Raw genomic sequence first — 57671 nt, 5'->3', positions numbered from 1 at the left:
AACCGCTCGGGATCCTCCAGCGTCTGCACGGCGGTCACGATCGCGTTCAGCAGGCGGGCCCGCTGCACGTCCATCTGCACCGGGAACAGATCACGCAGGTCCGGGTGGGACAGGAACATGCGGGCGTAGAAATAGCCGGCAACCCTGTCCTGATGCTCCTCGACGAGGCTCCAGCTCTCCTTGAGCAAGCGTGCGAGGTCTCCCATGTCATTCAGAGTGGTCAGCACAGTCGGGAACACGACGCACCGAAAGTGCGACACGCCACGCTCTACAGTTGTCGCGTGACTGTCGAACAACAGCAGACCACTCGCCGGACGTACCTCCCGGAGATCGTCATCGTCCTGCTGCTGTCCCTCGGACAGTCCGCGGTCTACGCGATCGTGTCGCTCACCGCGAAACTCACCGCGGAGAAACCACTCGCCCAGCAGACCGCCACGCTCAACCCGACCGTGTCGCCGCGGCCCTACCTCGACCTGACCTATCAGCTGCTCGGGATCTTCTTCGCGCTCATCCCGGTGGTCCTGGTGATCTACCTGCTGATGCGCGACAACATCTCACCCCGCCGTGAGCTCGGCATCGACTTCCGCCGGCCCGCCTACGACCTGGGCTGGGGCGCCGGGCTGGCAGCCGGCATCGGCATCCCCGGACTGCTGCTGGTCTACACGGCCCTGCAACTCGGGATCAACGCGCAGATCGTCCCGTCCGGGCTGCAGCCGTACTGGTGGGCGGTCCCGGTGCTGGTCCTCGCCGCGATCGAGAACGCGGTGCTGGAAGAAGTGGTGGTCGTCGGATACCTGATCACGCGACTGCGCCAGTCCGGCATGTCACTGGTCTGGATCGTCGCGTGCTCGGCGGTGCTCCGCGGGTCCTACCACCTCTACCAGGGCTTCGGCGCGTTCATCGGCAACGCGGTGATGGGCGTGGTGTTCGCGCTGTTCTTCCTCAAGACGAAACGCGTGATGCCGCTGATCGTGGCGCACACGCTCCTCGACATCACCGCGTTCGTCGGCTATCAGCTGCTGCCGGATTCCTGGCTCCCGTGGCTCTCGTAAAAACGCCGCGCCCGGACCGTCGTTGACTGGACCGCGCTGCGGCTGACCAGCACGGAAGCCACCACGGTCACGCCGGGCAGCGCGCGGTCGGCCAAGCGCAGGCCGGCCCAGCCGGCCAGCCAGCGCTTCCGGAACGGAATCAGCCGCACCAGGTCCGCGGCACGCTGCGGGTCGACCGGATCGCGACCGTACGCCGCAGCGAGGTGCAGAACCAGCTCGGCATGCGTGATCGCGGCCGTGGTCAGCAGGGCGATCGGAGCGTACGGGCCGGCGACCGCGCTGAGGGCCGCCCGGATGCCGGCGGAGCGGGTGAAACGGTCGCTCGCCAGGCGGGTGAGGCCTTCGGTGGTGGCCCGGGGGTAGGTGGAGCGGATGCCGTCCGCCCAGGCCTTGGCCCGGGGGCCGATGGTCTCCACGGCGGTCCGGGCGAGGATCTCGGGTGATTGGGAGGGGTTGGCGAGCAGGGCCGGCCAGAGGTCGAGGACGAGGGCGGCGTGCTGCTCGACGCTCAGCGGGGTTGGGGGCTCGGCAGTAGGTGCCTGCCTACTGAGGCGCGGCGCTACCTCGGCCGACGTGGACTTTTCGGGCACTGGTGTGGGTGCTGGCGTCGCGGCTGCTGCCTTGGTGGGTTCTGGCGTCGCGGCTGCTGCCTCGGCGGATGCTGGCGTGGCTATTGCTGCCTCGGTGGGCGCTGGCGTGGCGGCTGCTGCCTCGGTGGGTGCCGGCGTGGCGGCTGCTGCCTCGGCGGATGCTGGCGTCGCGGCTGCTGCCTCGGTGGGTGCCGGCGTGACCGCTGCTGCCTTCGCTGGGGTTGTCTTGGCCGGCTCTTTTTCGGTGGGTGATGGCCCAACCGGTGCTGCCTTCGCGGGTGTTGCCTTCGGTGCGGCCTTTGCGGGCGCTGGTTTGGCGGGCGTCGCTTTTGCCGGTGTCGCTTTTGCCGGTGTCGCCTTGGCGGGCGTGGACTTGGACGGCGCTGCCTGGGCGGGTGCCTTCTTGGCAGGTGTCGCCTTGGCAGCGGCCGCTTTCCGGGTGGGGCGGGCCGCGGCCTTCTTGGCGGGGGCGGGCGGACTCGTCTGCTCGGAGTCGCCGGTGGCGCCGGGCGAGAACGCCGGCTGCGGCGGGACCTTGGCGGCCGCCGGCCTCCGTGTGGCCTTGCGCACTTCCGGTGCCGGCGAGGACGGGGTGGCGGGGTCGGGGGAGTTCTCACCCGTACCCGAAGGGGGTGGTGAAGAGTGACCTTCAGCACTCGGGCCTGGGCGTGGGGGTTGGAAGGTGACCGCCGGAGCCGAGGCGCGCCGGGCCGGCCGCGCGCCGGACTCGTCGGCGGAGGCAGATCCCTCGGACGCACTGAACGCCGCCCGAGGATTGCGAGCGCGCCGGCCTTCCCGGCGGGTGTTCTCCTCCATCGAACGAAGCCTAGCCGCTGATGCGACGTTTCGCCTGTTGGCGGCCGGTTGAGAAGATCCGCGGCGTGGCATGTGGCAGCCTCTTTGTGCGGCGTCCGCGGGGTCCGGTATTCTCAAGCCTCGGTGACCTCCGGGTCACCGGGGAGACTTCGCCTAGTCTGGTCTATGGCGCCGCACTGCTAATGCGGTTGGGGTTTTAAAGCCCCTCCCGGGTTCGAATCCCGGAGTCTCCGCGCAAAAGTCGGTGTGTATGCTGACTGAGCACCGAGCGCCCGTAGCTCAATGGATAGAGCATCTGACTACGGATCAGAAGGTTAGGGGTTCGAGTCCCTTCGGGCGCACAAAGGATCAAGGCCGTGACCTGCAGAAATAAGGGTCACGGCCTTTTCGTTTCCCATTTCTGGCCCTGAAAATCCCATCTAATGGGAGCGTGGTGATCGGATGGTGATCGCGTGTCGCTAACGCGTCTAGTCCACAGTGGATCCCGCTGCTGAGCAGGAACTTAAGCACGCGAATCGCGGCGGGATGCGGATACCCTTGCGGTTACTGTACGTGACATCGTAGGGGTGAATGTCGGTCCCGCACGGGGCCGGGTAAGCCGGTGTCTGGTACGAAGGCCGACGGGCGGATTGAGGGCTTTCTCCGCGCATCCCGGGGTAGGGGTGCACGCCCCGGTGCCCGGTGGCGACATTGTGGTCGGTGCCGGCGGCACGTTGGGCATCTCCGCCGAGGAAGGCATGGGCACTACCGTCAACATCATGCTGCCGGTCACCGACAGCCGGCTGGACTCGGTCGTCCGGCTCGGGATTAGCGCGGGCACGGGCAGACGGTGCTGCTGGTGGAGGACGAACCGACCCTGCGGCAGGTGTGCTGGCGTCTGCGGGGCCGGGATTGTTGATTTTACGTCGGTGACCGGTCGCTTCCCGACGCCGTGGTGATGTCGGCCGGCTGGCTATGTCGTGGACTCCCACCGGCGCCGCTTGCGCGCTTGGTCGAGGCGAGTTTGTGCAACAGATCGCAGGCGGTGAACGGCTTTTCGAGGAAGGTGATGTCCTCGTCGAGGACGTGGGTTTTTCCGAGCAAGCCGTTGCTGTAGCCGGACATGTACACCACGGGCAGGTCCGGATCGAGTTCGTGGAGGGCATCGGCGAGCCGGGGGCCGGACATTTCCGGCATGATCACGTCAGTGAGCAGGATGTCGCAGCGGTGCTGGTCGTACAGCTTCAGCGCCTCGGGGCCATTACCGGCGACGAGGACGTGATATCCCCTGTTGCCGACGATGCGGGCCACGACGCGCGCGAGGGCGGGTTCGTCTTCCACGACCAGCACGGTGCGTCCGTCGCCGGGCGGCGGCGCCTGCCGGCTGGTGACCGTGTCGATGGTGGTGGGGGCGGTCACGAGTGGCAGGTAGATGCGGAAGGTGGTGCCGATGTCGAGTTCGGAGTAGACGTTGATGCTGCCGTCGGCTTCGGTGACGATGCCGTAGACGGTGGCCAGGCCGAGTCCGGTGCCTTTGCCTTGGGGTTTGGTGGTGTAGAACGGTTCGAAGATCCGGGCGGCGGTGTCGGGCGACATGCCGTGGCCGGTGTCGCTGACCAGCAGCCGGGCGTAGGTGCCGGCGGGCAGCGGCGGCTGCATGTTCAGCTCGTCGCCATCGAGGGCGGCGACGTTGGCTTCCAGCACGATCGTGCCGCCCTCGGGCATCGCGTCGCGGGCGTTGATGGCCAGGTTCAGCAGGATCTGCTGGATCTGCCCGGGATCGGCGTGCACGACCAGCGGCTGCTTGGCGGGCATGGCCATCAGGGTGATGTGCTCGCCGATGGTGCGCTGCAGCATGGCGTGCACCTCGGCGATCGAGGCATTTAGGTCGATGTCCTGCGGCTGGATGGCATCACCGCGGGTGAAGGTGAGCAGCTGCCTGGTCAGGTTGCTGGCTCGCTCCACCGCGGTACGGGCTTGTTTCAAATCGGCTTGGACCTGTGGCCGGTCGCCGGTTTCCTCGATCGCGAAGTCGGTGTAGTTGCCGATGATCGCCAGGATGTTGTTGAAGTCGTGCGCGACCCCGCCGGCCAGCTTGCCCAGGCTCTCCATGCGTTGTGCCTGGTTGCTGCGTTGTTCGACGGCGCGCTGGTGTTCGGCGGCTTCCTTGGCGGCGGTGATGTCGCGGGCGATGGCCGAGATCCCGATCACAGCGCCGGTCTGGTCCGCGATCGGGGTGATGGTCAGCGCCAGGTCGATCGGGGTGCCGTCCTTGCGTAGCCGCCGGGCCTCATACGAGCGGCCGCCGGCACCGTCACGAATGCTGGCCAGCACGTCACGCTGGTGCTCAGCACCATCAGCATCGGCCAACACGGAGGCGGGCCTGCCCAGCATCTCCTCTGCCGTGTAGCCGAACAGCTTCTCCGCACCACGGTTCCAGGCGGTGACCAGCCCTTCCGGGGTCAGCCCCACGATCGCGTCGTCGCTGTGCTCGACTACGGTCGCCAGCGTCGCGCGTTGAGCTTCGGCCAGATCGCGGGCGGCACGCTCCCGGGTGGCCGCCTCGTCCAGGCGGTGCTGGCCCCATGGGTCGATGTAGATGCCGCCGGGGCCGAGCAGCACTCCGTACCCGCGGCGCAACGTCCAGTAGTAGATCCCGATGGCGGCGGTACCGGCGTCCCACAGCGCCGAGGTCCATGACCAACCGGCCGCCTCGCCGGCCATGTGGTGTGCCGACGGGCCGCGGATGATCGTTTGATATGCCATGATCGCGTGCAGGGCGTGCCCGACCGCACAGCTGAAGAAGATCATCGACGTGGCCACAGCCAGCTTGTTGGTCCGCAGCTGCCCGGCCCGGTAGACCGGCACCAGAATCGCCCTCGTGATCGACGCGTACGCGACCGTGATCACGAGATTCGCCAGCAGGAACATCTGGTCCGGCATGGTTGGTACTTCGGCTGCGAACCGGAAATCTTTAGCGGTGTACGTCGGGAGCAGCCTGTTCGAGACGCGTGCCGACATGTTGCTGGACTACGAGTGCGCCGACGGCACCGTCTGGCGGTGGCTGCCCGAGGTCGACTTCGGCACCTACCCGGCGGGCCGGCTCGTGGCCAATCTGACCGCGTACGGGAGCCGGTGCCGGACGCCACGCAGCCACGCCAGGTGCGACGCGCGGCTTCCGCTGGCCGTTCGCCTGGGGCAGGTGTCAGGACCCTGTCGTGTGCGCGGCTCTGCACCACTGGAGCGCTTGGGGTCGAAGCCTGACATTTTTCTTGGCGCTCAGCCGGACAGCGCAGGAGCCGATCGGATCAGTGCGAACGGCCGCCGTACCCCTTGGATTGGTTGAAGGTCGTCGGTGACGATCGCCGGTCAGGTGGCGTCGCCCCGCCGGGAGTTGACCACGGTGAGCAGACACTGCGCCATGCCGATCGCTTCGAGCAGCGTCAGCACCGGCGCACCGACGTCCAGCACCAGGTCCGCCGACCGCATCGGCAAGGCGCTGCTCGTGGTCACCAGCGAGGCCACCGGGCGACCCGACCGGTCGGTGATGGCGAAATGCTGGGCACTGCGGTCGCCGTCGGTCGTGAAGACCCGGCCGTCCGGCAGAGTCACCGTCCCCCGCCGGCGACCCGCATAGTCGATCAGGTACTCCAGGATGACCTCGGAACGCGGACCGACCAGCCGGTGATGGTCGTTCGCGAAGCTGGTGGCGGCACCGGTGGCGAGCAGCGTCGTAGCTCCGGCATCAAGAACGTCGAACTGGTGCCGCTTGGACACGAACTTGCGGCGCAGCACCGCCACCGGAGTTCCGTCCCCCAGGGTGACCGCGGCAGTACGTCGGAGCGGGGACAGCAGGGGCAGCAGGAGCCGGCCGGTGAAGATCGAGTGCATGGCGCCATCCTGGGCGATGAGCGATCAGCGACCGCACCAGGCCCGGGCCGAAGCTGTGCGCAGCAGCAGTCCGCTGACGAGCAGGGCCAGCACCGCCAGCAGCCCGCCCAGAATCCCCACGACGACAACGGGTTCGACCGGCGGCGCGATCAGCGACCCGAGCCGCGGCCCGAACAGCAGCATCGTCGCGGCACCACCGAGAAAAGCGAGCGCGACGCCCACGGCGAATCGCTGGGCCACCCGCCACGCGGTCGGGCTCCCGCGCCGGAGGCCACGCAGCAGGACACCGACGGCCACCGTGCAGCCACCCAGGGCGAGCCAGTTCCCGGCGCCGCCGACCTCGGCCAGGAGCGCGATGTCAACGGCAAGTACGTACACCCACCAGAAAGCGAACAGCAGCACGCTGGCGCTGATGCTGGGCGGTCGCCGCCCGATGGCCGCGGGGCCGGGGCGCAACGGCTCGCTGATCATCAGCCGGATCATACGGATCGGTCACCAGGGAAAGCCGCCTGACACCAATGACCGCTACGGTCCCATGGGTGTGCAACTACTGAGCTGCATAGGTGATGATCTTAGTCTGGTGTGGACTTAAGCTCGGTCGGTGCGTGGTGATGGATATGCCCGGGGTGGGCTGCTCTCTGTGTTGGTGAAGATCTTCGCTCTGTGGTTTGTAGCGGCGTTGCTCGCCTGGCCGGCGGTGGTGCTGGTGAGTCCGGGTGGCGCGGATTCCGCCGGTGAGCGGCCGGGTCCGGCTGTTCTGTGGCTGTCGGTGTCGGCGGCGCTCGCGGTGGCGGTGGCGTGGTGGTATCGGCCGGTGTGGCCGGGTCTGCGGCTTGTTCCGTTGCTGGGCCGGGCTGTTGCAGTGCTGGCGGCGGCCTCGGGCACGGTGCTGGCGTGGCATGCCGGGGGGATGCCGTCCTGGGGGCTGGCGGGACCGGCCGGGGGGAACGCGCTGGTTGCCGTGCTCGGGTGTGTGGCGGTGTGGGCGGCGCTGGACCGGCTGCCGCCGGCCTGGCTCGCTCTGCTCGGTGTGCTGACGTTGGGCGCCGGCATCGGTCTGGCTTTCGTCGTGGATGCACGGGGCGCCGTGGCGGTGCTGACCGGCGAGAAGACCGGACCGGAGTCGGCGTTGCGGTGGGGGATGGTTTTGACGATGGTGCAGATCGCGGCGGTGGCGCTGCTCGTCATAGCCGGGTGGCGGTTGTTCGATCAGTGGCGAACGGGAACGCTCGCGCATGCCGGTGATCGCAGTCAGGGACAGTGGCCACCGAAGGCCGGTCAGGTCTGGTATGCCGATGTGCCGTTCCAGGAAGGCGACGGCGAGTCGAAAGACCGGCCGGTGCTCGTGGTGCGTGCCGGCCGGCGTCAGGCCGAGGTCCTGAAGATCACGAGCCAGGACAAGTCACGCTTTCCGGAGCACTACCTGTTCCTGCCGTACCCGAAGTGGCGGCAGGTGCTGGACAAGAACAGCTGGCTGGAGTTGCGCCCGGTCACCCTGGACTATCACCGGTTCCACAACCTGCGCGGACTGGCCCGCTACGGCACGGTGCGCACGGTTCGCGAACGGGTGAAGCCGCGCGCTGTTTCCTGAGCCCCGGGGCCGTTATCGATAGAGCCGCACGCGGAGTTCCGCCAACACTTCAGCGTTGTGCACTCCGCCCATCGAACCGAGGCGTTGGTCGATCCCGTCCGACACTGGCACCGCCGTGGCGTTCAGCCTCGTCCCGTGAAGGTCGGTACCCACCGGCGACCCAGGTGATTGGTGCCGCTTATCAAGCCCCGGGCTGTAGCCGATCCCGTGCGGTGCTCTCCTAGACTTCGGTTGTGCGGATCGATCGACGGGCACGTGTGGCCTTGGCCGGCACTGTGGCGACCATCATCCTGGTTCTGGCAGCTTTCGGCGGCGTCCGCTGGCTCACAGCCGGCGAGCATTTCACCATCAACGCGCCGGCCGGTGCCTCGGAGAAGTTGCCCGAAGGTGGCTACGAGGTCGTCGTGGATCTCCGCTCGTCCGAGGTCCACCAGGAATTGCGCACCGATCGCGGCGCAGCCAGCGTGAGCACCTACGTGATGCCACTCGACACGTCTTGGGACCAGGTCCGGTCGATGGTGGCCGACCAACTCGACGGCTGGGAGCCGACTGGCGACTGTCTCGGCTCGGATCCGCAGCGTGCCCGGTGCACCTGGACCGAACCGGCCCGCTGGTGGCCGCGCCGGGTGAAGATCGTATTCATCCGACCGCCGAACAAAGCCGAGGACCGCGCGGCTTGGCCGGACAGCACTTTTCTGGTGATCGGTTCCGGTCTCGGCAGCAACGTCTGATCTCCGCTTGGCCGAGCCTATGAATCGGATGCTTCTACGTCTCGTCCATGAACCAGCGGTCAGCCGGCGAGCCTCACCGATCAACTGTGCCTGACCATCCGGCCGAATCGGCACCACAGCAGCCGATCGCTCGATGCAACCACACCCCTCGAACAGTGTGACGTCCGGTCGAGTTGTGCGACCTCGGTCCGCGGAGCACTTGAAATGGATAAACGTCGATTCGGATGTGGCGGTGCCCGAACCGGCTCGGTCGGGTACCTCGCGAGCTGCAAGAAGCGCGGTCTCGAGCTTTGACATTCGCGGCCCCGACGACGCAGAGGGCCGCTACTGATCAGCTTTGATCTGATTTACGGAAGTCGCCCGCGCGGTACTCGATGTGACTGGCCTTGGCCGTGATGAGGTCGACGGGGTGATCCGCGGTGGCCGTGCGCGCGGTCACCCCGGTCGGGTGCGCACCGCGACGTGGCGTGCGTTGTTCAGCCACGGCGGCGGGCACGCAGCACCATCTTGAGTAACTCGCCGGTGATCAGGATGGTGGAGGCGACGGCGGTGCAGGTCAGCCACTGCCCTGGGGTGAGGTCGGTGGTGGCGAACAGGTGGTGTGCGACATCGAGCTGCACGATGACGGCGAGCAGTGCCACGACGAGGCCGGTGGCAGCGAGCGCGGATCGGTTGTGCAGAGTTTCAGGGCTGAACACGCTGCGGATGTCGGATCGGACGTTGAGCAGGTTGAAGGCCTGGAACAGCACGAAGGTTACGAACGCCATGGTGCCGGCGGTCGGCGCCCGGCCGAGTTCGGGCGCAGGCCCTGGCGCCCAGACGAGGACGGCCAGGGTGCCGCCTGCCATGACGGTGCTGGCGAGCAGGACCCGCAGTAGCCGTCGCCGGTTGAGGATGTGTTCGTTGCGGCGGCGGGGCGGCTGGCGCATCGCGTCGGGGCTGACCGGGTCGACACCGAGCGACATTGCGGGCGGCCCGTCCATGACCAGGTTGACGAAAAGGATCTGCAGCGCGGTGAACGGTGCGCCGCCGGCGATGCCGGTCAGTGACGCGATCAGGAAGGTCATGACGAAGCCGAGCGCGGTGGAGACCTGGAAGCGGGTGAAGTTGACGATGTTGGCGTACACGCCGCGGCCTTCGCGTACAGCCGTCACGATGGTGGCGAAGTTGTCGTCGGTCAGGACCATGGTGGCGGCTTCCTTCGTCACCTCCGTCCCGGTCTTGCCCATTGCCACGCCGATGTCGGCCTTGCGCAGCGCGGGGGCGTCGTTGACGCCGTCGCCGGTCATCGCGGTCACCTCGCCGCGCTGCTGAAGCGCGCTCACGATCCGGATCTTGTGGCTGGGTGATACCCGGGCGACGACCCCGATGTCGTCGAGTTCGCGGGCGAGGTCGCTGTCGTCGGTGATGGTGTCGAGGTCGGTGCCGGTCACCGCCCGGCCGGGGATGCCGATCTCGGCGGCGATCGCGGCGGCGGTGGCGGCGTGGTCGCCGGTGAGCATCCGGACCCTGATCCCTGCGTCACGGCATTGCTGGATGGCCTGTTCGGCTTCCGGGCGTGGCGGGTCGACGATGCCGGCGAGAGCAATCAGGACCAGTCGATCGAGCATGTCCTTGGGGTCCTGGGGCGGTGCGAAGTCGTCGGCGGGGAAATCCTGAACGGCGACGGCCATCACCCGCATGCCTTGCCCGGCGATGTCCGCGTTCGCTCGATCGTGGCGTTGCCGGGCGGCGGCGTCGAACGGCAGGACGTGGCCTGTGTCGCCTAGGTAGCCGCCGGCCCGGGCGGCGAGCACGTCCGGGGCTCCCTTGACGAAGCAGCGGATGACCTCGCGGCCTTGCTCGTCGGTCCAGTCATGGAAGGTGGCCATGAATTTGTAGTCGGAGTCGAACGGGATGTCGAGCACGCGGGGGTGCTGTTTGCGTAGTGCGGTGACGTCGATGCCGCCTTTGGCGGCGAGCACGACCAGCGCGCCTTCGGTGGGGTCTCCTACTATGTCGTCGTCGCGGAGCACGGCGTCGCTACACAGGGCCATCGGTACCAGCGCCGGGTCGAGAGGTCCGTGCGGTGAGGCGCCGTCGGCGTCGATGCGTCCGTCGGTGGAGTAGCCCTCGCCCGAGATCCGGTATCGGCGGCCGGACATCAGCAGTTCGCGGGCCGTCATCTGATTGAGGGTCAGGGTGCCGGTCTTGTCGGTGCAGATCTGTGTGGTGCCGCCCAGGGTCTCCACCGACGCGAGCCTTTTGACGATCGCGCCCCGTTTGGCGAGCCGGCCGGTGCCCATCGCCAGGGTGAACGCCACCACGGCGGGCAGCCCTTCGGGGATGGCCGCGACCGCGAGGGAGACAGCGGTGATGAACAGGTCGTCGAAGGGCTGCCCACGGAGCAGGCCGAGGGCGAACACGACGACGATGACTCCGCCGGCGATGAATGCCAGCGTGCGGCTGAGCGCGTCGATCTGCTGCTGCAGCGGTGTCGAGGAGGGTTTCGCCTGGTGCAGCATGTCGGCGATCCGGCCGGTCTCGGTGCCCATTCCGGTCGCGGTGATCAGCACCTCGCCGTGGCCGCGGGTGACCGCGGTGTTCATGTAGACGGTGTTCACCCGGTCGCCCAGCGGGGCGTCCTCGTCGACTGCGGCCGACGCCGACTTGGTCGACGGCTGGGCTTCACCGGTCAGCATCGACTCCTGGATCTCCAGTGAGGTCGCCGACAACAGCCGGCCGTCTGCGGGCACCCGGTCACCGGCCTCCACGACCACCACGTCACCGGGCACCAGTTCGGTGGCGTCCAGCCGGACGACACGGCCGTCGCGGCGTACGGTCGCGGTCGTCACGCTCATCCGCCGCAACGCGTCGAGCGCGGCTTCTGCCTTCGACTCCTGCACGAACCCGATCGTCGCGTTGAGCAACACGACGAATGTGATCGCGATCGGGGTCTCCCACTCCCGGCCCACCACCAGAGCCACCACCGCGGCGACCAGAAGGATGATGATCAGGAGATCCTGGAACTGCCGCAGGAACGCCCGCCACCGCGGCTGTTTCGGCACCTCGTCGAGCTGATTGCGGCCGAGCCGTTTCCGCCGACGCCGGGCCTCATCGGTGGCGAGGCCGTCCGCCGAGTCTGCGTTCAGTTCTTCCAGAAGATCGGCGACCGCCCGTGCATGCCATCCGGTCGCGGTCGCCGGGGAAGGGGCTTCAGCGGGCATCTCGGCTCCGTTCAGACCATTGCAGAATGCCTATCCGGGCGGCCCTCCGGGCCGTGATCAACCGTACGGGGGTACGACGCCGTGCCTGTACGCGGGCGAGGCAACCGCAACAGCGGCCCTGGCCAGGTTCGCAGCAGGCGTGCTGATGGCATGTCACACCGGCACCCACAAGCCTCCATGACGGATACCGACGGGTAAGATCACGACGCCATGGTGACCGGCTCGCGACCGATCAGCCGCAGCGACAGCTCAGTACACGAGTGAGAACTGGCTACGGCGATATACGCGAAGCTGCGGAGAGGACGTGCGTCATGAACGGATCAGTCGTAACGAAGGCCTTGGTCGCCTACGACGGGTCTCCGGCCGCGAACGCCGCGATCGAGGCCGCGGCGCAAATGTTCCCGCGCGCGCACGCTCAGATCGCCTACCTGTGGACTGCGCCGTTCGCCAACGACGAGCTCCGGCGCCGGCTGCGGGCGCGTAACAGCAACCTCAACGAATTGGTCGCCGCGATCGAACGCGAAGGCGAACAGGAAGCCGCCCGTCTGGTCGCCACCGGTGTCATGCTGGCCCGCGCTGCCGGATGGGACAGCGAGCCCGTCGTGCAGCGTGCCTACGGCGGAGAAGGCCTGCACCTGGCACAGATCGCCGACGAGGCGCAGGCGGACGTGCTGATCATGGGCTCCCGCGGGCTCGGTGGCGCCAAGGCGTTCCTCGGCAGCGTGTCCGACATGGCCGTGCACTACAGCACCCGCCCGGTCCTGGTGATCCCCCAGCCGCTGCTGATCGATGAGTACGTGGCACTGCCGGACGGCCCGATCGTTGTCGGCTGGGACGGCTCCGCCGGCGCTGCCACCGCATTCGCCACGGCCCGGAACCTGTTCCCGACGCGGGACCTGCATCTCGTCGCCGTCGGCGACGACACCACCCAGCCCGCACCGCAAACCGGACCAGGCGATCAGGCGTTCACCGCGGTGCATCTGCTGAGCGGCTCCGGGCGCCAGGGCCGTGCCGTGGCCGACGCCCTGACGGTCTACGCCCGCGAGCATAAGGCCGCCGCCATCGTGGTCGGCTCACGCGGCCGTTCGGCCCCGGCCGAAATCGTCCTCGGCAGCGTCGCCATGGCGACCCTGCACCACGCCCACCGTCCTGTCCTCGTCAGCCCTCCGCTCTCCCGCAAGATCTGAACAGGCCTGATCACTCGAGCCGGCGTATCCGGCCAGCCGGGATGCCCATTCGTCGATTGCCCGGTACACCTGGGCCAGGCGCCGCTCATCGTTCGGGCCGTGTGGATCGGGTTCGAGAAACGTCAGCGCGGTACTGGCAACGCTGAGCGCCGACAGGGACCAGCGCTGCGGTGGGCCGTCGTCGAACGAGCTCACCCTCCACGGCGTCACCCGCCCCATCACCGCCGCCGTACCCGCCCGACGCGACGCCACGGGCATCGCGGTCACGGGCTCCATCCCGGCCCACTTCGCCGACTGGAACATCGCAGAACCTCGGGAGTACTGAGCGCTCGGCTCCCTCGCCGACCAAGGCTTCGCCGAGTTCCTGCTGATCCTGCACGCCAACTGAGCAGCGGCCATCGGTCACGAACCCAGCCCGGACTTCTCACCCCGATCCGGAGACATGCCCGGCCCTGTCGAACGAGCCTCTGACAAGCAGCGCCGGGTAAAGCCCGGGGGCCGGCGCCATTGATGGTGCCGGCCCCGATGATCGGCCTGGGTCAGTGCTCGGCCCAATCGCCGAGTGACCAGTCCCGGGCCTCGGGCATGTCCTCCAGGTGGTCGACCACGTACTGCTCGTGCTTGGCGAGCTGCGCCTCGCACCAGGCCTTGAGCTCGGTCGCGCCGGCCGGCAGCCGCCGGGCGTTGTTGATCGCGTCGATCACCAGGTGGTACCGCGACGCCCGGTTGCGGACCGTCATGTCGAACGGCGTGGTCGTGGTGCCCTGCTCGATGAAGCCGCGCACCCGGAACCGGTCGGCGTCCGGCCGGCCGTGCACGAGCTGGTGGATGGCGCCCGGGTAGCCGTGGAACGAGAACACCACGTCCACGTCGTCGGTGAACAGCTCACGGAACATGGTCTCGCTCATGCCGTGCGGGTGGTCCTTCGAGCGCGGCAGGGTCATGAGGTTGACCACGTTCACCACCCGGACCTTCAGCTGTGGCAGCCTCTTGGCGAGGATCTGTGCGGCGGCCACGGTCTCCATGGTCACCACGTCACCGGCGCAGGCCAGGACGATGTCGGGGTCGCTGTTGCCGTCGTCGTTGCCGGCCCAGTCCCAGATCCCGGCGCCCTTGGCGCAGTGCTCGATCGCCTGGTCCATGGTCAGCCACTGCAGCTGCGGCTGCTTGTCGATGACGATCAGGTTGACGTACGACTTCGACCGGAAGCAGTGGTCGGCGACCGACAGCAGGGTGTTCGCGTCCGGCGGCAGGTAGATCCGGGCGACGGTGCCGCGCTGGTTCAGCACCACCTGGATGAGGCCGGGGCCCTGGTGCGAGAAGCCGTTGTGGTCGTTACGCCAGGCGGTCGAGGTGAGCAGGACGTTCAGGCTGGGCACCTTGGCCCGCCACGGCAGGTGCGACGCCTCCTGCAGCCATTTGCCGTGCTGCACCGTCTGGGACGCGCTGACCATGGCGAACGCCTCGTAGGTGGCGAACATGCCGTGCCGGCCGGTCAGGTTGTAGCCCTCCAGCCAGCCGTGGCAGTTGTGCTCGGACAGCACCTCCATGACCCGGCCGCCGCGGCTGATCTTCACGTCCTCGTCGTTGACGCCCTCCATGAACGCCCGGTCGGAGACCTCGAAGATCGCACCGAGGCGGTTGCTGTTCGTCTCGTCCGGGCAGAACAGGCGGAAACTGTCCGGGTTGCGCGAGTAGATGTCGCGCATCATCTCGCCCAGCTTGCGGGTCGACTCGGCACGCCCCTCGGCCGGCCTCTTGACGTCGACCGCGTAGTCGCGGAAGTCGGGCAGATCCAGGTCCCGGGTGAGCAGGCCGCCGTTGGCGTGCGGGCTGGCGCTCATCCGCAGGTCACCGGGCGGGGCCACGTCGCGGATCAGGCCGACGGGGGCGCCGGTGGCGTCGAACAGCTCCTCCGGCCGGTAGGAGCGCAGCCATTTCTCCAGCTCCCGCAGGTGGTCCTCGTTGCCTTTCACGCCGGAGAGCGGCACCTGATGCGAGCGCCACGTGCCGGTCACCGTGATCCCGTCGATCTTGTCGGGACCGGTCCAGCCCTTCGGCGTACGCATGATGATCATTGGCCAGCGCGGGCGCGTGCCGTCCCACGTACCGTTGCGGGCCGCGCTCTGGATACTCTTGATCTTCCCCCAGGCCTCGGCGAGGGTCGCGGCGAACCGGTGGTGCATGCCGGGCAGGTCGGAACCCTCGACCTCCAGCACCTCGTAGCCGTGGCCCTCGAGGAGCTTGCGCACCTCGGCCGGGTCCTTGCGGGCCAGCACGGTCGGGCCGGCGATCTTCGCGCCGTTGAGGTGCAGGATCGGCAGCACCGCGCCGTCGTGCTCCGGGTTGATGAAGGAAATGCCCTTCCAGGAGCCCTCCAGCGGCCCGGTCTCGGCCTCACCGTCACCGACGACCGCGATCGCCAGCAGGTCCGGGTTGTCCATCACCGCGCCGAACGCGTGCACCAGCACGTATCCGAGCTCGCCGCCCTCGTGGATCGAGCCGGGCGTGGTCACCGAGACGTGGCTGGGGATGCCGCCGGGCGAGGAGAACTGCCGGAACAGCCGCAGCAGGCCGCCGGAGTCCAGGCTCACCTTCGGGTACACCTCGGAGTAGGTGCCCTCCAGATAGCCGGCGGCCACCAGCGCCGGGCCGCCGTGCCCCGGCCCGGCCAGGTAGATCGACTGCTGCCCGGTCTGCTTGATCAGCCGCGACACATGGGCGTAGATGAACGACAGTCCCGGGCTGGTGCCCCAGTGGCCGAGCAGGCGCGGCTTGATATGCTCGCTGGTGAGCGGCTCCCGCAGCAGCGGATTGCCCTGCAGGTAGATCTGGCCGATGGTCAGGTAGTTGTTCGCACGCCACCAGGCGTCCAGCCCGGCCACCTCGGCGTCGTCCGGCGCGGCGAGTCTGCGCACCAGTTCCTGCTGGTCGCTCGGGGCGGTCCGGTGGTCCGAAACGGCGGTCACAGACATGGTCCTCTCCTGTGCGATGACATCTCGATCGGATGCTATTGCCGTGCTCGGTGGCTCGCAGTCGAAGTCTGGCTTCCTGGCCGGTGCCGACAGGTCGTGTCGCAGCTCAGGGCGGTGCAAGGACCGAATCTTCTCGGTGAACGCTCGGGCGGGCCGCATAGCGGGTGATGCCCGGCCAAGTGGTGCCGCTCGCAGGCCATGGCCGGTGGCCAGAGCGGCCGGCCATGCCGACCGCTACGAGGGTGCGGCCCACGGCGCCCGACCGTAGTGAGGGCGGCTCAGTCGGTGTCCGCCTGCCACAGGTCCGGACCGAACACCTCGTACTGGATGTCGTGAACGGAAACTCCGCGAGCGAGCAGGTGTGAGCGGATCGCCTGCATGAACGGAATCGGTCCGCACAGGTAGTAGACGGCGCTACCGGGCAGGTCCACGCCGGTCAGGTCCATCATGCCGGCGTTGGTGCTGGTGACGGGTAGTTCGCTGCCGGAGCCGTCCTCGTACCAGACGTGCATCGCGGATCCCGGCAGCCGGGCCAGGTCGGCGGCGACCTGGCGGCGCAGCGGGAACGAGGCTTCGTTCGCGTCGGCGTGCAGCAGGGTCACCTTCAGGCGGGAACCGGCCGCGACCAGGTGCGAGATCATGCCGGCCATCGGGCTGATTCCGATTCCCGCGCTGACGAATACCACTGGTCGGCCGCCGTCGTCGAGTACGACATCGCCGTACGGGACGCTCATGGTCAGTTCGTCGCCGACCCGGATGTGATCGTGCAGCAGCGTCGACACCTCACCGTCGGGTTTCCCGCCGCCGTGCACCCGTTTGACGGCGAAGTAGCGGTGTTCACCGTCGTCGGCGCGGGTCAGGCTGAACTGGCGGGGTTGCCGGATTCCGTCCGGCATCAGCACGTTGACGGTGATGTACTGGCCGGGCAGTGACGTCTTGACCGGCCGGTCGTCGATGCGTTGCATGACGAACAAGGTGACGTCGGTGGTCTCCGGGATCTTCTGAGCGACCCGCCACTGCCGCCACACCCGTGCCGCGGTCACTCCCCGGGCGCTGTACAGGCCGCGTTCCTGATGGATCAGCGCGTAGGCCATCAGCCAGTACACCTCGTCCCAGGCGGCCGCGACGTCCTCGGTGACGGCGTCGCCGAGCACGTCGCTGATGGCCCACATGAGGTTGTCGCGCACGGTCTGGTACTGATCCGCGCGGATGCCCAGTGATGCGTGCTTGTGCGCGATGCGGGTGAGCAGCCGTTCCGGCAGTTGTTGCGGACTCTTGATCAGCGCGGTGGCGAACACGGCCACCGAGCCGGCGAGGGCCTTGGGCTGGCTGCCTTCGGCCTGGTTCCCGCGGTTGAACACGCCGTCCTGCAGCTCTGGGTGCTCAGCGAACATGTGGGCGTAGAACCGGTTCGCGATCTCCTCGATGTAGGCGCCGACGACTGGCAGCGTGGCCTCGACGATGGGGCGCGCCTTGTCCGACAGCACGGTGGACCTCCCGGGAAGTAGGGGGCGGCCATCCCCCGACACGCGGTCGGAGGTGCCGGCCTGGTGGGTGTCGTATGTCCGCGCGGCGCAGGATGCCTGGCGTGACGCGCTCGCCCGAAACGGATCTTGTCCCCGACATTAATCAGGATCCGGTCGACAGCGGATGGATCGGGAAACGTGGGGCCCATCGGCACCGTAACTTGGGCCGAAGGGCCCGCCGTCGAGAAGTCCGACCCCGAAGCCAGACCGGAGGATGACGCCTCGCCCGATCATCGGCAGCGGGTGTCGACCAGCGTCGCATGGCGAACGTGCGTGCGAAAAACGCCCTGAGTGCTGCGCCCTATGGCCCGGCCGAGCATGGCGTCGAGCGAGCCCCGACCGGCTGCTTGCCGAATCGGGACCTTCGGCCCAGGCATTCTCGGCAAGATCGTAGTGGAGTGGTAGAGGCCGGTTGTTCGAGTTGCGTCAATGTGTTGCGGCTACCAATGTGGCTTTCAGAGTCATTAGCGAGGGAACGAGGGCAGATGGCGAGCGCGACCGAAACCGCGGGACGGGCGTTACTGGCGGTCGGTGGGTTGGTGCGGCGGGCGGAGGTGTCCGGCGACGGGCGGACGCTGCACCAGATCGGCGGCCGGGAGGCGGACAGTTTCTACCGGGATCGCTGGTCCTACGACAAGGTGGTGCGTTCGACGCACGGGGTGAACTGCACCGGGTCGTGCTCGTGGAAGGTGTACGTCAAGGACGGCATCATCACGTGGGAGCAGCAGCAGACCGACTACCCGAGCGTGGGTGCGGACCGGCCGGAGTACGAGCCGCGAGGCTGTCCGCGCGGTGCCGCGTTCTCCTGGTACACGTATTCGCCGACCCGGGTGCGGTACCCGTACGCCCGTGGTGTGCTGGTGGAGATGTTCCGCGAGGCCAAGCGCCGCCTGGGCGGCGACCCGGTCGCGGCGTGGGCGGACATCCAGGCCGACCCGGTGCGCCGGCGCCGCTATCAGCAGGCCCGGGGCAAGGGCGGTCTGGTGCGGGTGTCGTGGGACGAGGCGCAGGAGATCGTCGCCGCCGCGCACGTGCACACCATTGCGGAACATGGGCCGGACCGGGTCGCGGGGTTCTCACCGATCCCGGCGATGTCGATGGTGTCGCACGCGACCGGCGCCCGGTTCCTGTCGTTGATCGGCGGGTCCATGCTGTCGTTCTACGACTGGTACGCCGACCTGCCGGTCGCGTCGCCGCAGATGTTCGGCGACCAGACCGACGTGCCCGAGTCGGGCGACTGGTGGGACGCCTCCTACCTGGTGATGTGGGGTTCGAACGTCCCGGTGACGCGGACCCCGGATGCGCACTGGATGGCGGAGGCGCGCTACCGGGGGCAGAAGGTCGTCGTGGTGTCGCCGGACTATGCCGACAACGTGAAGTTCGCTGATGAGTGGCTGCCCGCGCAGCCGGGCACCGACGGCGCGCTGGCGATGGCGATGGGCCACGTGATCCTCAAGGAGTTCTTCGTCGAGAAGACCACGCCGCGGTTCGTCGACTATGTGTCGCGCTACACCGACCTGCCCTATCTGGTCGCTCTGGAGCCGGTCGAGGGCGGCGGTTACCGGCCGGGCAAGTTCGTCACGGCAGCGGACCTGGGCGAGACGGACGCCGAGGCGGCGTTCCGGCCGGTGTTGTGGGATTCCGACACCGACGCGGTGGCGGTGCCCGGTGGTTCGTTGGGGGACCGGTTCAGTGAAGCCGGAGTCGGCAAGTGGAATCTCGATCTCGGTGACATCGTCCCGCGGCTCAGCTGCGCAGGCGGGGACGGCGTCGAGGTCGTGTTGCCGCGCTTCGACAACGACGTTCCGGAGCTGATGCGACGCGGCGTGCCCACGGCCCGGGTCGCCGGCAAGCTGGTGACGACGGTCTTCGACCTGATGCTCGCCCAGTACGGTGTCACCCGGCCGGGTCTGCCGGGCACCTGGCCGAGCGGCTACGACGACGCGGACGTGCCGTACACGCCGGCGTGGCAGGAGCCGATCACCGGCGTACCCGGCGCGGCGGTGGCCCGTATCGGCCGGGAGTTCGCCGACAACGCCGAACGCTCCGGCGGCCGGTCGATGATCTTGATGGGAGCCGGGACCAATCACTGGTTCCACTCCGACACCACCTACCGGGCCATGCTCACCCTCACCACGCTGACCGGCTGCCAGGGCGTCAACGGCGGCGGCTGGGCGCACTACGTGGGCCAGGAGAAGTGCCGGCCGGTGACCGGCTGGGCGCATCTGGCGTTCGGGCTGGACTGGGTCCGTCCACCGCGGCAGATGATCGGCACCGCGTACTGGTACCTGCACACCGACCAGTGGCGCTACGACCAGTACAGCGCGGATGTGTTGACCTCGCCGCTGGCGAAGGGTGAGTTTGCCGGCGTTCGAGTCCCTTCGGGCGCACAAAAGATCAAGGCCGTGACCTGCGGAAACAAGGGTCACGGCCTCTTTGTTTCCCATTTTCGCCACTGAAAGTCCCATCTGGTGGGAGCGTGGTGATCGGATGGTGATCGCCTGTCGCTAGGTTGTTGCCTCCATAGTGGATTCGGCCGTTGAGCAGGACTTTCGTTCGGTGGCCATGGTCGGGCTCGATGTCATGCTCGGTTACTCTACGTAATCCCTGCATGAAGCACTCAAGGGCCGCTTGCCGGCTTGAGGACACTGTCTAGAGCCACGCGGCGGAGCCCGCGGGGAGAGTGGAAGATGAGAACCGGTTTCCGAGTGGTGCGGTTCCGGCGCCCCTGACGTCAAGCATCTGCCGGTCGGCCGCAGACCGACAAGCTCTACAAGGTGGGTTGTGCGAGGGTTGCTAAGCGGCAGATTCTCCCGCTGAGTTGGTGCCCAGCTCGGTTAACCGCAGCAGGTATGGCAACTCGTTCTGAACTGGCCCGACCCGCGACGCCGTCCGACCGGCATCGCGGGAGGACCGTGCTCGTTACCGCATCGCTCCGCCGTGCTGGAGATAGTGCAGGTCGCACAGCAGTTCTGAGAGGATCACGGGATCCAGGGCCGCGAAGTTCGGAGCTCCGGAGAGCCGCGCGTCACTGAAGGTCTGCGTCGAATCCTCGTTCGGGAACTGGACGCTGATCCCCGGGTTGAGGGGGAAGGTCAGTGCGCCCCGGCCCGGCAGGTAGCACTCCACGGTGTTCTGGATGCCTGCGTCCATCGGTGTGCTTCGCACCCACCATCCGCGCCGTTCCAGCTTCAGTAACCGGTCGACCGCGACGGACGCCCCGACGAACTCGGTCAGTCGCTGCTGGGCGGCCTGTTCCGCGGTCAACCGCCGCACCGGCCGACTCAGCTGCGGGAACGGCTGGAGGATCTCGTAGTCGGTGAACAACCGCGTCCAGGCGGTCAGGTCGGAGTCGATGTGCAGCGGGTGTGCGACTCCGATCGAGGCGTCGTCGGCCAGAGCGAGCTCTTTGTCGTCGACGTCGGCCGGGCTGCCGTCCTCGGCCACCCGGAACGCGGTGCCCACCGTCCCCTCGGCGGTGAACGTCGCCCATACCAGGCGCGACACGACGTGCCGCATCAGCGGGTGCTCGACGAGCAGTCGCCGGAACTCGTCGGCGGTCCACCGCCGCTGGACTACCATCGCCGTCTCCAGCCGGTGGATCAGGTCCGCGGCCACCGTGCGGACGTCCTTCTTCAGCCCGGCGAACGTCTTGTAGGCCGCCGGGGCGAGCGCGTCGTCGTCTCGGGCCCCGGGTTTGGGCAGGTCCTTGCGCCGCATGCCGTCGTCGTCCACCACGTAGGGCTTGAGCTGCTCGTCGAAGCCCACCACGAAGCGGCGCGGTCCGTAGTCGAGGGTGAGTCGGCCCTGGGCGTCCAACCCGAAGTCGGGCACCAGCCGGTCAGCCAGTTGCTCGGCGGTGAGGCCCAGTTCCCCGGCGACGACGTCGATCCGCTCCCGTGCGGCGTGCTTCAGTCCGGCGAACTTCGTCTTCTGCGCGATGCTGTGCAGGTGCATGAGCGCCACCTCGGAGCTGATCTCCCGGAGCACGTCGAGGCCGGTCACGGCGCGAGCGTGACCGCCTTCGCCGGGCCAGGCGCGGATGATCGGCGTGAGTCGGCGGACCGTGTCGTCGTCACCGGTCAGCGCCAGCGCTTCCAAGGCCCAGCCGTACTTCGACGGGCGCCCGGCCGATTCCCAACTCTGGAACAGCGACCAGCCGAACTCGGCCAGCGAGGCCCGGTCGAGGGTCTCCCGCACGATGGCGACACCCGGATACGGCGTGCCGATGCGGGACAACGCCAGCATGGTGCACAGGTGCTGCATGGCTGCGGGCGGCAACGCATGGCGGCGGCCGAGCAGCAGGACCGGGGTGAGCGCCGCGGCGTCACCGGCCCACGCTGGCAGGTCCGGCATCCGCTTCGGCAGGATCTCGACCGGGTCGATCGACAGCAGCGATTCCACGGCCGTGGTGGCGGCGGGACCGTAGGCGGCCGCGGCACCGCGGACGATGTCCTCATGTCCCGTCGCGGCCACCGTCCGCAGCGCGTGCTCCGCGGCGCGGCGTGCCGCACCGGCCGGACCGGCCGCGGCGGGTACCAGCTCGCGGGCCGCCGACTCCGGGTGCTGACGCAGCCAGGACACCGCGATGCGCCGCACCGATTTCCCGCCACCCAGCCATTCCGCCATCAGGGTCGCGACGTCGAGTCCTTCGGCGGGAAGCAGCAGGGAGCCGTAGAGGTCCGGCAGGTCCATGAGGCGGGCGCAATGCACCAGCACCGGCACGGCCTCCACATCGAACCGGGCGAGCAGGCGGGGCATGGTCCGCCGCGGGGACCAGAAATTCGCCGGCCGCCAGCGAGCCAGAAACTCGTCCGTCATCGACCGCGGAGCATCGGTGAAGAACTGCTCCTCGTCGGCCGGATGCTGCCAGCGTCCCTCGCGCAGGTTCGCCGCCGTACGCTCCCACCGCTCCGGGCCGCTCAGCGGCGCTTCGTTCTCGAACTGCGCCAGTTGCGCCTCACGTTCGCCGGGAAGCCAGCACACCCGGGTGACGTCGGGCGGGGTGAGGCCGCCGACCACGATCGGAGTGACCACCTTGCGCGCCCTGGTCCACGGCGGCGACGCCAGTAGCGGATGCAGCAGCTCGGCCGGTGCGGACGGCAGTGTCGACAGCGACGCGAGGATCGGCTCGATCTGCCGGCGGGAGGCTTCCGGCAGCACGGGCAGCGCCGCACGTGCGATCGCCGGATGCGCGGTCACACGCCGGTGCAGCAGTTCGGTGATACGCCGGTGGCTGCCCGGGGCATCAGCCGCGAGCCCGAGCAGGCGCAGGGCACGCACCGGGAACCGCTCCGCGGCCTCCAACAGCGCGGGCTCCGTCAGGTCGTCGTCGGCATGGCGTACCAGCGCCTCGAACGCTTCGTCGGTGGGAATCAGCGTCAGGCCGTTGAACACCGCACGCCGTTCATCGGTATAGCCGTCCTTGCCCACCAGTTCGAGCAGACGAGCCCCCACCGCCGGCCCGATCACATCGAGGACCGTGGTCAGCAGGCCGAGCGACTGCGTCATGTCGAACGCGCGGACGTAAGGGCTGATCCGATCCCACTCCTGCGGGGTGGACACCACGAACGCGGCCAGCGAGTTGTTGCGCAAGTCCGCCGGACAGTCTTCGCCGAGCCACCCGGGTTCGGTGGGGAGCAGGAACGCCGCGAGCAGGTGCTGCTTCGTGGACCGGTAGGCCCCGACCGCCTCCCGAGCTTGCGCGTATGCCGTGTCGTCGGCGACGGCGAGGCGGGCCCGTACACGCTCCGCCGCCAGCCGCCACGGGGCGCCCACCCAGTAGGAGATGCGCTCATTACGGCCGAGGTGGCCGCCATGTCCGTTCTGCAGCCCGCTCAGTTCCAGGACCGCCTGTGCCGCGAAGGCCAGCCCGTGCGCGGCGATCCATCCGTCGGCGACCGCCGCTTTGATGTGCGGATGGGCGAAGACGTCCCAGGAGGCCCGCGCGGTCGCCGCGGCACCGAGTGGGGTGATCCGGCTCCCGTCGAGGAACGCACGGGCGGCGGCCACCAGTTCCGGATCGCTGCTCCTGTCCGCCAGCACCCGCTCGCGGTGATTGCGCGTCTCCGCCAGGATGGCGTCGGCCTTGACCACTGCTCCGGCCAGCGAGGGCGGCCGGGCATCCGGCCGTCCGCCGCGCCGCGGCCGGATCCTGCGCACCCACGCATCGGGAAGGACGAACGTATCCTCGTCCGGAAGCTCGACCGACTCGTCTTTCACCGGTTCGTCCTGCACTGGCTCGTCGTGGATCGGCGCGTTGTGCACCGGCCCGGCCGCGCGTGCGGGACCGGCTGCGATGGGCGGTGCGGCTGGCTCGGTGGCGGAGGTTACCTCCAGGTAGCCCTTGTTGACCTTTTCCGTGATCAAGGCGGCCAAGTGCAGATTCGCCGCCTCCTCGGTGGCGAGCTGTTTCACCCGTGTCTGCCCGGCGGTGCCGACGCGCCCGAACTGGACTGTGACGGCGACACCCTTCTGCGAGACCTGCCAGAACTTCGCGGATTCCGCGCTCCGGTGCTCGAAACTGCGCACCCGACCTCCCCAACTCGATGGACGATGGGCGGCACAATATCGATGGGTTACGACAAAACAGATTCAACCCTCGTCATCGGCAAGGATCGGGGCGGGTCACGGTGACCGCGTCAACGGCCTCGCCCGTTGTGCACAGCACGGTGCCGATCCCGGGCCATCTCGCGTAGTCCCTGCTCGCTGGACTGCGAGACCACGTCGGTGACCAGCACGACCCGCTAGGGTCTACCTCTTAGATCATCGCGGCGATCACGGATCTCGATCGTTGATGTGGTGTGGCGCGTGGTGATCTGACGAATCAGGAGTGGGCTGTGCTGGCCCTCGACGCGCTGAAGATGACAATCTAGTACGGCGAAAACCACGTTGCTGAGCTGCGCGGACTCCTACACCACTCGGTCCGCGAAGTCCAAGATCGAGCGACTCGATACAGCCGGAGACTCGCCGACGCTGGCACTGTTGCCTCAGTCGGCTCGAAGTGCGCCTCGCTAGATAACGCGATGGCGAGGCGTTCAACTCCCTGTTCAAGGCCGAGCTTATCCGCAGCAAAGGCCCGTAGGGACGAGCCTTCGGAATGCCGGTCGGGGCCGGTCGAGGGGGGTGGGCAGCACGCCAGCGCCGTCGAGAGCGGAGTGGATTTCGCCGCGGGCGTAGGCGACGCCCGCCGGAGGCGATGATCCGTCGGTTGTTGCCGGGCATGGACCCGGAGCTACCGACTGCGGTGATCGGTGTCTTGTTCGCCGGTCGGGCCACCGCCACCACCTCGACGGCTGGCTGTGAACAGCCGCCGACGGGCAAGCGGCGCAGCGATCCGCTGCGCTGGGGCGCGGAGGTGACGTGGGCGGCGGCAGAGCGGATACAGGGACGCCTGGCGCCGCCGGTCAATCCAGATCTGTCAGCATGACGTTCGTGGATCACTACGGGCTTCTGCGGCGAGCCGCGACCGACGCGGGTTTCACCGAGACCGAGACGGCGACGTTCGCCGAGCTGCTGCGCTTCTCCATCTGGACCAATCAGCAGCACAACGGCGAGATCGTGGCGCATCCTCGGGGGCTCCCGGCCGGGCAGCTCGCCGATATGCTCGTCGGTCGGGCCGGCGGCCTGCCGCAGCTGCCGGTCGGCACGCCGTGGCCCACCGACCCGGAGGGCTACCCGCTGCCGTTCATCGCGTCCTTCGACTGTGCCGCGCTGCCGCGGGTCGAGCGCCTACCGCTACCGCCGGACGGCGCCCTGCTGGTGTTCCTGCATCACGAAGAGGACTACGACGTCTGTGAGCGCAGCGACAAGCAGCAGTACGGGCGGCTGCTCCATGTACCGGCCAGCACGGAGACCACCGCGCAGCTGCCGGCTGACTACGCTGCCCATCCCTACTACCAGGACCGAGACTTCATCGCCCCCGAGCAGGACCTTTTCGCTGTCGTCCACGCCGACCTGCCCTCGTGGTTGACCGCCGAGGATGCGGACCTGTCCGTGTTTCAGCAGCAGCTGGCGCGCGACATGCCGCACCGTCGGGAACTGTGTGCCCTGGTCGACCGGCTCTGGCCGGCCGCCGACTTCACCGCCTTCCAGTTCGGCGGCTACTCATGGAACACCGGTGGCAGGTCCTACCGCAACCTGTACGACGATCCTGAGCTGGAGATGGCGGAGACGAAGCTTCGAGGCCACCTGACCAGCGCCGACCGCGCCCAGCAAGCCCTCCTCGTGGAACAGGAATTGCAGAGGGTCCGCCGGGAGTGGCTCCCGCTGGTGCAGTTCCGGACTCGTGACGACGTCTACTTCGGCCGCTTCATGATCCGCGCCGACGACCTCGCCGCCCAGCGGTTCGACCGCGCCATCTCCTGGACCGAGTTCACCGAATGAGCGAGGGCAGGTGGCTCTCCCGGCGGGCGGATCTCGAAGCCCTTGTCGAAAGAACACGTCAGCGACCGTTCTGGGCCGATACGCATGTTCCGGTGGGACGTGAGCCGGCGTCTATTGATCTATCTTCTCGGAATGCATTTGTCTGCTGACGAAAATCGGTGGGATACCGCGCGTGCCGACACGACTGCCTCCGGCGCCGCCACGGCCGGTTCCGCCTTTGACCAGAAAACCGTTGCCTCGTACGAGGTACCGTTGCACCCGTCGTTCCCCGCGCCGGTGACAGCGCGGCGTGCCGGGGTCCAAATGGAACCGACCCACGCAGACTTCGGCTCCGAGCCGCCGCGTACAGGGAATGTCACCATCACGGATGTCGAGCGGTCCTGGGCTGCTGGCGGTCACCTGGCCATCGGCGCCGGAGGATCGGTCGAGTTTGTGTTCGACGTGCCTGACCCGGTGGTCGTCCGGGAGGCGTGTGTTGCCCTACGGGCGCTCGCGTCGATGCTTCTCCGCGAGCCCGGATACGCGCCGCTTACCGTCAGCCTCAACGGTAAACCGTTGGCCGACCGGTTGCGGATCCCGAATGGCGGTGGTCTGCCGCAGCGTCTGGTCTTCGCGGTTCCCGCCGAGGACCTGGTCGCCGGCCAGAACACGTTGCGGATCGCCAGCGGCGCCGATGCTCGCAGCACGCTGTGGTTGTACAGGGTGACGATCGACCCCATGCACGCGCACGACCAGGCGGGCTTGGCGCTGGAACGGCAGGCCATCGCCGAGCCCGTGCTGCGGTACGCGACCGACCTCGGCGAGGTCACCATTTTCATCGACCGCGGTGAGCAAGCCCTCCTGGACCAGGTGGCGTGGGCGGACACGTCCGGCGCAGAGTACGCGATCACGTTCGAGCAACAGCAGGCTGCCTTCTACGGCTGGAGCCGGCAGCCGGGGGAGCAGCCGAGAGAGTTCCGAGGTCGGCTCGCGGGGCGTGGCTCCAGGGCCGAACAGGCTCGGCGTTTCACCACAGAGGAGGGCTGGAGCGGTGGGTGGCACCGCTCCCGGGATCTGCTCGTCGCGGTGGGTGTGACCGGCTGCGCGGTTACCAGGTTGAGCTGGCGCGACGGCCGCGGCAACAATGGAACGGTCGCTTTCGCCGACGACGGGTTCCTGGGTACGTACCAGCGCACCGGGGAAGGCCCCATCGGCTACCGCGGCCGTCCCGGCTCGTAAGCCATCGGCCGAGCGATGAAGCCCCGTACGCCGTGGATCAACGATGGTGGTACGTGCCGGGCAGCCCGGACGATCACGGCGATCCGGCAGCCGAACTCGGTGCGGCAGGACTGCCGAACTGGCCGGGGCCCGGTGTCGGTGCTGCGCGGTCGCGGCGCACTGGGTGGTAGCGGATGCGGCCGTCGTCGATCAGCTGACGCGTAAACAACGCGAGTGTCAGGGCCGGTCGGCCCGTCGGCGAGTCGGCCGGGGCCAAGGCGGTTGAGCAGGACCGGGGCCACGTCGGCGACGGCGGGCAGGTGGTCGAGGAGGACCAGGCGTTCCGAGGCGGATTCGACACAGAGGGCGGCGCCGCCCTTGGCGGGACTGATGATGGCGACGGCGGACTCGCTCGGCACCGGATCGTCGAGCACGATCACCGAGCGGGTCTGGGTAGTTGCTTCGGTCAAGAATCCCGTAAGCGCGGTGCTGACCGCATCGTCGCGATGCTCGGCGAGCCCAGTCAGTTGGCTGGCAGCGAACTGGTGTGGGTGCGCGCCAGCATCGGCGTGGCGATCGCGAGCGCCGAGAACCGGACGCCGCCGGCCTCCTGCACGGGGCTGACCAAGCCATGTACGCGGCCAAATGCGCGGGCAAAGGGTCCTTCCGGCTGGCCGATCTCGGCTGACCGCGCGAACCCACCGCGGTGCCGGTTCGCACAGGTCCCTCAGATGGCTCGAGATCCCGCCGATCGTGTTCCCGTCAGACCAGGCGGACCGTAACCGCACGCCCCTGAACGTCTGACCTCGGACACCAGTACGGCAGCAGCCCTGCATGCTCATGGCTGCCTCGAATTTTCCATACTCGTCCTCGACCGGGTGGAGTCGATGCTGCCGCAAGGAAAGCGTCGTATCTGCGTCGCCGGCCCGGCTCCACCCGATGTGAACGACGGTGCGCCTTGTCAGCTCTGCTCGGGAGTGAGCCGCCGGCGTATGCCGCTGAAGTGCTCGCTGAGCGCGGCGATGGATTCCTCGGCGTCGCCGGCACGGACCGCGTCGTAGACGCGACGGTGCCGTGCGGCGATTTCGGTGGGTGTCTCGTCGGCCTCGTCGAGCTCGGCATGCAGGGCGTGGTAGACGTCCCAGAATGCGGCGAGCAGTTGAATGACGAGCGGGTTGCCGAGCGGCTCGTACAGCAGTTCAACGGCGCCGTCTCCCGGCTGGCGCCACCCGGCGCGGTCGCCTCGTACTTCGGCGCCAACGGCCTGGCCCTGTCGCTGGGATCGGCGATCGGAACCACTTGCGGCGGCCTACTCCTCGACTCGCAAGGCGCTCTCCCGCACTGGGTGCCATGGGGAATCTTCGCGCTGTGGGGAGTAGCTGTCGCAGCAGCCTTCCTCTTCGGTCCCGGCCGAGTTCAGCCGACCGCGACACAGGATCAGCCATGAATCCGCGCAGGCGACCCGACGGTCGTGCGGCCGTCGTCCCGAAGTTAGGGAGGGCTGTGCCCGCAGTCGGCCGACCCCACCTGTTCCGCCGCTTTTACCGCGCCTCCACCTCCCTCGCACGGCGCATCCCCGGAACCGGACTGGGCTGGTCATCGTCCGCACCATCGTCGAACGCCACCACGGCGCGATCACCTTGGCCGATTCCGACGTCACCGGCACTACCTTCGTCATCTACCCGCCACACCACCAGAGCACTGCCCCCGGCTACCGGTCGCGATAGACGCCACCGGATCCGTGCCGACACCACCGTGCTGAGGACCTGGTCTCACGACTATCCCGGCTGGCCATCGACCGCCTGCCGGCCGATCACCCCCAACGCCCCGTCCCACACCGGAAGAGGAGCACACTCGTGACAACAACTCGCAAGCGGGCGCTGTTCACGGCACACGCGACAGCAATCGGCCTGATCGCCATGGCAACATTCAGTCCTGTCGCCGCCGCAGCAGGCGTCGATGCCGTCGAATCGGTCAACCCGCGGTTCGGCAGCGACCACGTCGACCGAGGTGTCGGCCGTCCGAAACCCACCCCCGCCCACACGTCGCCGCATCTGCCCGGCGGCCGCTTCGACCCCGCCGTCTGGGACGACTCGGAGGCGGGCGACTACGTCCGGTCCAGCAAACCCTACGTCTTGAACTTCGACGGTCTGAAGACGTTCACCGTCACCGGGAACGGCGGTGGACCACGCGACGAGCTGAAGACACCGCAGGACGCCCGGAAGGCGTCGGACGAAATCTACGAGTCCCTCTCGGCCGACATCACCTTCAACCTTGATGACGGGGTCAAGCTCATCGCCCAACAGATTCACGCGGGCAGCGGCGCCGGTTTCTCCACCCAGTTCAAGCTCTATGTCCAGGACTCCAGCGCCCTCGGAATATTCAAAGGTGAAGGCGAGGAGAATTTCGCGCTCGACGACTACCCGCGGCTTGAAGGCGTACCCAGCAACGGCGTCTTCGACGTCTACGCCCGCGTTCAGATCCCTGGCTCCGTGAGCGGCGACGGTGAGATCAACGAGAAGATCTTCGACCTCGGCACCATCAAGAGCGGAGACACGATCAAATACAAGTTCATCAACGACCACGGTGTGGTCGCCGTCCGCTCGGTCGTCGGCCGCAACAAAGTGAAATTCACCTACGACATGGCGGACTCCGCTGCGTCATACATGAAATTCGGCAGTTACGTCCAAGCCCAGGACGCCGAGAGCGGCTGCAACGTCACCAACGATCTCGACTGCGAATACCCCGGCTGGGAACCGTACGGAGAGTCCGACAACGTCGAGAAGACCGAGGAACTCTGGCGGCAGTACTTCTCCGACTCCCACATCGGCAAGGCCCGGGTCACCTTCCGAAACCTGGTGCACGTGGGCGGTCCGCTCCAGTAACCGGCCCCGGCAACCCGAGCGTCCAGGTAGGCAAGCGACAACAAGAACCGGCCGCTCACGCAGTTGACCAGCGGATCAGGCAGCGGCACTGATGGTGAGGGCTCATGGGCATGCGTACCGTCCCTCACCATCGGTCGCAACCGGAATCGCCGCAGCCCAGCACTTCCCCTGTCCCTCTGTGATGTCAAATCTGCCGACACCGTCACGGTCGCCATGGTTTATTCGGTGTTCTTCCTCCTCGGTACCGGGGAAACGTTGGCCGACACCGCCTCCGGCGCGTTCCTACCCGCCATCGTGGCACCGGACCGCCTGGCTGCCGCCAACGCCCGGTTGATGGCGACCTTCACCATCGCCAACCAGTTCGCTGCCAAGCCGCTGGGTGCGTGGCTGTTCGTGATCGCCGCCGCCGTGCCGTTCGGCGTCAACGCGTTGACCTTCGCCGTGGCCGCAGCGCTGGTGGCGACGATCAAACCGATCCCCGCGCCGCCGTCCACACCACGTCGGGGCCTGCACGCGGAGATCGCCGACGGTGTCCGCTGGCTCCGGAACCACCGCATGCTGCGCACACTCGCCGTGAGCATGGGACTGGCGAACGTCGCGTTCTGTGCCGCCTTCGCCACCCTGGTCCTCTACGCCCGGCAACGGCTGGGCCTGTCCGACGTCGGCTACGGCTTCCTACTGACCACCTTCGCCGTCGGAGGGCTGCTCGGCACCGTGCTCGCGCCGAAGCTGCAAAGGAGTTGAGGGGCCGGCACCCTGCTGCGCGCCGGCCTCGTCGTCGAGGTCATCACCCACACCACCCTGGCGATCACCACGACGCCGCTCGTCGCCGCCGCCATCCTGATCGTTTTCGGGATACACACCGTGGTCTGGGGCATCATCCGCCGCCACCGCCCTGCACGCCACCACCGGCTCCTACACCCCGGTCCTGGCCACCGTCGCCGGCTGCTGCACCGTCGCCGCGATCGCCATCGTGGGCTGCTCACGCCTCGCCCACCGCCGGAACCACACACCACCGCGTGAGAACGCCGGGCGCTGATGGCACTGTCAATCAGCACCCGGCGACGACCCGGCGCGGATTGACACGGCAAGATCTAACACACGTCCTTACCGTCAGCACTGCCGTTCCCCCGTATCCGGCGGCTGAAGAAACACTGCTCCGACTCCGACTGTTGATCGGCGTGGTACTCCGGGTGGCTATCGGATGTTGGCGACCCTTCCAGCACAACCGGAACTAAATCAGCACGTCTGCCCCTGTGGCAGCGATCCGGATGTGATGGCTCGGTATGCCTCTCCTCGGCACCGGCTCTGGCCTGCGAATACACGAACCGCTGGTAGCAAGGGTTTGCGCGCTCCACTTGGTGCTGCTAAGTTCTTAGTAGAACCGAAGGGTCTCGAATTCTAACCTTCTGACTACGGATCAGAAGGTTAGGGGTTCGAGTCCCTTCGGGCGCGCTTCACTGAGATGGCCGTGACCTGCGGAAACGCAGGCGCGGCCATTTTGCTTTCCGTCCTTTGGTTCCGGCGTCCCGTCAGCAGGCCGCCCGGCTCGTGGATTCGCCCGTGATTCGGGTGCCGCTCGGCGTTCCGTCTGCCAGGGATCGACGGTCCCTGGTGAGGCCATTCTCCGCATGTGATCGTTCGACGTCCTCGGTCAGGAACTGCCTTCGTGCGGAAGGTCGAATGGAGACCCGCATGCGACGTCGCACCCACCATCCAGGCCCTCGTCGGTGACCGTGCTTCTCGGTGCGGTGGTGGCCGTGCTGGCCGGCACGGTCGTGGTCATCGTCGGACAGGCTCGCGGCGTGCAGCGCGTCGTTCCCGTCGCGATGCAACCGCCGCCTCGGGCGGACGGCCTGATCGGTTCGCGGCTTCCCGGCCCACCGCTGACCATGACGATTCTTGGGGACTCCTTCGCCGCCGGCTACGGGGCCGGCAGACGCCGGGAGACCTTGGGTGTCCTGCTGGGCACCGCCCTCGCCCGCCGTGCCGGCCGACCGGTCCGACTGCATCAGCCGTCCTTCGTCGGCGCCATGTCCTCGGACCTGACGCACCAGGTGCGCGCCGCACTCACCCATGAGCCGGACGTCGCGATCATCTTCGTCGGCGGCAACGACGTCACCCGGTTCGCGCCGCTCAGGGCAGCGGCACGGCATCTCGGCGACGCGGTCGGCCGACTCCGGGCCGCCGGCTGCCACGTCATTGTCGGTACCTGCCCGGACCTGCGGATCCTGCCACCGCTGCGGCCACCACTGCGCTGGCTGGCATCCCTGCGCAGCCGGTGGCTGGCGGCCGCGCAGACGGCCGAGGTCGAGGCCGCCGGTGGCTATCCGATCGCCCTGGCCGAGCTGCTCAACCCCTACTTCGAAGCCGATCCGGCACGCATGTTCGGCACCGACCGCTTTCATCCTTCTCCGGAGGGGTACGCCCGGACGGCCGCCGTCTGTCTGCCACCGCTGCTGGCCGCGTTACGTGCGGAAGGCGTCCTGCCACATCATGGGTGATGAGGGACAGCTGATCCCACGTCCTCGAGGGTGGTGGAGTCGCCTGACCGACCGGATGCGACCAGGTGTCGCAGGTCCTTGCTGTTGCGGGCGGTGAAGACGAGCATCCGCTGCCGGCGGTCGTGGCTGAAGACGACCTCGCAGTCGAGGTCCACCCGGCCCGCCGTCGGGTGCAGCAGCGACGTGGTCTCCTGACGGCAGAGCCGTACCTCGTGGTTGTCCCACAGGCTGCGGAACTCGGCGCTCTCGGCCAGCAGCGTCGCGATCATCTGCTCGGCTTCGGTGGGATCGGGTTCCAGGTCCGCCGCGGCGCGGACGGCAGCGGCGTAGGTCGCGCTCTGGGCGGCGTAGATGTCCTCGGGGTAGATGCTGCGTTCCTGCGGCGTCATGAACCACCGGAAGTAGCCGCTTCGGGCCAGGCCCGTGTAGTGCGTCTGATCTCCGAACAATTCGAGGGCCAACGGGTTCTGCAACAGGGTGTGGGCCAGATTCGACATGACCATCGCGGGGTTGCCGTCGAGGGCGTGCAGCACTCGGCGCAGCCCTGGATCGATCCGCTCCAGGTCCGCGGTCTGCTGGGGCGGGTTGTGGCCGATCAGGTGGAACAGGTGGTCGCGCTCGTCGACGGTCAGGTCCAGTGCCCGGGAGAGCGCCGACGCCACCTCGGGTGAGGGCCGCGGGCCGCGTCGCTGTTCGAGCCGGGTGTAGTAGTCGATCGAGATGTAGGCGCGTTCCGCGACCTCTTCGCGTCGTAATCCGCGGGTTCGGCGAGTCGTGCGGTGAGCGGGGGTGAGGGCCGCCCGGCGGTGTCGCAGAAAGTCTGCCAACTCTTCGCGATTCACCTCGTGATCTTACGACGTGGCCTCTGACCTCCCCTTGTGCCTGCTCACCAGGGATTGCTGATCCCTGGTAGGGCCCCGCGCCTCATGCCACCGTTCGGTGTCCTGCGGATGAGGAGAGATCGAGTTGGTGCTCAAGGTTCACGTGCCGTCGGCCATGGTTCACGGTGATGTCGAGCAGGGCTACGGCCCGGTGGCCGATGCGTTCCGGCGCAACTTCGAGCTGGGACAGGAGATCGGCGCCGCCTGTGTGATCTATCGCGACGGCCGGAAGGTGGTCGACCTGTGGGGCGGCTACCGCGACGGCGTGGCACGCGAGCCGTGGAAGCGCGACACGATGGTGCCGGTCTTCTCGACCAGCAAGGGTGTGTCGTCGATGGCGGTCGCGGTGCTGCACGCTCGCGGCCTGCTGGATTACGACGAGCGTGTGGCCACCTACTGGCCCGAGTTCGCAGCCGCCGGGAAGGCGGCCGTCACGGTGCGCCAGCTGCTCTCTCACCAGGCCGGTCTGCCGGTGATCGACCGCCAGCTCGATCTGGCCGACCTGTCCGGCTCGGCGACGCTGGCCGCGGCGCTGGCGGAGCAGCGGCCGGCATGGACGCCGGGTGAGCGGCACGGCTATCACGGCCAGACGCTGGGCTGGTACGAGAGCGAGCTCGTCAGCCGGGTCGACCCGCAGGGCCGCCACCTGGGGCGGTTCTTCGCCGAGGAGGTGGCCGCGCCACTAGACCTCGACTTTCACATCGGACTGCCGGAAGGCGCCGATCGCAGTCGCATCGCCCGCATCCACGGCTTCCGGACCTGGGAGATGATGCTGCACGTCACTGCGATGCCGCCGGCTTTCGCATGGGCGTTCGCGAACCCGCGGAGTTTGACCGCCCGCGCGTTCCAGAACCCGCGGGTGCTCGGCGTTCCCGAGAACATCAACCGGCCCGACGTGCAGGCCGCGGAGATCCCGGCCGTCAACGGCATCGGCCAGGTCCGATCGATTGCGCGGCTTTACGGCGACGCCGCGGCCGGTGGCGCCGGGCTCGGACTCACCGCGTCGACGCTTGACGCCTTGAAGAACCCGGCGCGGACGCCGTCCCGGGGACTCGCCGATCAGGTGCTGCGCCTGCCCACCCAGTACTCGCTGGGTTATGTGAAGCCGTTCCCGGCGTTCCGGTTCGGGTCCGCCTCCGGTACGGCGTTCGGCACGATGGGCCTGGGCGGCTCGTTCGGCTTCGCCGACCCGGACACGGGCGTCGGTTTCGCCTACGCCATGAACCGGCTCGGCTTCCACCTGTGGGACGACCCGCGCGAGGTGGCGCTGCGCGAGGCGCTATTCGTCAGCGTGCTCGGGGAGATGCCGCAGCGACCCGACTCCGCGGATCATCGGTCACGGTGCCGGTAGTGGTCGGCCACCAACCCGGCAGCGCACGCCAGCGTGAGCAACCCGAAGACGATGCTGACGACGGTCGCCCCGATCGTCGAGGCGGCGGCGTTGAACGTGAGGCTGACGAGCAGGAGGAGCCACAGCGTCGGGCGCAGGCGCCGGGCACGCACCGGGCCGGTCGAGGGATCGGGTACGTCGGTGATGCGGTAGCGATTCGTCATGACTTCACGCTAGGAATCCGGGCGCTTCGCGACGATCCCGCCACCGCGACGATCAGTGGTACAGCCTGCTGTACTGCCCGTCGAGCCGCAGCGGCCTAGTCTTTCGCACGGGAGGTGGCATGCGGCGGCGGATGCGCATCGCGGTCGACGCGCTGGAACATCTGGTCGGCGGCCTCGGCACCTCGATCCTGGCGATCACCGGGCTGTTCTGGCTGCTCGGCGTCGTGGTGCTGAGCCTGGTCGGGATCGGGGTGCCATTGATTCCCGGCGCGTTGGGGGTCGTCCGCTCGATCGCCGACCGGGAGCGGGGCCGCCTCTCCCGCTGGGGTCCCGGCATCGTCGGCCCGGCTCCGGTGCCGGACCGGCCGCTGGCCGCCCTGCGGGATCCGGCTGTCCGGCGTGAGCTGGCCTGGTTGCCGGTGCACGCCTTCTTCGGCTTCGCGACGGGCCTGTTCGGGCTCTCGCTGCCGCTCTCGGCGCTGCAATCCCTGACGTTCCCGTTCTGGTACCACCTGGTGCCACCGGGCGAGAGCGCTCCGAACCTCCCGTTCTGGAACGCCGACACGCTGGTCGAGGCGATCGGGGTGGCACTGGTCGGGGTGGGCTGGCTGGTCGTCCTGCTCGTTGCCGGTGGCCGGCTGGCGCGGGCGCAGGCATGGCCGGGCCGGCGTTTGCTGGGGCCGGTTCCCGGCGCGGATCTGAGCCTGCGCGTCGCCGAGCTGACGGCGACCCGAGCCGCGGCGCTCGACGCCCACGCCGCCGAGCTGCGCCGCATCGAACGCTCCCTGCACGACGGCACACAGAACCGGCTGGTCGCGGTCACCGTGCTGCTCGGTGCGGCTCGCCGGGCGTTCGACCGCGACCCGGCGACCGGCGCGGAACTGCTGGATCGGGCACAGCAGGCCGCCGAGCAGGCGCTCGGTGAGCTCCGTACGGTGGTCCGCGGAATCCTTCCCCCGGTGCTCGACGACCGAGGTTTGGCCGGCGCGCTCGACGGTCTCGTGGCCGGCTGTGCGCTGCCCTGCAGTCTCGACGTCGATCTACCGGTTCGATGTGCGGTGTCGGTCGAGGCCACCGCCTATTTCGTGGTTGCCGAGGCACTGACCAACGCGGTCAAACACAGCGGTGCCACGAGCGTGACCGTCTCCGTGCGCATCGACGGCGACAAGCTCATGATCCGTGTCGGCGACGACGGCCAGGGCGGGGCCGACGAGAGCGCCGGATCCGGGCTGGCCGGTATCCGGCGCCGGGTCGAGGCGCACGACGGTCGGTTCACCTTGACGAGCCCAGCGGGTGGGCCGACGACGATGGATGTGGAGCTGCCGTGCGGATCGTGATCGCCGAGGACGACGCCCTGCTGCGCGAAGGCCTCGCACTGTTGTTGCGGGCCGAGGGCCTGGACGTGGTGGCCACCGCCGGCACGCCCGGGGAGTTCCTCGCGGCGGTGAGCGAGCACGGGCCGGATGTCGCGATCGTCGATGTACGGATGCCTCCGACACACACCGACGAAGGCATTGTCGCCGCCGGCGAAGCCCGCCGTCAGCGTCCCGGCCTGGCCGTGCTGGTGCTGTCCGCGTACGTGGAGCAGACCTTCGCCACCGAACTGCTGGCCGGCGGTGCCGAGCGGCTCGGATACCTGCTCAAGGAACGGGTCGGCAGGGTCGAGGAGTTCCTCAGCGCGCTGCACAGGGTGGCGGAGGGCGGTACCGCGGTCGACCCCGAGGTGGTCGGTCAGTTGCTGGCTCGCGGCCGGTCCGACGAAGGGCTGGGCCGGCTCACCCCGCGCGAGCGCGAGGTGCTCGCCCTGATGGCCGAAGGCCTCGGCAACACCGCCATCGCGGAACGCCTGTTCGTGACCGACGGCGCGGTCCACAAGAACATCCGCAGCATCTTCGCCAAGCTGGGTCTTGCTCCCACCGACCGGGCCGATCGCCGGGTCACCGCAGTGCTGCGTTACCTCGACGGCACCGTGCGACGGTAGCGCCTGCTGTACCGGTGATCGGGCGGCCAGCGGGATGGGAGCCGGCAGCCGATCTCCATAGCGTTTTCCGTGCGTACTGACGTCAGGACACACGGAGGAAGAACATGACGGTCCGGGTCGAGAAACTCACCCGCACGTACCGCGGTAACTCTGCGGCGGTGACCGCCCTGGCCGGCGTCGACGCCACGTTCGGCAGTGGCACCTTCACCGCGGTGATGGGCCCGTCGGGGTCCGGCAAGAGCACGCTGCTGCAGTGTGCCGCGGGCCTCGACCGGCCCAGCGACGGCCGGGTCTGGATCGGTGACATCGAGATCTCCCGGATGACCGAGGCGAAACGCACCGTGCTGCGCCGGGATCGGATCGGCTTCATCTTCCAGGCGTTCAACCTGATCGGCGCGCTCACCGTCGAGGAGAACATCGTGCTCCCGCTGCGACTCGCGGGCGTGCACCCCGACCGGGCCTGGCTCGGCTACGTGGTCGAGCGGATCGGGCTGACCGAGCGGCTGCGTCACCGGCCCGCGGAACTGTCCGGCGGTCAGCAGCAGCGAGTCGCGATCGCCCGGGCCCTCGCCACCCGGCCCGACGTGATCTTCTGCGACGAACCCACCGGCGCGCTCGACAGCAACACCGCAGCGGAGGTTCTCGCCCTGCTGCGGGCGGTCGTCGACGAGCACGGGCAGACGGTCGTCATGGTCACCCACGATCCGGTCGCCGCCTCGTATGCCGATCGGGTCATGGTTCTCGCGGACGGCCGGATCGTGTCCGACACCTCACAGCCGGGCGTGGCCCGCATCGCCGAGCAGCTTGCCGCCCTGGACTGCCGGGGCGCCGTCCGATGATCAGGCTCGCCTCTCGGATGCTCCGGCACCGCCCGGGTTCGGCACTCGCCACCCTCCTTGCCCTCACCGTCGGCGCGATGATCCTCGCCTCGATGGCCGTCCTGATCGAATCCGGGCTGCTCCACCGGCCGGAGCCGCGGCGCTACGCCGCAGCCGACCTGGTCATCGCCCGTCCCGAACTCACCGTGACCAGCAAGGACTTCGACGGAACCACGCTGACCAACCGGGTGACTCTGCCCGAGGGCGGCACGCTTCCGGCCGGCTTGACGCAGCGCCTGCGGCAGGTACCGGGAGTGACGGCCGCCGTTGCCGACCGGGCCATCCCGCTGTTCACCACCGCCGGTCCCGCTGTGGGCCGCGGCTGGGACAGTGCGTCGCTCGCACCGTACCGCCTGGTCGCGGGGGAAGCACCGCACCAGGATGACGAGGTCGTGCTCGACGCGGCCATCGCGGCGGGTTCCTCGCCCGGCACCCGTACCGAATTGGTCGTCGGTGGTGTCGCCGTGAGTTACCGGGTCAGCGGCATCGCGGAGACCGGTGCGGCCCAGGTGTTCTTCACCGAGGGCAGGGCGACGGCGCTCGCCCCGCGCCCGGACCACGTCGATGCCATCGGTCTCACGATGGCGCCCGAGGCGGACCGTGCCGCAGTGCGCCGGCTGGCTGCCGAGGCCGGCGCCGAGGTGTACACCGGTGACGCCCGTGGGCGGCTCGAACGCACCGACGACACGGCCGCTGCCGATCTGCTGGTGCAGATCGGCGCCTCGTTCGGCGGTTACGTCGTCCTGCTGGTCGTCTTCGTGGCCGCCGGCACGGTCGGTCTCTCCGTCCGCCACCGCCGCCGCGACTTCGCCCTGCTGCGCGCCGTCGCCGCCACACCGGCCCAGGTCCGCCGGATGGTGATGGCCGAAGCCGCGCTGATCGGCGCCGCAGGTGTCGCGCTCGGTGTTCCGGCGGGCCTGCTCGCCACCCGATGGGTGTGGCGCGAACTGACCACTCGGGGTTTCCTGCCGGAGGGTTTCCCACCGGCAGCCGGTTTCCTGTCGGTGGCGTTCGTCGCCCTGATCACGATCCTGGTCGCCGTGCTGGCAGCGCTGTTCGCGGCGCGCCGGGTCACCGGGATCCGCCCGGTCGAGGCCCTCGGGGAGGTCGCCGTCGAACCCGGCGGCCGCGGCCGGGTGCGGCTGATCATCGGCCTGGTCACCCTCACCGGCGCGGCCGGCTCCAGCGCCGTCGCGGTAGGCGCCGGCGGTCAGGTCGCGCTTGCCGGAGCGATCGGCGTGCTTTATCTGTACGTGACAGCGGTGGCATTGCTGGCTCCCTGGATCAACCGGGCGGCGACCCGCCTGCTGCAGCCGCTGCTGCCGCGAATCTGGGGTGCGGCGGGACACCTCGCCGTCGCCAACCTGCGAGCCAACGCCCGTGGAACAGCCACCGTGCTGACCGGCCTCGTGCTCTCGGTCGGCTTCGGCGGCTCGGTCTGGTTCCTCCAGGACAACCTCGAACGCAGCACCCTCATCCAGGCCAGGGAGGGCCAGCTCGCGTCCTGGGCGCTCAGCTCACCGGCCGGTCTCGCGCCCACGACGGCGGCGAAGGTCCGCGGACTGCCCGGCGTGGAGTCGACCACGGCGGTCCGGCAGACATCCGTCGTCGTCAAGATCTTCGGTGGGGAGGTGGAGACGGTACCGGTGACAGCCGTGGACGACGTGTCCACATTCGATCTCGGCGTCACCGACGGCAGCATGGCGGACCTGCACGGACAGGCGATGGCCGTCTCCGGTATCCGTGCCGGGAGTCAGGGCTGGGACCTCGGCGAAGAGGTGTCGCTGTGGCTGGGCGACGGCACCCCGGTCACGCTGCGGGTGGCGGCGATCTACGACCGGGGACTGGGCTTCGGCGACATCGTGCTGCCGCACGACGCGGTGACCGGCCACACCGCCCGCGACACCGATGACGAGGTGCTGGTGAAGATGGAACCCGGCGCCGTGCCGGACCCGAGCCTCGCCACCCTCGGCCCGGCGGCCACGCTGATCGACACCGACCGGCGCACCGGCCGGCTCGCCGCCGACCTCGCCCTGTCCGCCTGGCTCAACAAGATGCTTGTCGGGGTGATGGTCGGCTACGCCGTGCTGTCGGTGGCCAACACCATGGTGATGGCCGCGCTGGCCCGGCGCCGGGAACTGGCGCTGCTGCGCATCGTCGGGGTGACCCCCGGGCAGGCCCGCCGGATGGTGCACGCTGAGCAGGCTGGTCTGCTCGGCGTGGCTCTGGTGATCGGCGGAACCATCGCCGCCCTCACTCTCGTCGCGGTGGTCCGCGCCCTGACCGGCGACCTCGTCCCGTACGTGCCCACGCTGGGCGTGGTCATCGTGGTCGGCGGCACCGCGCTGCTGGCGCTGACCACGACGATCCTCCCGATCGGCCGCCTGCTGCGGGTGCCGCCGCTGGAACACCTCGGCGTCAAGGAGTAGGCCCGGCTTGACCCTGTGCCCGGGTGCACGTCCAGTGGCAAAGCGAAGAAGTGGCGAAGCGAAGACGCGCCGATCGATAGCGGCCGTTTGGTACCGCGGTACCAATGGCAGAGGGCACCGTGGTCGGATGGCCGGAGGACGTGGCGTCCGTAGCGTCGTTCCCGTGATCGAAGTCCATGAACTGACCAAGACCTACGGCGACGTCGCCGCGGTCGAGAACGTGTCGTTCCGGCTCGAGCCGGGTGTCGTCAACGGGTTCATCGGTCCGAACGGTGCGGGCAAGTCCACGACGATGCGCATGATGGTCGGCCTGGACCGGCCGACGTCCGGGCAGTGCCTGATCGACGGCCGGCCGTATCGGGATCTGGACGCGCCGTTGCGGTCGGTCGGTGCGTTACTCGACGTGGGGGCGATCCATCCGGGCCGCAGCGGGCGCAACCATCTGCGGGTCCTGGCCCGTACGCACGGCATCGCCGACCGTCGCGCTGACGAACTGCTCGAGATGGTCGGGTTGGGCGACGTCGGCGGGCGGCGCGTCGGCGGGTACTCGTTGGGCATGCGCCAGCGGCTGGGTCTGGCCGCCGCGCTACTGGGTGATCCGGCGGCGGTGCTGCTCGACGAGCCGGCGAACGGCATGGATCCCGACGGCATCATCTGGATCAGGTCGTTGCTGCGGTCGCTCGCCCGCGAGGGACGTGCGGTACTGGTCTCCAGCCACCTGATGGGCGAGCTGGCGCAGACCGCCGACCGGCTCATCGTGCTCGGCCGGGGCCGGATGATCGCCGACGCCCCGGTCGTCGAGTTGATCTCGCGTAACGCGACCCGGACGGTGCACACCCGCACCGATCAGCCGGAGGATCTGGAGAGACTGCTGCGCGAGCACGGCTCAGCGGTAGCCCGGCGCCCGGACGGCACCCTGGAGGTCACCGGGATGACCGCTGACGACGTCGCCGTACTGGCACAACGCTCCGGCATCCTGCTGCTGGAGAACGTCTCCGTCCCCGCCTCGCTGGAGGACGCCTACCTCGCCCTGACCCAGAACCACGCCCGCCACCTCATGGAAAGGCTCCCACGATGAGCACCGGCATGTCGCACCTCTTCGCGGCCGAATGGCTGAAGGTGCGTACGCTGCGCTCCTTTCGGGCCTGCGCTGTCGCGGCGGTGGTCCTCGCCATCGCGGGCGCCGCACTGGCGGGCGCCGCCTATACCGATCCGGTGTTCGCCGAGGGCCTGACCGCACGGGACGCCGCGACCGACGTCATCTCCTGGTCCTCGGGCGTCCTCCAGATCCCCGTCCTGGTCCTGGCGGTGCTCGTGCTCGGTTCGGAGTACAGCGGGGGCGCGATCCGGGTGACGTTCGTGGCCGTACCGCGCCGGCTCCGGGTGATCGCCGCGAAGGCCCTGGTGGTCGCGGTGGTCGCGGCCCTGCTGGCGACCCTGTCACTGGGGTTGGGGTACGCGGCGGCCTTTCCTCTGCTGAGCCGGGCCGCCCTGACCGACGTGCCGTTCGGCACAGTGCTGAGCCTGTTGGGCGGCGAGATCGGATACTGCGTGCTCGTGGGACTGTTCGCGTACGCCGTCACGCTGCTGGTGCGCAACACGGCGGCCGGCGTCGCTATCACGCTGGGTGTCCTTCTACTGCTGAGATTGATGCTGGCCGTGCTCGACATCTGGGTGCGGTTCGACCTGACCGGCCTCGCGTTCTCCGCCGCCGCGTCGCAGTTGATGACCGATCCGTTCTCGCGTGCCCTGCCCGTCGTCGTCGTGTGGCTGGCGGTTCCGGCCCTGCTCGGCGCCCTCGCCGTGGTTCGCCGGGACGCGTGAGACGTGGAGAACGGGGCGGGCCCGGTACGGGCCTTCTGGGCGCGTCATCCCCGGCTGGGTACGAGCATCGTCGTCGCTTTCTGTTTCGTCACGGGCCTCGGCAGCGATGTGCTGTTGTGGGGTCCAGACCGATTCGACGGGTGGCGTCTGGCCGTCGACGCGGTGGTGGCGCTGTCGTTGATCTGGCGACGGTCATGGCCGTGGTTCGTGCTGGCGGTGACGGTCGCCGGTGACGCCGTGACCGAGGGCGCCCTGGTGGCGGCGTTCGCGGTGGCAATGTACTCGCTCGCGGCGCACCGTTCGTTGAACGAGGCGACGGCGGGCACCCTTGGATCTCTCGCCGTGCTGGGGGCTGAGACGGTGCACCGGTCCGGCCGTGACGGTCTGGGCACCTTCCTCTTCTTCTACGGCGTCACCGTGGTCGGCGCGGTGCTGATCGGTTCGACCGTCGCCACCCGCCGCCGGCACGTGCAGGCGCTGCTCGACCGGGCGGCTCAGCTCGCCCGGGAGAAGGAACAGGAGGGTCTGCTGGCCGCGGCCCGGGAACGCGCCCGGATCGCCCGCGACCTGCACGACATCGTCGCCCACAACCTGACCATCATGGTCCGGCTCGCCGACGGTGCGACCGCGGTCGCCGACGCCGACCCGCAGCGCTCCCGTAAAGCCGTGGAACGCGCTGCCGACCTGGGCAGGGAGGCGATGAAGGACATGCGCCGGCTGCTCGGCGTCCTGCATGACGGCAGCCCCGACGTCCCCGGCGACCTGGAGACCCTGGTCGAGACGTTCCGGATCGCAGGGCTGCCGGTCACCCTGCGCCGCCGAGGACCGGATCCCACGTCACCGGGCCTGCAGCGGGTGATGTTCCGCATCGTCCAGGAGGCTCTGACGAATGCTCTGCGTTACGCCGAGCACCCGACCGAGGTCCTCGTCGATCTCGACTACAGCGGCGATCCGATCCGGATGGCGATCGTCGACGACGGCCGCGCCAGCGCACCGGTGCCCTCGGTCGGCAGTGAGCAAGGCTTGATCGCGCTACGCGAGCGAGCGGCTCTCTACGGCGGCACCGTCGAAGCCGGCCCGGAGCCGGTCGGCTGGGCCGTCCGGGTCAGCCTGCCCCACCAGACCGAGGACATCGATGACTGAGATCACCCTGCTGCTCGTGGACGACCAGGAACTGCTCCGCGAAGGCATGGCCATGGTTCTCGGTACGGCACCCGGCCTGCGCATCATCGGCGAGGCGGGCGACGGCCGTGCCGGTGCGCTGCTCGCCCGCGACCTGCGCCCCGACGTCGTCCTGATGGACGTCCGCATGCCGATCATGGACGGTATCGAGGCGACCCGCGACATCGTCGCCCACTGCCCCGGCACCCGCGTTCTCATTCTCACCACCTTCGACCTCGACGAGTACGCCTTCAACGGCCTTCGTGCGGGAGCCAGTGGTTTCCTGCTCAAGGATGTCCCATCGGCGGACCTCGTCAAGGCGGTCCGAACGGTCGCGCTCGGGGAGGCGGTCGTCTCGCCGCGGATCACCCGCACCCTGCTCGACCACTATCAGGGCAGTCGCGCTCCTGCCGTGGCCGGCAAGAGCCTGCTCGACGACCTGACCGGTCGGGAACGCGAGGTCCTGGTCGCCATCGGCCGGGGACTCTCCAACCAGGAGATCGCCGGCGAGCTGTTCCTGTCCGAGTCGACGGTCAAGACCCATGTCGGCCGGGTCCTCGCCAAGCTGGGTGCCCGGGACCGCGTCCAAGCGGTGATCTGGGCCCACAACCACGGCCTGGTCTGAGCGCCGTCAGCGCTCCGATACCGGCATCCGGCCGTTTTTCATTGATAAACATCGATTAAAGGAGATGATCTGATGAGCGCTCCCACCGCCGCCTCGGCAAAGTTTCGGCTCAGCCCCATCCTGACCTGGGGAATCACTGCCGTCACCGCTCTGATCACCGCGTTCGTGCTGTGGCTGGGCTGGCCGGCCGAGGCCGCCGAGCTACCCACCGGCACGAGCGAGGTGGAGGTTCACTTCATCGACGACGAGCTGACCACGCCGGCGGCCACCGGCGAGAAGGACGGCTGGTTCGGGAGCCTCTCGGCGCCGTGCGACTTCGATTCCTGGTATGTCGAGTCGGCCGGTACCGCCATCTGCGCCACCCTCGGCGAGCGGATGGGAACCGTCACCGTCACCAGGACCGGCCAGCGGATCGAACTGCCGGCCGAGGCCCGGAAGTCGATCACCGCGTGGGCCGCGGACGCGGGTGGCACGCAGCCGCCGGCGAGGGCACTCCTCGTGCGTGACGGCGAGCCGGTTGGCGTCGTCGCCGTTGCCGACCCGGGCGTCGCCGTTCCCGCAGGCTGAGCTACTCGCACTCCCATGACCTGCGCGTATGCCGGCCCGCCCGACTGCCAGGGACTGTCCATCCCTGGCAGGAGGGTGCACCCCATGCCAGCGTTCGACGCTACGGGGACGAGAGGATGCGAAGTGTCTGAGCCAGCCCGGCGGGGATCGGCCCGCCTGATCGATGAGTGACACGTTCGGTCGGCGGCTGCGAGAACACCGGCACACGGCCGGGCTGACGATGGAGCAACTGGCGGAGCGGTCGGGGGTCAGCGCCCGCGCGATCAGCGACATGGAACGAGAGCGCAGCGTCGCACCGCAGCGGCGTACCGTCCAGGCGCTGGCCGAGGCGCTGGCGTTGCCGGAGGCTGAGCAGCCGGCTTTTCTCGCCGCGGCCAGAGCCGGGCGCTCCAGGGTCACGGCGACCGTGCCGGCCGGCGGCTGTGCGTTGCCGCGCCCGGTACCCGACTTCACCGGCCGGGACCGAGAGCTGGCACAGCTGACTAGGGTCGCGAACTCGGCCCGACCGGCACCGATGGTCGCGCCGGTGATGACAGTGTCCGGAACAGCCGGTGCCGGCAAGACGACGCTGGCCGTGCAGGCGGCTCACCTGCTCGGCGCGGCGTTCACCGGTGGAACCCTCTTCGTCGACCTCCGGGGAATGGACGTCCGGCCGGCAGGCGCCGCGGAGACTCTGGGCCGTCTGCTCAGCGCGCTCGGCGTCCGGGACGACGAGATCCCCGCGGACGAGAGGGACCGGGCCGGCATGTACCGGGGGCTGCTGCTCCACCGGCGGGTACTCGTGGTGCTCGACAACGTCGCGGACGAGTCGCAGGTCCGGCCCCTGTTGCCCGGGCCCGGACCCTCCCTGACCGTCATCACCAGTCGCCGGTTGCTGGCCGGGCTGGAGGGCGTCCACCGGCTCAACCTCATGCAGCTCCCGGCCGACGACGCGGCGACACTGTTGCGGCGCATCATCGGTGACCGGGAGCCCGACGCGGTCGACGAGGTGGCCGAGCTGTGCGGCCGGCTGCCTCTGGCACTGCGTATCGCCGGTAACCGGCTCATGAGCCGGCCGCAATGGACCGTGCGGCATCTGGCCGACCGGCTCTCCGACGAACGCCGGCGCCTCGACCAGCTCATCGCCGGGGACCTGCGGATCGCCGCCGCTTTCAGCCTCTCGTACACCCAGCTGTCCCCGCAGGCACGGCGGCTGTTCCGGCGCTTGTCGCTGGCGCCCGTTCCGGACTTCGACGCCCAGCTCGCGCGGGCACTCGATCCGGCGGACCCGGAGGGTATCGAGGACGCCCTCGACGAACTCGTGGAGCTGAGCCTCCTGCAGGCCCACGTCGACGGCAGGTACCGCTTCCACAATCTGATCCGCTTGTTCGCCCGCGAGCGGCTCACCGAGGAAGGACCGGCAGCCGACTGAGAAGCCCGCACGCAGAAGCACTTCTGCGTGTGCTCTTGCGTGTTCCACGCCGTCCGGACCGGGTGAGATCGATTACGGGCGCAGCAGGAGCCGGGCCCGGCCGCGAAAGGAGAGGGCGCACACCATGGGGATCTGGACCGACCGGCTCATCGAGCTGGGCATCACGTTGCCGCATGTCGCCGCACCGGTCGGCGGCTACGCGCCGGCGATCCGTACCGGGACGTACGTCTTCACCTCCGGCCAGCTGCCTTTCGTCGGTGGGTCACTGCCGGTCACCGGCAAGGTCGGCGACAGTGTCGACGTCGCCCAGGCAGCCGACCTGGCACGCACCGCCGCGCTGAACGCCCTGGCGGCGGTGGACGCGCTGGTCGGCATCGACGCGGTGGTCCGCGTCGTCAAGGTGACCGGTTTCGTCGCCTCGCTGCCGTCCTTCACCGGTCAGGCCCAGGTTCTCAACGGCGCCTCCACCTTTCTGCACGACGTCTTCGGCCCGGCCGGAATCCACGCCCGCTCCGCCGTCGGCGTGGCGGTGCTGCCACTGGACAGCCCGGTCGAGGTGGAGCTCCACGTCGAAATCACGTCCTGACCTTCCGCACCGAACCGGAGTAACCACATGAACAAGCCCGTCCTGGAACCGGCCGCACAGGCCTTCGTCGAGGCGACAGCCGACCCGCCCTACCTGTTCCAGATCCCGCCCGCCGAGGGCCGCAAGGCTGTCGACGCGGTGCAGAGCCCCACGGTTGACGTGCCGGGCACCGACAAGGAGACGCTGACCATTCCCGGCGGACCCACCGGGTCGGTGTCGGTGACCGTTTTCCGGCCCACCGGCGTGACCGGCCCGCTGCCGGTCGTCTTCTACATCCACGGCGCGGGGTGGGTGTTCGGTAACGACCACACCCACGACCGCCTCGCCCGGGAACTCGCCGTTCGGGTCGGTGCCGCCGTGGTGTTCCCCAACTACAGCCTCTCGCCCGAGGCCGCGTACCCGATCGCCATTCAGGAGAACTACGCCGCCGCGCAGTGGGTTGTCGCCCACGGCGCCACCCACGGGCTCGACCCGGCACGCATCGCTGTCGCCGGGGACTCGGTGGGCGGCAACATGGCCATCGCGCTGACCCTGACCGCCAAACAGCACGGTGACGTGCCACTCGCCGGGCAGGTGCTGTTCTACCCGGTCACCGACGCGAACTTCGACACCGGCTCGTACGAGCAGTTCGCCGAGGGCTACTTCCTGCGCCGTGACGCCATGCAGTGGTTCTGGGACCAGTACACCACCGACCCCGCCCAGCGTGCCGAGATCACCGCCTCGCCGCTGCGCGCCACCGTCGAGCAGCTCACCGGGCTGCCGCCGGCGCTGGTCATCGTCGCCGAAGCCGACGTCCTGCGCGACGAGGGCGAGGCGTACGCGAACAAGCTGCGCCACGCCGGCGTGCCCGTCACCGCGGTGCGCTACCAGGGCATCATCCACGACTTCGTGATGCTCAACGCGCTGCGCGACACCCACGCGGCCGAAGGCGCGATCCGCCAGGCCGCCGACTTCCTGTCCACCGTCCTGTCGACCCGCTGAAAGGGCCTGCCATGAAACCCACCATCGTCCTCGTCCACGGCGCGTTCGCCGAGTCCGCCAGCTGGAACGAGGTGACCGGGCGGCTGCTCGCCGACGGTTACCCGGTGATCGCCGCACCCAACCCGCTGCGCAGCCTGTCCGGCGACGCCGCCGTCGTCTCCAGCATCCTGGCCGGCATCGACGGACCGGTCGTGCTCGTCGGTCACTCGTACGGCGGGGCGGTCATGTCCAACGCCGCCGTCGGTCACGACCACGTCAAGGCGCTCGTGTTCGTCGCCGCCTTCGCGCCCGAGGCCGGCGAGAGCATCGGCGAGCTGTCCGGCAAGTTCCCCGGCGGAACCCTCGGCGAGACCCTCAAGGAGGTTCCGCTGCCGGACGGCACCGTCGACCTGTACATCCGGCAGGACCGGTACCACCAGCAGTTCATCGCCGACGTCCCGGCCGAGCGGGCCGCTCTCGACGCCGTCGCCCAGCGCCCGCTGAACACCACGGCCCTCCACGAGGGATCCGGCGAGCCGGCCTGGAAGACCGTGCCGTCCTGGTTCGTGTACCCCGAGCTCGACTACAACATCCCGCTCGCAGCGCACCGCTTCATGGCCGAGCGTGCCGGCGCCCGCGAAAGCGTGGAACTGCCGGGTGCCTCGCACGCCATCCCCGCCTCCGAGCCCGCCGCGGTCGCCGGAATCATCCTCCAGGCCGCCACCGCGATCGCCTGACCCACCCGATGCGGCACCGAGCCCATCGTCGTACCTGATCGGAAAGAGCAACATGCGCATCCGCATCTCCACAGTGGTGGCTCTCGCCGCCACCATCGCCCTCACCGGCACCGCGTCGGTCTCCGGCGCCACCGCTGCCGTCGCCGGCACGCATCCCACGACCAAACCGACCGTCGTGCTGGTGCACGGCGCCTTCGCCGACTCCTCGAGCTGGTCCGGCGTCGTCGAACGGCTCCAGCAGCGCGGCTATCCGGTGGTCGCCGCCGCCAACCCGCTGCGCGGGCTCAGCTCCGACGCTGCCTACGTGCGAACCGTCATCAACTCGGTGCCGGGCCCCATCGTGCTTGCCGGCCATTCGTACGGGGGCGCGGTGATGACCAACGCCGCTGCCGGCGACCCGGACGTCAAGGCGCTCGTCTACATCGCGGCGTTCGCCCCCGACAGGGGCGAGAGCGCGCTCGAATTGTCCGGCAAGTTCCCCGGCAGCACTCTCGGCGACACCCTCGCTCCGGTGCCGCTCGGTGACGGCACCACCGACCTCGCCATCCGGCAGGACCTGTTCCGGCAGCAGTTCGCCGCCGACGTGTCCCCGAAGCAGGCCGCGCTGATGGCCGTCACGCAACGACCGATCCGGGATGCGGCGCTCAGCGAGGGCTCCGGTGCACCCGCCTGGAAGACGATCCCCTCCTGGTTCCTCGTCGCCGGTGCGGACCGCAACATCCCGGTCGCGGCCCAGCGCTGGATGGCTGATCGTGCCGGCTCGCGGGCAACGATCGAGATCCGGAAGGCGTCGCACGCGGTCGGTGTGTCGAACCCGCGCCCCGTGGCGGACCTGATCGTCCGCGCCGCGACAGCGCGATGATCTGATCGTTCGCGATCAAGGCCGTGACCCATGGACATGGGTCACGGCCTTTCTGGTTCCACGGTCAGTTCGAGGAGCAGACGTCGTTGCGCCACGCCCAGGCGGCGATCTCGACCCGGTTGCGGGCGGCGAGTTTGCGCTGCACGTTGGCCAGGTGGGTCTTGACCGTCGACAGCGTCACGTAGAGCTGCCCGGCGATCTCGTCGTTGGTGTGCCCGTGCGCCACCAGCCGGACCACGGCGAGCTCACGGTCGGTGAGCGGCTCGGTGGGCGGCGCCTCCGGCGCCTCAGGTTCGGCACCCCGGCGGGGAGCGAGGTGCGCCAGCAGGCGTACGGTCACCGCCGGTGAGATCAGCGTGGTCCCGGCGGCGGCCGCGCGCACCGCTTCCACCAGCAGGTTCGGTGACGTGTCCTTGAGCAGGAAGCCACAGGCGCCGTTGCGCAGCGCCCGATAGACGTACTCGTCGAGGTCGAACGTCGTCACGATGAGAACGTTCAGCGGGTCTCGCACAGCCGGGCCGGCCAGCAGCCGGGTCGCCTCGAGCCCGTCGAGTTTCGGCATCCGGATGTCGAGCAGGCACACGTCGGGGCGCAGCCGGCGGGCCTGCTCCACGGCGGTCTCGCCGTCCGCCGCCTCGGCCACCACCTCGATGTCCGGCTGCGTGCCGAGAATCATGCGGAACGCCGTACGGATCATGTCCTGATCGTCGGCCAGCAGAAGCCGAATGGTCATCGTTGTGCCCATCTCCATCGCCGGCTGTCCGCGGCTCGTTCGGTGACCGGCAGGATCGCGGTGACCTGCCAGCCTGATGCGATCGGCCCGGCCGAGAACTCGCCGCCCGCGGCGCGTACCCGCTCACTGAGGCCGGTCAGGCCGAAGCCGCCGGCCGGCAGGGGCGGCACGGCCGCCGTGCCGTCGTTGCGGACCGAAACCTCCGCCATGCCGGGCCGATCGGGGTGGGCCCGGATGCGAATGTCGATCCGCGTCGTCCCGCTCGTGTGGCGCAACACGTTGGTCATCGCTTCCAGGACGGTGTGGTGCGCCGCGTCCAGGGTGGCGGCGGGCAGCTGCCGGTGGGTCAGCGACTCGTCGACGGAGACGTCCGGCGCGGGATATCCGGGCGGCAAGGTCCCGGTGACAGCGGTCAGCATCTCGTCCAGCGTGCCCTGGGCCGGCGTGGCCGCGGACGTCTCGTCGCGCAGGATGCCGACGAGGGTACGCATCGAGGTGAGGGCCTGACCACCGACCTTCTCGATGTCGGCCAGCAAGGCGTCCAGGTCCTCGGGCGAGGGCGCGGCGCCCGAACCCGTGACGAACCTGATGGCCTGTGTCTGAGCGACGATCGCGGTCACGTGATGTGCGACGTAGTCGTGCAGGTCGCGGGCATGATCCAGGCGCTCGGACTGCCGGGCCAGCCGGTCGGCGTCGACCCGGCGGCGCTCCAGCAGGCGCAGGTACAGGCCGAGCATGCCGAGGAACAGAACCCACGCGGCCAGCACGACGGCCACCAGGCCACCGTCCTGCGACAGCGTCCGCACATTGACCGGATGAAGGAAGACCCGCACCGGAAGAAGCCCGATCGCAAGGATCGTCAGCGCGGCCGGACCCGCCGCCCGGACGATCGGATGCTGCATCACCAGGCGAATCACCGCCACCGACAGCGCGGCGAACTCCACGATGCCGAACGTGTGCTCCGGGCGCATCGCCGGCACCAGCCCACATGCCACCGAGACCGTGACGGACACCGCAGCGGCCAGGGCGATCGCGGACGGGCGGGCCTCGGCGAGCAACACCACGGCAACCGCGAACAGCCCGCTGGCGACGATGCCGGTCTTGGCGGCCAGCGTGGGACCGTCCAGTCCTTCGACGACGACCAGGCCCGCCACCACGACGGCGAACAAGCCCGCCATCACCCGCTGCGGCCCCCGGCGCCCCGGGAAGATGATCAACACAGAAGGTCACGGTACGACACCCGTACCCGGGTGACCTCGTTCTTTCGGCCGAGCCACCGCAGTGCCGCTCGGTAACACGGCTGAGGCGTACCCCCGCCCTGTTCTCGCAGGATCGAAGCCGCACCGAACGATGAGCGGAGAAAGATCGTGGCGACGACAGTGCGGGCCGAAGGCCTGCGGGTGAGAACGGGCCGGCACGTGGCGGTCAACGGCGTCGACCTGAGCCTGGGTGCCGGCGTCCATGGCCTGCTCGGCCCGAACGGCGCCGGCAAGACGACCCTGATCCGGGCGCTGGCGACCGTGCTCCGTCCACACGACGGCCGGCTCCAGCTGCTCGGGCAACCGATGGAGGCCCGGCCCGACCTGCGTGCGATACGGCGCTCCCTCGGCTACCTGCCCCAGGAGTTCGGCTACTACCCACGGTTCACGGTGTCCGAATTCGTGGAGTACATGGCGTGGCTCAAAGAGGTGCCCGGCGCCGAACGCCGCCGCGCCGTGCGGAACGCGCTCGAACGGGTGGGCATGGCCGAACGGGCGGGGTCCCGGATGAAGGCGCTCTCCGGCGGCATGCTGCGCCGTGCCGGCATCGCCCAGGCGATCGTCAACGAGCCGGAACTGCTGCTGCTCGACGAGCCGACCGTGGGACTCGACCCGCAGCAGCGACTCGATTTCCGGGCACTGCTGCGTGACCTGGGCGAACGTTCCTGCGTCATCGTCTCGACCCATCTCGTCGAAGACGTCGCCGCGGCCTGCTCGAGCGTCGTGCTGGTCGACGCCGGACGCGTCGTGTTCCACGGCACGCCGGACGACATCGCCTCAGCCGGTAGCGGCAGCGACGCCGGAGACAGCCCGATCGAACGCGGCTACTCGGCGCTCATCGCGCGGCACCGGACGGCACCGGCGGTGGCGCGGTGAGCCGCATCCTCGGGATCGAACTGCGCCGGTCCGGCGCGCTCCTGGCCGGGACCGCGACAGCGGTGATCGGGGTGGCGGGCCTCTACGTGCTGGCGCTCACCGGGCAGACCGGCCTGTGGGATCAGCAATGGAACCTGCTCGCCGTCTTTCAGCGCATCATGCTGGTGGTCCTCTGGCCGCTGGCCCTCGCGGCCGGCGCCTGGCAGGCCGGCCGGGACCGGCGCAGCCGGATCGAGGAGCTGCTCGGCACCACGCCGGCTCCGGGGTGGCGGCGGTTGCGGCCGTCCGCCCTGGCCACGGCCCTCTGCCTGACCACCGGCTATCTGCTCGTCCTGGTCGCCGGGGCGGTGAAGGTCGCGACCACCGCCGGCTATCCCGGCAGCGGCTGGCAGGCGGTGACCGCCGTCGGCGTGCTGGCCCTGGTCGCGGCGGGACTCCTCGGTCTCGGTCTCGGCCGGCTGCTGCCGTACGCATACACCCCGGCCGTGCTCGGCGCGGGCAGCCTCGCCTGCCTCCTCGCGGCGATCGAGGCCACCAAACTCGACGACGCCACGAAGCCGGGATGGGCCCTGCTGCTTCCGTACTTCACTAGCACCATCTCCGAGTTCCAGGCCGTCGGTGGGGCTGCCAGCGCCGGTCAGGCCTGGTGGCTCGGCGGTCTCGCCGTCGGCGGACTGGTGCTTTACCTCGCGACGAACCGGCTCGTACGGACACTCGCTGTCGCCCCACCGGCACTCGGGCTCCTGCTGGCCGCCCCGATGCTGACCGTCACGGCTTTCCCGGTCGACGCGGCCGCGGTCGCCGAGGTCTGCACCACCGACGGCGGGCCACGGGTCTGCGTCACCGCGGCTCACAGCCGGAAGCTGCCGATGCTCGTCGCGCCGGCCCGCCAGGCGCTGCGCCTGCTCGCCAAACTGCCGAACGCGCCGACCTCGGTGCACGAGGCGGTACCCGTCCCCACCCGGCCGCAGCCGGCCTCCGAAGCGTGGCTGGACGCGGACAACCTCAGCTCGGCCGGTGGCCCCGCCGAGTTGACCGCCCGCATCCTGGCCGGCGCCGGTACGCCGCTCTGCCTCCGCAACGAAGACAGCGATTACCTCGCCGTGCTGCGGGCCCGGGCAGTGACGGCCGCCTGGCTCTACGGCAGCCATCCGGTGCCCGGGCCGGCCCTCGCCCCGGCTGAACAGGCCCTCCGCGACACGATGTGGAAGGCGTTCATCGCCCAGCCCGAGGCCGAGCAGCAGCGCCGCGTCGCCGCGGTACGCGCCGCCGGCCTTGACTGCGGCGACCAGGCCGCCGCCCTCGGTATCGGAGCCGGCCGGTGACATCCGTCGCGCTTTTCCTGCGCTCGCGTGAAGTACCGGCCGGGGTGCTGTGTGCGGTACCGGCCATGGTCGCTGTCGCCTGGCTCGGCGCCGGTCCGGCCGAGTCGCGGCACGCCGTCACGGCCGCTGCCCTCGCGCTGGCGTTGGGCATCGCCGTCCTCGGCCACGGGCTGGGCGGGCCGGACAGCACCCTCGACACGACCGCGGCGATCCGCTGGGCGCCCCGCCGCGCGCTGCACCTGGCCGCGATCCTCGTGGTCGCGGCCGCCGTGGTGACAGCTGCCACGACGGTTCCCGTCGCCGTCATCCTGCGGGACGCGGCCGGCTTCACCGGGCTCGCCGCCCTGTCCGCGACGTTGTTCGGCCGACGACTGGCCTGGACGCTGCCGGTCGTGACGGGCTGCGTGTCCGCCGGCATCCCGGCCGTACCGGAGCCGTTCGTGCTGCATCTGCTCACCTGGGCGGGCCAGCCGGCGGACAGCCGCGTGGCGTTCACCACCGTGGTGGTCTTCGCGGTCGCCGGTGTTGCCGGCTACGTGACTCGGGGTCCCGCCGGATCAGCTCGGTGAGCTGCCGGAAAGAGGACGGCCCGGGCGTGAGCTGCGTCCCACGCCCGGGCCGTGCTGAGGAGTAATGATCAGGGGAGGTTGATCGGGCGCAGGACCCGGTCGATGCCGTGGGCGATCTGACGGTTGCCCTTGTTGATGTCGAACCGGTTGATGCGCGGGTTGCGGTCGCTGCGGTCGGCGTCGATCAGGCTGATCCGCTTGTGCCAGCGCGGCCCGTAGACGTTGACCTTGATCTTGGCGCCGGCCGCGGTGGCCAGCCGGGCGTTGTCGGACTTGAGCGCCTTCTTCTTGGTGATGGTGGCGCCCGGCACGACGTGGTAGAGCAGCACGGACTCGACGGTGTTGATGCCGAGGCCGGCGACCGCGGTGAACGCCTTCTTCTCGCCCGGCAGCTTCTTGGTCTTGGCGATGTCCTTGACCAGCAGCTGGAAGGCCCGGTCGTTGGGCAGGAAGGCGGTCACTCGGGTCTTGCCGTCGGCCAGCACGGCGACCTTGCTGCCGGGCTTGGCCTTGAGCACGGCCTGCACGGCCGCGGTCAGGATGTCGTAGTCGTGGCCGTTGTGGTCGAAGCCGCTCTTGTCCGCGGTGAGGACCGCGGCCAGGGACTTGGTCTTGAGCGGCTTCTTGCCGGCGGCCTGGGCGGGGGCGGTGCCCAGAGCGGAGGCGACGATCGCGGCGGTGGCGACAGCGGCGGCCTGCTTGCCGAGACGGGTGAACCTCATCTTCGAGCCTCTTTCCGATCGGGTACGGGGGTGGCTCCGACAGCCACCACCCGTACTTCGCTCGGACGCGCGCGAATGGATGCAGCTATTTCGTGAGAGTTCCGCGGAGCAGACTTTTGCCTGAGTGAGTGGCGTCGCCGTCATGCGGTTCGTCGCTGACGTCGACCAGGCGGTAGCGGTTCAGGTCGGTGCCCGGCGGCACCGACAGCACGGCCTCCGGGTCGTCGGACAGGCTGCCGATCGCCACCATCTTGCCGGGGGTTTCCGGATCCAGCAGCCACACCTCGTGAAAGCCCGAGGTCAACGGCAGATCGCGTACGTCGATGCGCAGCTTGCCGTCGGAGTACACCTGCACGTCGCCGCCCGCGCTCACCGGCACCGTCTGCAACGGTGTGAGTGTTGCCCGGGCGGTCACTCGCTCGGCGGGCGCCCGGTCGGTGAACCGGTCGACGGCGACCGTGCCGGCCACGGCGAGGACCGCGGCGGCTGCCGCTGCCACGATCGGGGTGAGCCACCGCGACACTGATCGCCTGCTGCGGCGTTCGGCCAGATCGATCACCGACGCCGGCGGTGGGGCCGGTCGGGCCGGCACCGCAGGAGCGGCGATATCGGCGGCGATGGCCTGCCACAGGTGTTCCGGCGGTGCGGGCAGGCCGTTGAGGTCCTGGGCCTGGGAACCGATCTCGGCGACATGGCGCAGGGCGTCCATCTCGTTGCGGCAGGCGGCGCAGGACTCGAGGTGGTCGAGTTCGGTCAGCTCCTCGAGTTCTTCAGAGAGCGCGAGAAGGACCAGCCGATCGGGATCCAAATGGTGCACCGTCCACCTCCCAACGATGTCGCAGGCTTGCCATTCCTCGTCGGACATGGCTCTTGACCGTTCCGAGTGGCAGCCCGGTGGCTGCCGCTATCTGTGGATGAGTGAGATCGTCGAAGAACGCCAACTCCAGTGTGCGTCGCTGTTCCTCGGGCAGCCGCCCGAGCTCGTCGGCGACCACGAGGCGGTCGACGATCCGCTCCGGGCTCTCCGCGGCCTCCGGCGCCGGCTGCTGGTTCTGCACGGTCTCGGTGGTGCGCTGCTCGCGCGCTGCTGCCGCCCGGATCCGGTCCACCACCTTGCGCCGGGCGATGCCGAGCAGCCAGCCCAGCATCGTGCCGCGCTGCGGATCGAAACCGTCCCGGCCGTTCCAGGCTGCCACGAACGTCAGCTGGGTGACGTCCTCGGCGTCGGACCGGTTGCCCAGCAGACGCTGAGCCAGATACAGCACGGCCGCACCGTGCCGGTCATATGCCTCGCGCAGGGCTGTCTCGTCGCCGGCGCGCAACCGCTCGGCGAGCTCGTCGTCGGAGCTCATCGACCTCCTTTCCGATCATCAGGGCTCGCTGACTACTTCGTTGCCGGGGTGGCCGGCGGTTGCAGCTGATCCTTTTCGTCCGGGTGCATCCATGCGTCCCCGTCGCGGCGAAGGACAGGGCGTACGCAATCAACGACGATCACCCAGGAGATCCGATGCGCATTCTGCCCCTCGGTCGCGCCGCCGCTGTCGGTGCGGTGTCCCTGCTCGCCTTCGGCGGTGTCGCGGGACTGGCCACCTCGCCGGCGTATGCCAAGGCGAACTCGCAGGTATCGGTCGTGCACGGCATCCCGGGCCAGCCGGTGGACGTCTACGTCAACGGCGAGAAGACGATCCCGGACTTCCAGCCGGGCAAGGTCGCCGGCCCGCTCAGCCTGCCCGCCGGGCAGTACGACATCGCGCTGACCAAGCCCGGCGCGGCGATCGGTGACGCGCTGCTGACCGTGGACGACGCCGAGGTGCCCGGTGACGCCAACATCAGCCTGGTGGCGCACCTGAACGCGTCCGGGGAGCCGACGCTGACGCCGTTCGCCAACGACACCGCGAAGCTGGACGCCGGCAAGACCCGGCTGATCGTGCGGCACACCGCGGCCGCGCCCGCCGTGGACATCCGTGCCGGTGGCGAGCCGGTGTTCGAGGGTGTGACCAACGGCAAGGAGGGCAAGGCCGACCTGGACGCCGGCAGCGTCTCCGCCGACGTGGTGCTCGCCGGCACCGACACCCGGGTGCTCGGCCCGGCCGACCTGGACCTGGCCGAGGGCACCGCGACGATCGTCTACGCGGTCGGCTCGGCCGAGGACGAGACGCTCGACATCGTGTCGCAGAGCATCAAGGGCCTGCACTCGGCGCCGGGCGGTGTGCCCAGCGGTGACGGCGGCCGCGCCGACAGCGGCGCCCCGCTGACCTGGTACGGCGTCGGCGCGCTCGGCATCATGCTCGCCGCGTTCGGTCTGACCCGGCTGGTCACCGCCCGCCGATGAGCGTCTTTCTTCGAGGCACCACGTCCCGGCGCTCGCCGGGGCGTGGTGCCCTGCTCTCGCTCGTGCTCGGCGTCACGCTGGCCGTCACGGCCGGCGTGGCCGCCTGCCAGGCGCAGCCGGAGGAGGACTTCGGCACGCCGGCGGTCTCGCCACCGCCCTCCCCGCCGGCGTCTGCCGCGGCGGCGGGACGGGTACCGATCGCGGACGGCACGCTCCCGGCCGCCAGCGGCGCGGATGCGCCGGTCCGGTTGCGTTTGCCCGCCCTCGACCTGGACGCTGCTGTCGACGCGGTCGGCATCGAACCCTCGACCGGCGACTTCGCCGTCCCGCCCAGCGTTGACCGGGTGGGCTGGTACCGGTACGGACCCGGGTTCTCCGCCGAGGCGGGTTCGATCGTCATCGCCGGCCACGTGGACAGCGCGGCCGAGGGCGAAGGCGCGTTCTTCCGGCTCGGATCCCTCGACGCCGGCGACCGGGTGACCCTCGCCGGCGCGGACGGGCGCGAGCGGCAGTTCGAGGTCGTGGCCCGCAAACGGTACGAGAAGACGGCCATCCCGCTGCAGAAGTACTTTGCCCGTGACGGCGCCGTCCGGCTGACCCTGATCACCTGCGGCGGACCCTTCGACCCGCGGACGCGGCACTACCGCGACAACGTCGTGGTGACCGCGAATCTGCGGCCAGAGGGGTAATGACGCGACTGTGCGAAGTGGTCGTCGTGTGGCTGCGGAATCACTGGGTATTCCAGTGACGTAGCTGAAATCGACGATGAATGCGAGGTGGAACGGCGTGGCTGCCACCAAGACCGCCAAGAACCCGACGAGCCGCAATGACACCCCGAACACTCCTGGCGTGAGCGAGAGTGCGATCGCTGCGATGAAGGTGGG

Annotated in this window: 48 protein-coding genes, 2 tRNA genes and 2 pseudogenes (1 of these 52 running past the window's edge); 35 read left to right on the top strand and 17 right to left on the bottom strand. The window is 69.3% G+C overall.

Annotated elements, in window-relative coordinates:
* Nucleotides 1–206, bottom strand: partial view of a globin domain-containing protein gene (locus tag AB0F81_RS00685; protein ID WP_360188798.1) — the 5' end (the start) only. It extends 904 nt beyond the left edge of the window; only the first 206 of its 1110 coding nucleotides appear in the window; its start codon is at nucleotides 204–206; the stop codon falls past the left edge of the window.
* 75 nt (nucleotides 207–281) lie between these two features.
* On the opposite strand from AB0F81_RS00685, the gene AB0F81_RS00680 reads away from it, so the two are divergent.
* On the top strand, nucleotides 282–1052 hold the full coding sequence (locus tag AB0F81_RS00680) for a CPBP family intramembrane glutamic endopeptidase (protein ID WP_360188795.1): 771 nt from the start codon (nucleotides 282–284) through the stop codon (nucleotides 1050–1052).
* Here the strand turns inward: AB0F81_RS00680 and AB0F81_RS00675 are convergent.
* A complete protein-coding gene (locus AB0F81_RS00675; protein WP_360188792.1) occupies nucleotides 1013–1642 on the bottom strand; it encodes a hypothetical protein in 630 nt (209 codons plus the stop codon). The genes AB0F81_RS00680 and AB0F81_RS00675 overlap by 40 nt on opposite strands.
* Nucleotides 1643–1718: 76 nt before the next feature.
* On the opposite strand from AB0F81_RS00675, the gene AB0F81_RS00670 reads away from it, so the two are divergent.
* The 3 genes from AB0F81_RS00670 to AB0F81_RS00660 all read left to right on the top strand — a co-directional run bounded on the left by AB0F81_RS00670 (nucleotide 1719) and on the right by AB0F81_RS00660 (nucleotide 2799).
* Nucleotides 1719–2288 (top strand): hypothetical protein, encoded by a 570-nt coding sequence (locus tag AB0F81_RS00670; RefSeq protein WP_360188789.1) that lies wholly within the window; start codon nucleotides 1719–1721, stop codon nucleotides 2286–2288.
* Nucleotides 2289–2600: 312 nt separating this feature from the next.
* Nucleotides 2601–2691: transfer RNA gene (locus tag AB0F81_RS00665), tRNA-Ser, on the top strand.
* Between the two features lie 35 nt (nucleotides 2692–2726).
* Nucleotides 2727–2799, top strand: a tRNA-Arg gene (locus tag AB0F81_RS00660).
* A gap of 559 nt (nucleotides 2800–3358) precedes the next feature.
* Here the strand turns inward: AB0F81_RS00660 and AB0F81_RS00655 are convergent.
* The gene (locus AB0F81_RS00655; protein ID WP_360188786.1) at nucleotides 3359–5161 is read right to left on the bottom strand and encodes a PAS domain S-box protein; all 1803 of its coding nucleotides are present in this window, start codon (nucleotides 5159–5161) and stop codon (nucleotides 3359–3361) included.
* A 157-nt stretch (nucleotides 5162–5318) separates the two neighbouring features.
* Here AB0F81_RS00655 and AB0F81_RS00650 point away from each other — a divergent pair, with 157 nt between their 5' ends.
* Nucleotides 5319–5783, top strand: coding sequence for a hypothetical protein (locus tag AB0F81_RS00650; protein ID WP_360188783.1), 465 nt, complete (start codon nucleotides 5319–5321; stop codon nucleotides 5781–5783).
* Between the two features lie 23 nt (nucleotides 5784–5806).
* Here AB0F81_RS00650 and AB0F81_RS00645 read toward each other — a convergent pair whose 3' ends face one another.
* Nucleotides 5807–6328: a hypothetical protein gene (locus AB0F81_RS00645; protein ID WP_360188780.1), complete on the bottom strand. Its 522-nt coding sequence runs from the start codon at nucleotides 6326–6328 to the stop codon at nucleotides 5807–5809.
* 24 nt (nucleotides 6329–6352) lie between these two features.
* Nucleotides 6353–6799 carry a hypothetical protein gene (locus tag AB0F81_RS00640; protein WP_360188777.1) on the bottom strand — a complete coding sequence of 149 codons (447 nt, stop codon included), beginning with the start codon at nucleotides 6797–6799 and terminating at the stop codon, nucleotides 6353–6355.
* A gap of 298 nt (nucleotides 6800–7097) precedes the next feature.
* Here AB0F81_RS00640 and AB0F81_RS00635 point away from each other — a divergent pair, with 298 nt between their 5' ends.
* Nucleotides 7098–7919: a type II toxin-antitoxin system PemK/MazF family toxin gene (locus AB0F81_RS00635; RefSeq protein WP_360188774.1), complete on the top strand. Its 822-nt coding sequence runs from the start codon at nucleotides 7098–7100 to the stop codon at nucleotides 7917–7919.
* Nucleotides 7920–8152: 233 nt separating this feature from the next.
* Nucleotides 8153–8650: a hypothetical protein gene (locus AB0F81_RS00630; RefSeq protein WP_360188771.1), complete on the top strand. Its 498-nt coding sequence runs from the start codon at nucleotides 8153–8155 to the stop codon at nucleotides 8648–8650.
* 476 nt (nucleotides 8651–9126) lie between these two features.
* Here the strand turns inward: AB0F81_RS00630 and AB0F81_RS00625 are convergent, their stop codons facing one another.
* Entirely contained in the window at nucleotides 9127–11856 is a 2730-nt protein-coding gene (locus AB0F81_RS00625) for an HAD-IC family P-type ATPase (protein WP_360188768.1), read from the bottom strand.
* Nucleotides 11857–12116: 260 nt separating this feature from the next.
* On the opposite strand from AB0F81_RS00625, the gene AB0F81_RS00620 reads away from it, so the two are divergent.
* A complete protein-coding gene (locus AB0F81_RS00620; protein WP_360188765.1) occupies nucleotides 12117–13043 on the top strand; it encodes a universal stress protein in 927 nt (308 codons plus the stop codon).
* 539 nt (nucleotides 13044–13582) lie between these two features.
* Here AB0F81_RS00620 and AB0F81_RS00615 read toward each other — a convergent pair.
* Both AB0F81_RS00615 and AB0F81_RS00610 read right to left on the bottom strand, forming a co-directional pair.
* Nucleotides 13583–16018, bottom strand: coding sequence for a phosphoketolase family protein (locus AB0F81_RS00615; RefSeq protein WP_360188762.1), 2436 nt, complete (start codon nucleotides 16016–16018; stop codon nucleotides 13583–13585).
* Between the two features lie 278 nt (nucleotides 16019–16296).
* Nucleotides 16297–17505, bottom strand: a complete 1209-nt coding sequence (locus AB0F81_RS00610) for a globin domain-containing protein (protein ID WP_360188759.1) — start codon at nucleotides 17503–17505, stop codon at nucleotides 16297–16299.
* Between the two features lie 524 nt (nucleotides 17506–18029).
* Here AB0F81_RS00610 and AB0F81_RS00605 point away from each other — a divergent pair.
* A pseudogene (locus AB0F81_RS00605) lies at nucleotides 18030–19913 on the top strand (molybdopterin-dependent oxidoreductase); the annotation flags it as partial.
* Nucleotides 19914–20466: 553 nt separating this feature from the next.
* Here AB0F81_RS00605 and AB0F81_RS00600 read toward each other — a convergent pair.
* On the bottom strand, nucleotides 20467–24075 hold the full coding sequence (locus AB0F81_RS00600) for a DUF4132 domain-containing protein (RefSeq protein WP_360188756.1): 3609 nt from the start codon (nucleotides 24073–24075) through the stop codon (nucleotides 20467–20469).
* Between the two features lie 667 nt (nucleotides 24076–24742).
* Between AB0F81_RS00600 and AB0F81_RS00595 the strand changes: the two genes are divergently transcribed.
* From AB0F81_RS00595 to AB0F81_RS00585, 3 genes are all read left to right on the top strand, one after another.
* Nucleotides 24743–24973 (top strand): hypothetical protein, encoded by a 231-nt coding sequence (locus tag AB0F81_RS00595; RefSeq protein ID WP_360188753.1) that lies wholly within the window; start codon nucleotides 24743–24745, stop codon nucleotides 24971–24973.
* A complete protein-coding gene (locus AB0F81_RS00590; RefSeq protein ID WP_360188751.1) occupies nucleotides 24970–25929 on the top strand; it encodes a DUF1963 domain-containing protein in 960 nt (319 codons plus the stop codon). Before AB0F81_RS00595 ends, AB0F81_RS00590 begins: the two co-directional genes overlap by 4 nt.
* Nucleotides 25930–26061: 132 nt before the next feature.
* A complete protein-coding gene (locus tag AB0F81_RS00585) occupies nucleotides 26062–27147 on the top strand; it encodes a hypothetical protein (protein WP_360188748.1) in 1086 nt (361 codons plus the stop codon).
* 940 nt (nucleotides 27148–28087) lie between these two features.
* On the opposite strand, the gene AB0F81_RS00580 is transcribed toward AB0F81_RS00585, so the two are convergent.
* Nucleotides 28088–28321, bottom strand: a complete 234-nt coding sequence (locus AB0F81_RS00580; RefSeq protein ID WP_360189059.1) for an FCD domain-containing protein — start codon at nucleotides 28319–28321, stop codon at nucleotides 28088–28090.
* Nucleotides 28322–28982: 661 nt separating this feature from the next.
* On the opposite strand from AB0F81_RS00580, the gene AB0F81_RS00575 reads away from it, so the two are divergent.
* The 3 genes and pseudogenes from AB0F81_RS00575 to AB0F81_RS00565 all read left to right on the top strand — a co-directional run bounded on the left by AB0F81_RS00575 (nucleotide 28983) and on the right by AB0F81_RS00565 (nucleotide 32515).
* A complete protein-coding gene (locus AB0F81_RS00575; RefSeq protein WP_360188745.1) occupies nucleotides 28983–30011 on the top strand; it encodes a polysaccharide lyase family 7 protein in 1029 nt (342 codons plus the stop codon).
* A gap of 195 nt (nucleotides 30012–30206) precedes the next feature.
* Nucleotides 30207–30893 (top strand): annotated as a pseudogene (locus AB0F81_RS00570) (MFS transporter); the annotation flags it as partial.
* An 848-nt stretch (nucleotides 30894–31741) separates the two neighbouring features.
* Entirely contained in the window at nucleotides 31742–32515 is a 774-nt protein-coding gene (locus AB0F81_RS00565; RefSeq protein ID WP_360188742.1) for an SGNH/GDSL hydrolase family protein, read from the top strand.
* Here AB0F81_RS00565 and AB0F81_RS00560 read toward each other — a convergent pair.
* The gene (locus tag AB0F81_RS00560; protein ID WP_360188739.1) at nucleotides 32506–33357 is read right to left on the bottom strand and encodes a helix-turn-helix transcriptional regulator; all 852 of its coding nucleotides are present in this window, start codon (nucleotides 33355–33357) and stop codon (nucleotides 32506–32508) included. The two genes, AB0F81_RS00565 and AB0F81_RS00560, sit on opposite strands and share 10 nt — an antisense overlap.
* 127 nt (nucleotides 33358–33484) lie before the next feature.
* Here AB0F81_RS00560 and AB0F81_RS00555 point away from each other — a divergent pair, with 127 nt between their 5' ends.
* Nucleotides 33485–34747, top strand: a complete 1263-nt coding sequence (locus AB0F81_RS00555) for a serine hydrolase domain-containing protein (protein ID WP_360188736.1) — start codon at nucleotides 33485–33487, stop codon at nucleotides 34745–34747.
* Here the strand turns inward: AB0F81_RS00555 and AB0F81_RS00550 are convergent.
* Nucleotides 34726–34950 carry a hypothetical protein gene (locus tag AB0F81_RS00550; RefSeq protein ID WP_360188733.1) on the bottom strand — a complete coding sequence of 75 codons (225 nt, stop codon included), beginning with the start codon at nucleotides 34948–34950 and terminating at the stop codon, nucleotides 34726–34728. The genes AB0F81_RS00555 and AB0F81_RS00550 overlap by 22 nt on opposite strands.
* A gap of 119 nt (nucleotides 34951–35069) precedes the next feature.
* Here AB0F81_RS00550 and AB0F81_RS00545 point away from each other — a divergent pair, with 119 nt between their 5' ends.
* From AB0F81_RS00545 to AB0F81_RS00480, 14 genes are all read left to right on the top strand, one after another.
* The gene (locus AB0F81_RS00545) at nucleotides 35070–36287 is read left to right on the top strand and encodes a sensor domain-containing protein (RefSeq protein WP_360188730.1); all 1218 of its coding nucleotides are present in this window, start codon (nucleotides 35070–35072) and stop codon (nucleotides 36285–36287) included.
* A complete protein-coding gene (locus AB0F81_RS00540) occupies nucleotides 36275–36931 on the top strand; it encodes a response regulator transcription factor (protein ID WP_360188728.1) in 657 nt (218 codons plus the stop codon). The genes AB0F81_RS00545 and AB0F81_RS00540 overlap by 13 nt, the downstream gene beginning before the upstream one ends.
* Before the next feature lie 104 nt (nucleotides 36932–37035).
* On the top strand, nucleotides 37036–37770 hold the full coding sequence (locus AB0F81_RS00535) for an ABC transporter ATP-binding protein (RefSeq protein ID WP_360188725.1): 735 nt from the start codon (nucleotides 37036–37038) through the stop codon (nucleotides 37768–37770).
* Between the two features lie 17 nt (nucleotides 37771–37787).
* Nucleotides 37788–40238 (top strand): FtsX-like permease family protein, encoded by a 2451-nt coding sequence (locus tag AB0F81_RS00530; protein WP_360188722.1) that lies wholly within the window; start codon nucleotides 37788–37790, stop codon nucleotides 40236–40238.
* A gap of 163 nt (nucleotides 40239–40401) precedes the next feature.
* A complete protein-coding gene (locus AB0F81_RS00525) occupies nucleotides 40402–41316 on the top strand; it encodes an ATP-binding cassette domain-containing protein (protein ID WP_360188719.1) in 915 nt (304 codons plus the stop codon).
* On the top strand, nucleotides 41313–42062 hold the full coding sequence (locus AB0F81_RS00520) for a hypothetical protein (protein WP_360188716.1): 750 nt from the start codon (nucleotides 41313–41315) through the stop codon (nucleotides 42060–42062). The genes AB0F81_RS00525 and AB0F81_RS00520 overlap by 4 nt, the downstream gene beginning before the upstream one ends.
* A 3-nt stretch (nucleotides 42063–42065) precedes the next feature.
* Nucleotides 42066–43205, top strand: a complete 1140-nt coding sequence (locus AB0F81_RS00515) for a histidine kinase (protein ID WP_360188713.1) — start codon at nucleotides 42066–42068, stop codon at nucleotides 43203–43205.
* Nucleotides 43198–43848, top strand: a complete 651-nt coding sequence (locus AB0F81_RS00510; RefSeq protein ID WP_360188710.1) for a response regulator transcription factor — start codon at nucleotides 43198–43200, stop codon at nucleotides 43846–43848. Before AB0F81_RS00515 ends, AB0F81_RS00510 begins: the two co-directional genes overlap by 8 nt.
* A gap of 72 nt (nucleotides 43849–43920) precedes the next feature.
* Nucleotides 43921–44415, top strand: a complete 495-nt coding sequence (locus AB0F81_RS00505; RefSeq protein ID WP_360188704.1) for a hypothetical protein — start codon at nucleotides 43921–43923, stop codon at nucleotides 44413–44415.
* Nucleotides 44416–44578: 163 nt separating this feature from the next.
* Entirely contained in the window at nucleotides 44579–45826 is a 1248-nt protein-coding gene (locus tag AB0F81_RS00500) for a helix-turn-helix domain-containing protein (protein WP_360188702.1), read from the top strand.
* A gap of 124 nt (nucleotides 45827–45950) precedes the next feature.
* Nucleotides 45951–46412, top strand: coding sequence for a RidA family protein (locus AB0F81_RS00495; RefSeq protein ID WP_360188699.1), 462 nt, complete (start codon nucleotides 45951–45953; stop codon nucleotides 46410–46412).
* Nucleotides 46413–46439: 27 nt separating this feature from the next.
* A complete protein-coding gene (locus AB0F81_RS00490; protein ID WP_360188697.1) occupies nucleotides 46440–47393 on the top strand; it encodes an alpha/beta hydrolase in 954 nt (317 codons plus the stop codon).
* Between the two features lie 11 nt (nucleotides 47394–47404).
* Nucleotides 47405–48109 (top strand): alpha/beta hydrolase, encoded by a 705-nt coding sequence (locus AB0F81_RS00485; RefSeq protein ID WP_360188694.1) that lies wholly within the window; start codon nucleotides 47405–47407, stop codon nucleotides 48107–48109.
* A gap of 52 nt (nucleotides 48110–48161) precedes the next feature.
* Complete coding sequence (locus AB0F81_RS00480) at nucleotides 48162–48971, top strand: alpha/beta hydrolase (protein ID WP_360188692.1); 810 nt, start codon at nucleotides 48162–48164, stop codon at nucleotides 48969–48971.
* Nucleotides 48972–49035: 64 nt separating this feature from the next.
* Here the strand turns inward: AB0F81_RS00480 and AB0F81_RS00475 are convergent, their stop codons facing one another.
* On the bottom strand, nucleotides 49036–49704 hold the full coding sequence (locus tag AB0F81_RS00475) for a response regulator transcription factor (RefSeq protein ID WP_360188689.1): 669 nt from the start codon (nucleotides 49702–49704) through the stop codon (nucleotides 49036–49038).
* Nucleotides 49701–50924 (bottom strand): histidine kinase, encoded by a 1224-nt coding sequence (locus tag AB0F81_RS00470; protein WP_360188686.1) that lies wholly within the window; start codon nucleotides 50922–50924, stop codon nucleotides 49701–49703. Before AB0F81_RS00470 ends, AB0F81_RS00475 begins: the two co-directional genes overlap by 4 nt.
* A 147-nt stretch (nucleotides 50925–51071) precedes the next feature.
* On the opposite strand from AB0F81_RS00470, the gene AB0F81_RS00465 reads away from it, so the two are divergent.
* The 3 genes from AB0F81_RS00465 to AB0F81_RS00455 all read left to right on the top strand — a co-directional run bounded on the left by AB0F81_RS00465 (nucleotide 51072) and on the right by AB0F81_RS00455 (nucleotide 53733).
* A complete protein-coding gene (locus AB0F81_RS00465; protein WP_360188683.1) occupies nucleotides 51072–51839 on the top strand; it encodes an ABC transporter ATP-binding protein in 768 nt (255 codons plus the stop codon).
* Complete coding sequence (locus tag AB0F81_RS00460; RefSeq protein ID WP_360188680.1) at nucleotides 51836–53164, top strand: hypothetical protein; 1329 nt, start codon at nucleotides 51836–51838, stop codon at nucleotides 53162–53164. Before AB0F81_RS00465 ends, AB0F81_RS00460 begins: the two co-directional genes overlap by 4 nt.
* 65 nt (nucleotides 53165–53229) lie before the next feature.
* On the top strand, nucleotides 53230–53733 hold the full coding sequence (locus AB0F81_RS00455) for a hypothetical protein (RefSeq protein WP_360188678.1): 504 nt from the start codon (nucleotides 53230–53232) through the stop codon (nucleotides 53731–53733).
* Between the two features lie 68 nt (nucleotides 53734–53801).
* On the opposite strand, the gene AB0F81_RS00450 is transcribed toward AB0F81_RS00455, so the two are convergent.
* The 3 genes from AB0F81_RS00450 to AB0F81_RS00440 form a co-directional block, all read right to left on the bottom strand.
* Nucleotides 53802–54455: a fasciclin domain-containing protein gene (locus AB0F81_RS00450; protein WP_360188675.1), complete on the bottom strand. Its 654-nt coding sequence runs from the start codon at nucleotides 54453–54455 to the stop codon at nucleotides 53802–53804.
* Nucleotides 54456–54540: 85 nt separating this feature from the next.
* A complete protein-coding gene (locus AB0F81_RS00445; RefSeq protein ID WP_360188672.1) occupies nucleotides 54541–55272 on the bottom strand; it encodes an anti-sigma factor in 732 nt (243 codons plus the stop codon).
* Entirely contained in the window at nucleotides 55226–55807 is a 582-nt protein-coding gene (locus tag AB0F81_RS00440) for a sigma-70 family RNA polymerase sigma factor (protein ID WP_360188670.1), read from the bottom strand. Before AB0F81_RS00440 ends, AB0F81_RS00445 begins: the two co-directional genes overlap by 47 nt.
* 155 nt (nucleotides 55808–55962) lie before the next feature.
* Here AB0F81_RS00440 and AB0F81_RS00435 point away from each other — a divergent pair, with 155 nt between their 5' ends.
* Together AB0F81_RS00435 and AB0F81_RS00430 are read left to right on the top strand one after the other, a co-directional pair.
* Nucleotides 55963–56787, top strand: a complete 825-nt coding sequence (locus AB0F81_RS00435; RefSeq protein WP_360188662.1) for a DUF4397 domain-containing protein — start codon at nucleotides 55963–55965, stop codon at nucleotides 56785–56787.
* Nucleotides 56784–57476 carry a class F sortase gene (locus AB0F81_RS00430; RefSeq protein ID WP_360188659.1) on the top strand — a complete coding sequence of 231 codons (693 nt, stop codon included), beginning with the start codon at nucleotides 56784–56786 and terminating at the stop codon, nucleotides 57474–57476. The genes AB0F81_RS00435 and AB0F81_RS00430 overlap by 4 nt, the downstream gene beginning before the upstream one ends.
* The last annotated feature ends 195 nt before the right edge of the window (nucleotides 57477–57671 follow it).

The sequence above is a fragment of the Actinoplanes sp. NPDC024001 genome, from assembly GCF_040638955.1.
Taxonomy (GTDB): domain Bacteria; phylum Actinomycetota; class Actinomycetes; order Mycobacteriales; family Micromonosporaceae; genus Actinoplanes.
Note: the sequence above shows the minus strand (reverse complement) of the source record. Positions and strands in the feature narration are given on the sequence as shown.

Bases quoted from the DNA above. Each gene is read 5' to 3' on its own strand.
- AB0F81_RS00435 (WP_360188662.1), top strand. From the start codon at position 55,963: ATGCGCATTCTGCCCCTCGGTCGCGCCGCCGCTGTCGGTGCGGTGTCC.
- AB0F81_RS00625 (WP_360188768.1), bottom strand. From the start codon at position 11,856: ATGCCCGCTGAAGCCCCTTCCCCGGCGACCGCGACCGGATGGCATGCA.
- AB0F81_RS00520 (WP_360188716.1), top strand. From the start codon at position 41,313: ATGAGCACCGGCATGTCGCACCTCTTCGCGGCCGAATGGCTGAAGGTG.
- AB0F81_RS00530 (WP_360188722.1), top strand. From the start codon at position 37,788: ATGCTCCGGCACCGCCCGGGTTCGGCACTCGCCACCCTCCTTGCCCTC.
- AB0F81_RS00655 (WP_360188786.1), bottom strand. From the start codon at position 5,161: ATGGCCGGCGAGGCGGCCGGTTGGTCATGGACCTCGGCGCTGTGGGAC.
- AB0F81_RS00590 (WP_360188751.1), top strand. From the start codon at position 24,970: ATGACGTTCGTGGATCACTACGGGCTTCTGCGGCGAGCCGCGACCGAC.
- AB0F81_RS00550 (WP_360188733.1), bottom strand. From the start codon at position 34,950: ATGACGAATCGCTACCGCATCACCGACGTACCCGATCCCTCGACCGGC.
- AB0F81_RS00485 (WP_360188694.1), top strand. From the start codon at position 47,405: ATGAAACCCACCATCGTCCTCGTCCACGGCGCGTTCGCCGAGTCCGCC.
- AB0F81_RS00440 (WP_360188670.1), bottom strand. From the start codon at position 55,807: ATGAGCTCCGACGACGAGCTCGCCGAGCGGTTGCGCGCCGGCGACGAG.
- AB0F81_RS00545 (WP_360188730.1), top strand. From the start codon at position 35,070: ATGCGGCGGCGGATGCGCATCGCGGTCGACGCGCTGGAACATCTGGTC.
- AB0F81_RS00455 (WP_360188678.1), top strand. From the start codon at position 53,230: ATGGTCGCTGTCGCCTGGCTCGGCGCCGGTCCGGCCGAGTCGCGGCAC.
- AB0F81_RS00615 (WP_360188762.1), bottom strand. From the start codon at position 16,018: ATGTCTGTGACCGCCGTTTCGGACCACCGGACCGCCCCGAGCGACCAG.
- AB0F81_RS00490 (WP_360188697.1), top strand. From the start codon at position 46,440: ATGAACAAGCCCGTCCTGGAACCGGCCGCACAGGCCTTCGTCGAGGCG.
- AB0F81_RS00430 (WP_360188659.1), top strand. From the start codon at position 56,784: ATGAGCGTCTTTCTTCGAGGCACCACGTCCCGGCGCTCGCCGGGGCGT.
- AB0F81_RS00475 (WP_360188689.1), bottom strand. From the start codon at position 49,704: ATGACCATTCGGCTTCTGCTGGCCGACGATCAGGACATGATCCGTACG.
- AB0F81_RS00645 (WP_360188780.1), bottom strand. From the start codon at position 6,328: ATGCACTCGATCTTCACCGGCCGGCTCCTGCTGCCCCTGCTGTCCCCG.
- AB0F81_RS00480 (WP_360188692.1), top strand. From the start codon at position 48,162: ATGCGCATCCGCATCTCCACAGTGGTGGCTCTCGCCGCCACCATCGCC.
- AB0F81_RS00505 (WP_360188704.1), top strand. From the start codon at position 43,921: ATGAGCGCTCCCACCGCCGCCTCGGCAAAGTTTCGGCTCAGCCCCATC.
- AB0F81_RS00500 (WP_360188702.1), top strand. From the start codon at position 44,579: ATGAGTGACACGTTCGGTCGGCGGCTGCGAGAACACCGGCACACGGCC.
- AB0F81_RS00510 (WP_360188710.1), top strand. From the start codon at position 43,198: ATGACTGAGATCACCCTGCTGCTCGTGGACGACCAGGAACTGCTCCGC.
- AB0F81_RS00495 (WP_360188699.1), top strand. From the start codon at position 45,951: ATGGGGATCTGGACCGACCGGCTCATCGAGCTGGGCATCACGTTGCCG.
- AB0F81_RS00595 (WP_360188753.1), top strand. From the start codon at position 24,743: ATGATCCGTCGGTTGTTGCCGGGCATGGACCCGGAGCTACCGACTGCG.
- AB0F81_RS00585 (WP_360188748.1), top strand. From the start codon at position 26,062: ATGCATTTGTCTGCTGACGAAAATCGGTGGGATACCGCGCGTGCCGAC.
- AB0F81_RS00450 (WP_360188675.1), bottom strand. From the start codon at position 54,455: ATGAGGTTCACCCGTCTCGGCAAGCAGGCCGCCGCTGTCGCCACCGCC.
- AB0F81_RS00640 (WP_360188777.1), bottom strand. From the start codon at position 6,799: ATGATCAGCGAGCCGTTGCGCCCCGGCCCCGCGGCCATCGGGCGGCGA.
- AB0F81_RS00535 (WP_360188725.1), top strand. From the start codon at position 37,036: ATGACGGTCCGGGTCGAGAAACTCACCCGCACGTACCGCGGTAACTCT.